A 45,077-nucleotide genomic window follows, 5' to 3' on the forward strand; every position below is an offset into this window, starting at 1 on the left:
AGCTTACGGCGCGTATCCCCTCCCTACTCGCTTGTGCGTCCGATGCAATCGGACGCCCGGCGCTCCTTGAGGGAGGGGTTTTGCGCCTGTCTTTTAGATAAAACCGTTACTAGGATTTATTACAGAAGGAACGGTAGTTCTGTTATGGAGAGCAAACGTATTGCTGTACTTGCTGGGGTTATTGGAGTCATCAGTGCGGTCATCAAGATTGTACCAGGGATTCTTCTAGGTAGCCTGTTCGAGCAGGGGCTCCCGGGCTGGCTACCCACGTTCGGAACGATTGGAGGGACAGCAACACTGTACAACTATGGGATAGATGTCATCGGAGCGCTGCTGATGGTAGTCCTCGCGATCGGATTCGGTTATTCCGTGAGCCGACAACTCGATCTCAGCAACGAGTATCGGCAGTTCTGTGGTGCAGTCGTCGCCGGAACGACGGTTCCGTTCATTGTGCTATGGATAGTAGGGTTTGGAGCCTTCATTCTCGGAAATTTCAGCGCTTTCACTGTTCTTGTGACGACCGTGATCGTTCTACGCCTATTTGCTACCGTCTCACTGCCTGTTATCGTCAGTGTATTCGCTGGTGCAGCGTTCGGTCACTTCTCAAGGGGTGAATCCTCGCCGCCTGAGCCAGACGAAATGAATACTGACGCGATATCTACGACGAGCTAAATCAACTCTCCGTTGTACTAGCGACGAACAGTCCATCCGTCGTGAGGGCGGACAGTGGACCGTCGAATGACGAATCGGTGGTGAGAGTCTGCAAGCAGGAGACTGGCGGTTATCGAGAGCAATCAGTTCTCCCGATCCAAATCGATGGATCCGATTTCGCAACCGCTATGCGCCCGGGTTCGCATGCCTCTATGATGGTCTCAGCGTGGCTGTACCTCGTCGTTGCAGCGGTCTTCGAAACCGGCTGGGCACTCGGCCTCGAACTCTCGGACGGCTTCACGAAACTCGTCCCCAGCGTCGCGACGGTGATTTCGATGGCCATCAGCGTCGTGTTGCTGGCCAGAGCCGTACAGTCGCTCCCGATCGGAACGGCCTACGCCGTCTGGACGGGCATTGGAGCCGCCCTGACAGCCATTCTGGGCGTCGTTTTGTTCGACGAGGCCTCGAGCATCGCCCGCTTCGGGTTCATCGGTCTCATCGTCGCTGGCGTCGTCGGACTGGAGGTTACGGGCCATTGAGGCTGTCCCACGGCCACGATGGAGCCAGCCGGTTTGCACGCGGAAAGTGAATTACTCGCGAGTCTTACGAAAGACGGTCATTGGTGTTGAAGATGCATTCGATCCGCCGATGGCGAACGGTCTCGTCGATCGCGCGGCCGGACACTATATTGAGCAACCCGCGTTCGGGTAGCAGCTGGGCACTATTTCATACGAATTATATATTTGAATGCGTAAGACTCAGTAATGAGCAGTTTGCTTTCGAGGATCGGCTGGGCAGGAGTCGGGCTCATGACTGCAGGAACGGTTCCATTCATTCTCGAAACTCCCGCGGCTGCTGTCGCAGTATCGCTGCTCGCCCTCGGCTCGTTCTACATTGCAGTAAAGGGGTCGGATCTTCAGGTGATTCCGTAGAAGCCGTGAGGGAGATGATTGCAGCCGATGGACGGTTTACAGTTCGCGCGTCAGCCCGTCGCGTAGATCGCGCCCGAAGTAGTGCCCGACGAGTCCGGCGAGCAGTCCGACGCCGGCAGCGACCGCGATGACCGGAGCCCCGACTCCGCCGATCGTCAGTGCGAAGTAATCGAGTAGCGTGCCGAGAGCGGGCACGAGCGCACCCGCCAGGCCGGCTTCGACGTAGTGGCGGCGCTCGCTCGCCGCGCCGAGTGTAAAGGTTGCAAAAAAGACGCCGACGTATCTGAGTATCGCGCCGAGGATCGGCACGAGGCCACCGAGAGCGACGCCGACGGCGGTGAGCGCGAGCGCGACGACGAACGTTCGCACCGAGAAGACGTCGCCCGCTCGCTCGCGCAGCGTCGGCCCGTCGCTCGCCGTCGGCGGTTCGTCGTCGACCGCCTCGGCCGTGGTCTCGACCTCCGCGAGCAGCTCGTCGGTGTCGCGGGTCGTCGTTTGTTCGCCGGCGCGGTCGGCCATACGGGAACGTGTGCCCCGAACGACATGGACCTTTCCCTGTCGATCGGTTCGATCGTGACCCCTCAGTCGCCGAGCGCGGTCAGTTCGTCGACATCGGGGATGGCATCGCTCGCGGCGGTGATCTGTTGCATGCGCTGGCCGTGTTTGCTGGTGGCGTATTCGACGAGTTCGTTCGGCTCGATACCGGGTTCGTCGCTCTCGTAGTCGGGGATCGACGCCTGCACCAGCGGGAGCAGCTCGCCGACGGTGTCCTCGATGACCGACGCATCGACCCGCTCGCTCTCGACGAGCTCCTTGAGTTTCGCCATGCCGAAGCCGACGTGGCGACCTTCGTCGCTGCGAATCGAGGTGAGCCCCTCGACGAGCCCCGGCAGATGCGGCACGTCGGGATAGCTGTCAGTGTCGAACTGGCGAGTGAGTCCGTAGTAGCCAGTTTGAGCGAGAATTCCCTCGACGGTCATGTGGTAATGTGAGTACGCCTTCGCACGGTTTTCCGGCGTGTCGTCGTCGAGCAGCCGTGCCATCGCGCGCTCGTTGCGCTCGAACAGTTCGTCGTACTCGTCGGAGAACCACCGTTCGTCGGCCGGCGAGCTGCGCTCCGCACCGCGGTCGTCCTCGGCCGGATGAATGACCTCACGCCAGTACCGATCGAAGAAGTCCGCGTGTTTTGCCTCCTCGTAGAGTTGGGTCGTAATGAACAGCTGATCCTCGAAATCGTCAAGGACGACCGACAGCGGCGCGAGGTCCTCGGCGACGGCGTCCTCGCCAGCGCCGAACAGCGCGAGCGCACGCTTGAGCCCCTCGAAACCGACCTCGTCGAGATCGGCCAGCGCAGCACGGTCGTCTGCGAGATCTATCTCGTGGGGATCCCAGTGTTTCTCGACGGCGTGACGGTAGTAGCGGTACGTTCGTGCGTCGGTGTCGATCTGCATCGACGGTTCGGTCCCCGACATCTCGTGCGGGCTACGCACCACCGGCCCATGAAGCCCCTGCCAGCTCGACGGGGATATTTATATATCGGCATGCGGTTCAGCGGTGCGATCGGCGGAAGGACGAATTGAAGTCCGCGAGGGCGGTAGTCGAGGTATGAATCCGGGCGATCGCGTCCGTCTCACGCGCGAGGGACGGACCCACGAGGGGGTTCTCATGCCCGCCACGACCGCGGAGCGCGCCGTACTCAAACTCGACGGCGGCTACAACGTCGGTATCGACAGAGAGGGGGCCGAGTTGGAGGTCGTCGAGGCGGCCGTCCACGACGTCGGCGGTGCGGACGCGAGCGAGTCCTCACAGGTGGCGTTCGACGAAGAGTTGCCGACGATCGCGCTCGTTTCGACGGGTGGCACGATCGCCTCGACGGTCGATTATCGTACGGGAGCCGTGACGGCGCGGTTCGACGCCGAGGACGTGCTCCAGGCGGTGCCCGATCTCGCGGGGCGGGCGAACTACCGCGGACGGGTCGTGGCGAACATCCTCTCGGAGAACATGACGCCCGATGTCTGGCAGGAGCTGGCCCAGGCGGTCCACGAGGAGATCGAGGCGGGTGCCGACGGCGTGGTCGTGATGCACGGCACGGACACGATGCAGTTCTCGGCGAGCGCGCTCGCGTTCATGCTCGATACTCCGGTGCCGGTGGTCTTTACGGGGAGCCAGCGCTCGGCCGATCGCCCCTCGTCGGACAACGTGATGAACGCCGTCTGTGCGGTCGAAGCGGCCAAAAGCGACTGTGCCGAGGTCATGGTCTGCATGCACGCGAGCGATTCCGACGACCGGTGTGCGCTTCACCGGGGGACCCGTGTGCGGAAGAACCACACCTCGCGCCGTGACGCCTTCGCGACCGTCGACGGGACGCCGCTCGGTCACGTCGACTACGAGAACGGAGAGGTAAAATTCCACGAGGAGCACCGCGAGCGTGGCGCAGTTGACCTCGCCATCGCGCCGAACCTCGAAACCGATGTCGAACTGGTGAAGTTCACGCCCGGCACGAGCGAGCAGTTCCTCGATGTTGCCGAGGACAGTGCCGGACTCGTCCTCGAAGGCACGGGATTGGGGCACGTCCACACCGACTGGATACCGCGGATCGAGGAGCTGATCGACCAGGGGACGACGGTCGTGATGACGAGTCAGTGTCTCTCGGGGCGGGTCTGTGACCGGGTCTACGACACCGGGCGCGATCTGCTCGATGCGGGCGTCGTCGAGGCCGAGGACACCCTGCCCGGCACCGCGAAGGTGAAACTGATGTGGGCGCTGGCGAACGAAGACGAGGTTGCCAAGACGATGGGCACGTCGATGGCCGGCGAGTGCACCGAGCGGTCGGTGCCCGCCGAGAGTCTCGTCGACGGAGGTCGTATGCAGTGAGTACGGGTATTCACATCCGCCAGGCTCGCCGGGAGGATTACGAGGCGGTCGTGGAGTTCACCCGCGGGACGTGGGCCGATCGCGAGGCGAGCGACTACATCCCGGACGTCTATCACGAGTGGGTCGCGAGCGACGGCGATCGCCAGCGGACGTTCGTCGCCGACGCCAGCGACGACATCGCGGGCATCTGCCAGGGCGTGCTGCTCTCCGGCCACGAGGCGTGGGCCCAGGGGATGCGCGTCAACCCCGACTACCGCGGCGCGGGCCTCAGCACGAAACTGAACGACGCGCTGTTCGCGTGGGCGCGTGAGCACGGGGCGAGCCTCTGCCGGAACATGGTTTTCTCGTGGAACGTGGCCGGACTGGGCGGGTCGCGTGCCGCCGGGTTCGATCCACGGACGGAGTTCCGCTGGGCGCATCCCGAACCCGAGCCGAATCACAGTGGAAAGAAACCGGGCTACGACGTGACCGACGCACCGGACGATGCCTGGGGCTACTGGCAGCGCTCGGCGGCACGGGACGCTCTGGACGGCCTCGTTCTCGACAGAAACGAATCATGGGCCGTCTCGGAGCTCACCCGCGAGCGTTTGCGTCGGGCGGCCGACGAAACGCGTGTGTTCGCCGTCCAGGGGGCCGATGGCATCCGGGGGATGGCCCACCGGGTGCGCGACTACGAGCGCGAGCAGGACGGCGAACGCGAGCACTGGGCCGAGTACGGCGTCGGTGCATGGGACAATCTCGACGCCGCACGGGCGCTGTTCGATGCGATCAGCGCTGATGCCGCCGAATTGGATGCCGACCGCACGCGAGTGCTGATCCCCGAGACGCCACGGCACGTTTCGGACGCCGCGGCCGCCCGCGTCGCGGTGAGTGGCGAACCGGATTTCGTGCTCGAAGCCGATCTCTCCTGAAGCCGCCACGTCAGTATGCTTGCAAAAATGCCGCGAGCGAGCCGCAGGCGAGCGAGCAGCCCCTCGATTCGCCTGGCGTCTCGGCAAGCGACGCGAGCTGAGGCTCAGGAGAGCTTGCTCTCCTGGTGGATGAATGGCGAGGGGCGTCAGGTGCGAACGGAGTGAGCACCGCGACTGCGAGCGGGGAGCGCAGCGACCCGCGAGCACGCGAGTGAAACGAGCGCCCCGAGGGCTTCGGCGGTGCGGAGGCGGAGAGTGGTAGCATCCGCGCGAGCGCAGCGAGCGCGGTTCGCCGTGAGTGACCGAGCGTAGCGAGGGAACGAGCGGCAGTTTTTGGTCCAGGTTTTTGCAAGCGGGGGTCAAGCGAGCGACCGGAGGGAGCGAGCGCGACCCCTCGCAGCAAAAAGTGGTGGTTCAATAATACCAGGGAACGTCCTCGAACTCGGGGTCGCGGCCGTCCATGAACGCTTCGCGTCCTTCTTGTGCTTCGTCGGTCATGTAGGCCAGCCGGGTGGCTTCGCCGGCGAAGACCTGCTGACCGACCATGCCGTCGTCGGTAGCGTTGAAACCGTATTTGAGCATGCGGATGGCCGTCGGCGATTTGCCGTTGATCCGGTCGGCCCAGTCCAGAGCCGTGGATTCGAGCTCGTCATGCGGGACCGCCTCGTTGACCATGCCCATCTCGGCGGCCTCGTCGGCGTCGTAGGTCTTCCCGAGAAAGAACACCTCGCGAGCCTTCTTCTGACCGATCTGTTTGGCGAGGTAGGCGGAGCCGAAGCCGCTGTCGAAGCTCGCGACATCGGGATCGGTCTGGAGGAACTTCGCGTGCTCCCGGCTGGCGATGGTGAGATCGCAGACGACGTGAAGGGAGTGGCCACCGCCGACCGCCCAGCCGGGGACGACCGCGACGACGGGTTTCGGGAGGTGGCGGATCGCGCGCTGGACTTCGAGGATGTGGAGCCGGCCGGTGTTCTCGCTGTCACCCTCGTCGCCGTCGTATTCGTAGCCGGAGCCGCCACGGACCGACTGATCGCCGCCCGAGCAGAAGGCCCAGCCGTCGTCCTTCGGCGAGGGGCCGTTGCCGGTCAGCAGCACGCAGCCGACGTCGGTCTGGCGTTTGGCGTGGTCGAGCGCCGTCGCGAGCTCGTCGACGGTTTTGGGGCGAAAGGCGTTGCGTACCGCGGGGCGATCGAAGGCGATGCGGACGGCTCCCGAATCGGTGGCCCGGTGATAGGTGATGTCCGCGAAGTCGAACCGATCGATCGAGCGCCAACGGTCGGGATCGAACAGTGCCGAAACCATACTCACACTGTGCCCGGATGAGCGAAAAACCTTGGTAGTCGGGCGGTGGCGGCGGTAACGTTACGTGAGCGGTCGACCGATTCGTGGCGCATCGTCATTGCCTGCGTTGTTCGGCAACACGCGTTCGTGTGGCACGCATGCGCACTGGCAAGCCCAGAGATTAAGTGTCCGACTCCGTGTTATCTCAGCGCCACAGCGATGCAGCACTTGATGCACTCAAGCGACTCAGAGAACCGTCCATCCAGCGCACGGGCGCTGTCGAGACGGATCGGGGAGGATAGAACGTGACCACACGACGCGACTTTCTCAAATACGGCGGCGCGACCGCCGCGACGGCCGGCATGGGCGCGACAGCGGGCTGTACGGCCGTTCTCGGTGCCGACACCGATGCCGTGACGGTGAGTTCACAGCGGTTCCCGGAGGGGGTCCTGTTGAGCTACATGGCCATCGAATCGCTCCGGAAGAACACCGACCTCTCCGTGGTCGACGAGACCTCCCTCGGTGGGGACCCGATGAACTTCCGGGCGGTCAGAAGCGACGAGACCGATCTGTTCTGGCTGTACACCGGGACGGCGTGGGCGCTCTTCCCGCCGAAACGGGACAAGATCATCTCAAAACCGAGGAAACTCTACCGGAAGGTCAAGCAGTCGATGCAGCGCAACTACGGACTGACGATGCTGAATCCGGCCCCGTTCAACAACACCTACGCCCTCATCGCCGAACCGAAGTGGATGGAGAAAACGGGCGTGAAAACCATCAGCGATTTCGCAAAATACGTCAAGAACAACCAGCTGAGCGGGCCGGTCGTGCTCGGCATATCGTTCTCCCAACGCGATGATGGCTGGCCGGGAATGGTCAAACGGTACGGGTTCGAGAAGGCCGCCTCGAATCTCGACACCCGTACCGCCAGCTCGTCGCTCACCTACCAGATAATCAATAGTACACAGGCTACGATCGGGATGGGGTTCACCACGAACCCACAGCTCCGCCAGTACGACCTGAAGGTTCTCGAAGACGACAAGAGCTTCTTCCCGACGTACAACCCGGCACCGATCACCAACGACATCGTCGAACGGAAACCCCAGATCCGCGAACCGCTGAACGCCATCGGGCCGACGCTGACCTACGAGAAGATCGTTCGGCTCAACAAGAAGGTGCAGATCGAAAAGAAAGACCCACAGAAGGTCGCGCGGCAGTATCTTCGCTCGGAGGGGTTGATATGAGCGGCATCGTTTCGTTTTTCGATTCGCTCGTCCAGTTCACGGCCGACAACAGTGATCGTCTGTTGCGGCTGTTCGGCGAGCACATCGTCCTCGCGATCGAGACGCTGGTGATCGCGTTGCCGATCGCGATCGTCCTCGGTATCGCCATCAGCTACAACGAACGCGCGGCGACGGTCGTGCTCTGGATCGCCAGCGTGTTGCTCACGATCCCCTCGATCGCCTTCTTCGGGATGCTCGTCCCCATCTTGGGTATCGGGACGCCGCCGGTGATCGTCGCGTTGGTGGCGTACTCACAGCTGCCGGTCATCAGAAACACCTACCTCGGCGTCACGGGGGTCGACCCCGCCGCCGTCGAAGCCGGCACGGGCCTCGGGATGACCCGGTTCGAACGCCTCTGGCGCGTCCGCCTCCCTGTAGCCTTGCCCGTGGTGATGGCCGGCGTCAGAAACGCGGTCGTCTTGCTGGTGGGACTTGCGGCCATCGGCGCGTTCATCGGCGGCCCCGGACTCGGCTTTTTCATCTTCTACGGCATCAATCAGGGCAACACGGCGATGATCGTCGTCGCCACGGTGGCAGTCTCGGTGCTCGCGCTGGCGTTCGATTACCTGTTTGCCGTGACCGAACGTGGTCTCCGCCTGCGTAACGGCGAGGACCTCGAACCGACCTACACGACGCGGCTGTTCGACGCGATCCGCACCCAGTTCCAATGATTCAGTTCGACAACGTTCACAAACAGTACAGCGATGGCACGCAAGCGGTCAACGGTCTCAGCTTCGAGGTCGAGGAAGGGACGACCACGGTCCTCGTGGGTCCCTCCGGCTGCGGGAAGACGACGACGATGCAGCTGGTCAACCGCCTCGAAGAGCCGACCGAGGGGACGGTCTACTACGACGGGACCGACATCCAAGAGCTGCCGGCGACCGAACTCCGCCGGCAGATCGGCTACGTCATCCAGGATATCGGACTGTTCGACCACATGACGATCGCCGAGAACGTCGCCACGGTGCCCGAGCTCAAGGGCTGGGACGACGATCGCACCGACGAACGGGTGGACGAACTGCTCGATCTGATGGGGCTGCCGCCGGAGGAGTATCGGGAGAGCTATCCGGGCGAGCTCTCGGGCGGCCAACAGCAGCGCGTCGGCGTCGCCCGCGCGCTCGCGGCCGGTCCCGACGTAATGTTGATGGACGAGCCGTTCGGCGCGCTCGACCCCATCACCCGCGAGAACCTCCAGGACGAGTTCCTCGATATCCAGGAGGAGATCGAGACGACGATCATCTTCGTCACCCACGACATCAACGAGGCGTTGAAGATGGGCGACAAGATCGCCATGATGAACGACGGCGAGCTCGTCCAGTACGACACGCCGGCGGCGATGCTCGAAGCGCCGGCGACGAAGTTCGTCGAGGACTTCATCGGGCCGGATCGTACGCTGAAACAGCTGCGCGTGCTTCAGGTCAGCGAGATCATGCGGACGGAGGTGCCCGACGAACACCGCGACGTCGTCGATGCGTTCGACCCCGCCGACACCGTGATGGCCGACGGCGGCGAGCTCATCCCGGTCACGCCGACCGATAGCGCACAGGTCGCGCTCTCGCGGTGTATCCAGGCCGGCGTGCGGGCGCTGCCGGTCGTCGAGGACGCCACGGTCATCGGCGTCGTCACCGAGGAGGACATCAGGGGCTATCACGCCGACGAGATCGAGGCGACGAGCGAATGAGCGATCTCATCAGCCTGCTCGCGGAGACGTGGGCGTATCTGCTGGCGAATTCGGCTCGGTTCTTCGAGCTGCTGCGCGAGCATCTCACGCTCGTGTTCGTCTCGGAGGCGCTCGCGATCATCGTCGCCGTCCCCCTGGGAATCGCCGCGACGCGCAACGATCGGGTGAACTCGATCGTCTCCGGGTTCGGTAACGTCGCCCAGACGGTGCCGACGCTCGCGGTCATCGCGCTCGCCTTCCCGATACTCGGACTGGGCTTTCTCCCCTCGGTCGTCGGTCTGTTCGCCTACTCGCTGTTGCCGATTCTCACGAACACGATCGCGGGCATCGAGAGCGTCAGCGACAGTACCGTCGACGCCGCCCGCGGGATGGGGATGACCGACTGGGAGATCCTCCGGAAAGTCCGCCTGCCGCTCGCTCTCCCCGTGATCTTCGCCGGCATCCGCACGAGCGTCGTGCTCAACGTCGGCTCGGCCTATCTGGCCTTCTTCATCGGCGGCGGCGGGCTCGGCGTCTGGGTCATCGGCGGCATCAAACTGTTCAGCACCACGCAGCTGCTCGCCGGTGCGATCCCGGGCGCGCTGCTGGCGATCACGCTCGACGGACTGCTCGGGCTGGCTCAACGGCGACTCGGTACCGAGACGGCAAGCGACCGGACCGCCGCGGCGGCCTGAGATTATTTCTCGTCGAATTCGTCGAGAACGCGTTTCTGGAGGTCGTCACGAAAGCGGTGGCTCCGTTCGGCGTCGAACGGGATCTCGATGACCTGCGTGCCGGCGCTGTCGAGCGATGCTCGGTAGGCATCGCGGAACGACTCGCGACCGTCGGCGCGGACGAACTCGAACCCGTACAGCTCTCCTGTGGGTGCGAAGTCGAGTCCATGGGGAGTGGCGAACTGTTCGAACACCGAGTCGAACTCGGCGATCGGGAGCAGTCGGAAGATGCCGCCGCCGTCGTTGTTGAGGAGGACGATCGTGGCGTCGACGTCGCAGCGCGAGAGCGCGAGCAGGCCGTTCATGTCGTGGTAGTAGGCCACGTCGCCGATGACGACGACGAGCGGCTCGTCGGTCGCGCTGCCGGCACCCAGTCCCGAGGAGAGAACGCCGTCGATGCCGCTCGCACCGCGATTGCCCAACACGGTGAGCCCGGCGTCGCGCGGTTCACCGAAGCGGTCGGCGTCGCGGACGGGCATCGAGTTCGAGAGGAACACCGTCGCGGGATCGGGGGCGTCGGCGAAGACGTCTCTCAGGACCGTGCCCTCGAAGAATTCTTCACTACTCGCGTCGTCCACGAGTCGCCAGTAACGTCGCTCGGCCGCGGCGAAGCGATCACGCCACTCGTTGCTCGCGCTCATCTCGACGTTCTCCGCGAGTGTGCGCGCGAGCCGGTTCGGGTCGGCGACGAGCAGGTCGCTCGCCACGAAGGTCGCCTCGCGCCACTCGCCGGCGGGATCGACGACGAACTGGCGGGTATCCGACTCGCGGATCGAACGACGGAGATACTGCCTGAGAACCTTCGATGTCGGCGATGCGCCCATACGGATCACGACCTCCGGCGTGGGCCACGCGTCCGCATCGAGATAGGAGTCGTAGCCGCCACAGACGAGGGCGTCGGCACGGTGTGGGCCGAAGCGCAGCCCCGACAGCGGATCGGCACAGACCGGAAAGCCGGTCGCCTCGGCGAGGGCGGCGATCGCCGACGCGTCGAGGGTCGTGCTCGGACCGGCGACGACGAGACCGCGTTCGGTCGCGAGCGCGTCAGCGACCCGATCGACCGTGGAATCGTCGAGCACGGAACGACCCTGTGCGGTGTGGACGAACGGCCCGTCGCGTCCCGTCGCACCGAGCGGCTCCGTATCGGCGATGTCGTCGGGTACGTCACCCGGTACGGGGGTAGGTTCGAGTGGTTTTCGGAACGGGACGTTCAGATGGACGGGCCCGGGCGGCGTGCCGGTGCTGGCGGCGAGCGCGCGGGCGATCGTCACCCGCAGCGAGCGGAGTTTGCGACCGTTCGCCTCGGGTTCGGGCAGCTCGTGATACCAGCGGACCGCCGACCCGTACAGCTTCTGCTGATCGATCGTCTGGTTCGCGCCGCTGTCACGCAGTTCCGGCGGGCGATCGGCGGTCAACACCAGAAGCGGGACGCGCGCCTGGTTTGCCTCGATGACGGCAGGATGGAAGTTCGCGGTCGCGGTGCCGGACGTCGAGAGAACGGGGACGGGCTCCCCAGTACGTTTGGCACGCCCGAGTGCGAAAAAGCCCATCGAGCGCTCGTCGAGATGGGAGAGGACGTCGATTTCGGGATGTTCGGCGAAGGCGACCGTCAGCGGCGTCGAGCGGCTGCCGGGAGCGATACAGACCGTGGAAACGCCTTGGGCCACGAGTTCGGAAACGAAGACCTCGGCCCAGAGCGTGTTCCGGTTCGGCCAGCGTGAGTCCCGGTTCATTCGTCGAGTTCGTCGAGCACCGGCTGGAACTTCGGCCCGAGCTCGGCCCACTCCTCGTCGGGGTCCGAGTCGCCGACGATGCCGTCGCCCGCGAACAGCGTCGCGTCGTCGCCGCTGGCGACCGCCGATCGGATGCCGACGACGAACTCGCCGTCGCCGGCGGCGTCGAACCAGCCGACTGGAGAGGCATACCAGCCACGGTCGAACGGCTCCGTCTCGCGGATCACCGACCGGGCGCGTTCGGGCGGGAGACCGCCGACTGCCGGCGTCGGATGGAGCGCCTCGACGAGATCGAGAACGTGGGTGTCGTCGTCGAGCGTCGCCGTGATCGGCGTTCGGAGGTGCTGGATGTTCGAAAGGCGCTTGATCCCGCGCTCGCCGACGCAGACGGTGCCGAACGGGGCGAGGCGTTCGCGGATGGTGTCGGTGACGAGCGCCTGCTCGTGGCCGAGTTTGTCGCTTGCTTCGAGCGAACGCGCGAGTTCGGCGTCCTCTTCGGGCGTGTCGCCACGCTCGACCGAGCCCGCGAGCGCCTCGGTGGCGACGTGGTCGCCATCCATCCTGACGAGGCGCTCCGGCGGTGGGCCGAAGAACCCCCGCTCGTCGGTCGGTTGGACGAGAAATCGATAGCATTCGGGATAGGTCCGTCGGAACCGTTCGAGCGTATCGGGAACGTCGATCGGCGCATCGAGCGTCACGTCGAGCGCGGTGGCGAGGACGACCTTGCGGAGATCGCCATTCCGGATCGACACGATGGCGCGCTCGACGCTTTCGGTCCACTCGGCGTTGGTGGTCAGTCGGCGGGTGGTAGCGATCCCCGGTCGCTGCCCGCTCGGGCGCAACATCGGCAGGTCGGCGATCGTCTCGTGGACGGTGTCGAGACGCTCGGCGACGCTCTCGGAGGTGGCGTCGGTGTCGTAGGACGCGACGCTCAGCCACGTGCGATCGTTCGCACGCGTGAGCTGGACGCGCGGCAGGACGAACAGCGCCGCCGGAAACCCCTCCCACGGCGGGGCGGGCGTGTGGTCGGCCTCGAAGGCGAGCCCGCCGAGAAGGCGCGGACGGGCGGCGGGCGGGCCGTCGGCATCGACGTCGTCGAACAGCGTTGCGGCGTCCGCACGGAGTGTATCGAAGCGATCATCGCCTTCCGCGCGGACGACCGCCGCCGCGCCGCCGCCGACGAGTTCGAGCCCATCGGGTGTCGCCCACGCGACCCGCGGGGCCGACTGCGCCGAGAGGAACGCACGGAACGAGCAGTCGTCGATCTCGCGGGTGCGACTCACCAGCCGTCCGTCGCCGATGCCCGGCGGCTGCTCCTCACGTCCTGCCTGTGCCATCACGGATGGTTGGAACGGGAGGCCCTTGAGCGTGTCCTTCCCGTTTCGGGCGCGCTCGCGCCGTGATTCGCCCGATGTGTGTTTCCGCGGGTCGTTCGCCGCGATCCGCGAGACGGAGTCTTGCCATGCATCGATCGAAAGATATGTTTTGTATCTCGAAACTATGAGTTGTATTTCATAAGAGAGTGTTTTCCCAGCACGAACTGTTTTCCCCGTCAGAATTAAATACCCCTCTACCGAAGCCCCGGTGTTCCGATGGCTAAAGTAGAGATCACGATCCCGGAGCAGCTCGAAATGCAGATCGCGCGCATGGTCGAGGAAGGGGAGTTCCTCAACCGTCAGGAAGCGGTCGAAGAGCTTCTCTCGTCGGGAATGCGGGCGTATCAGACGAACGGACCGATGGACGACGAGGAGGGCGCAGGCCTCGAAGACGACGGGATGATGGGCCACGAGGACGAGTACGTCTTCTGATACTATCGGGGCTGATCATGAGCCCGTGACGCGACGATCTATTGAAACGGTATCGAATGCCGATCGTTCCGTACTGCTGTCCGACGGTGTGCGACCGCTCGTGAGGACAACCGTTAAACCGGCCGAACTCCTCTAGTTACCCAATATGCACAAGGAGGAACTCCTCGAACTCCACGAGGAGATGGTGACGATCACCGAATTCGTCAACAACCGCGAGGACGTCGACCCGGAGCTGTTCGAGACCTACGAGAAACTCGACGTCACGCCTGACGACGTCCACAAATCGAAAAACGAGCACAAACACGCCGTCTTCATCCTCGGCAACGCCCTCGCCGAGGCGATGAGCGACGACGAGTTCTCCGACGCCGGCCGCATCGGCAAGCGTATGCGCGAGCTCGCCACCGACGCCGAAGGCAAGCTCTGAGCGGGAGCTTCCGTCACGCTCCGTCGAGTCCCGGTGGGTATTTGACGCCACGCGAGTGACTCCACGGGCATGGACGACGACGAACTCATCGACCGCGCCCGTGAAGCGACGGCAAGCGCACACGTCCCCTACTCGGAATATCGGGTCGGGGCAGCGCTCGAAACGGCGGACGGAACGGTCTTTCTCGGCTGTAACATCGAGAACGCCAACTACTCGAACAGCCTCCACGCCGAGGAGGTCGCGCTCGCCGAGGCGGTCAAGAACGGTCACCACGACTTCGCGCGCCTCGCGGTCGCCTCCTCCGAGCGCGACGGCGTTCTTCCATGTGGGATGTGCCGCCAGAGCCTCTCCGAGTTCTGCGACGACGACTTCCGGGTGCTCTGTGACGAAGAGGATTCCAAAAGCGAATACCGACTCGGCGAACTGCTGCCGGACGCCATTTCGGCGGAGACGTTGGGCAAATAGACTAAACTACATCGCCGGGGTGTTCCGAGCGGATTTGACCTGGATCAGATCGCTCCGCGTCTTCGATAGAGATAGACTGGAACGGTGATGTAGAAAAAGAACAGTCCCACTAGGTAGAGCCATGCCGTCGGATTCCAAGAGCTGTGACGACGAACGTATCGAATGTCGAGGTAGAGAGCGACTGCAACGATAATAAATAGGATACCGAAAGCGGTTTCGACCGCACTGCCAACCGCCCCGAGAAGGCCGGCAGTCGTCCCGTCCAACAGCATACTGACGAGGAGGGTCGCGAATGCAAGTCCGGTAGTCGTGAGCAAGGTACTGTGCCAGTCGCGTGCCCGAACCGCTTTCGCGAGCAATCCGTCGTCGCTCTCCGCTGACGAAACGGTGCTTTCGTGAGTGAGTGTGCTCTCCTCGTTCGTCGTCGGCTGTGGTTCCTCCGGTGTATCTATATCGTACTGCGCCATGAGATTCTCAGCGCCCAGTTCTTCGACCATCGAGGCGAGATCGTCACCGTTGACCAGTTTCACGTTCATCTTCTCGGCCACATCATTGGCCTGTCTCGTGAACGAATTGGTGGTTACGACGGCAACAGAATCGACGTTGGACTCCTGCTGTTTCAGGCTCGCGTACTCCCTGATGTCGCGACCTCCAACCGTCGTATTAGGGCCGTATCGTTTGGCCTGGATCAGTTCCTTCCGGTTGTAGGGGTTCGATTTCGTTGCGACGACGTCGATTCCGGCATCGGCGGATGCTTGCGAGACCTCGCAGTCCCATCCCACCCGCCCCCAGATGTCGGCGACGAAATATTCGAAGTCGTATTCGTCCATCCGCTGAAGTCGATCCTTGACAGCAGCCGTCATCAGATAGCGAATCGTTCGGAAAGCAGTCGTATAAATCAATCCCCACACAGGTATGTCAACAGACAACCGCGACTTATTTGCTACCGATGGGTGTAGTCGGAGTATGGCCGGCGATAGCGAGGATCCGAACGACGAGACGCAGTATCACCTCGGGGTCGCCCCCGACGACGTCGCCGACACCGTACTGCTGCCGGGCGATCCCGAGCGCATCGAGAAGATCACGAATCAGTGGGACGAGTCGGAGATCGTCGCCGAACACCGCGAATTCCGCACCGCGACGGGCGCGTACGACGGCGCGCCGATCAGCACGACCTCGACGGGCATCGGCAGTCCCTCGGCGGCGATCGCCGTCGAGGAGCTCGCGCGCGTCGGCTGCGAGACGTTCCTTCGGGTCGGCTCCTGCGGGGCGATCCAGCCCGAGATGGACGTCGGCGATCTCGTCATCACCTCAGGGGCGGTCAGACAGGAGGGAACCAGCGACGAGTACGTCCGCGAGGGGTTCCCCGCGAGCGCCGACGACCGCGTCGTGGCGGCACTGGTCGCCGCAGCTGAGGAACTGGGCCACGACTACCACGTCGGCGTGACCGCGAGCACCGACAGCTTCTACGCGGGTCAGAGCCGGCCGGGGTTCGAGGGGTTCGAGGCCGCCGGCAGCGAGGAGCGCTTCGAGGAACTGCGCGAGGCCGGCGTGCTCAACTTCGAGATGGAATCGAGCGCGATCCTCAGCCTCGCAAATCTCTACGGGCTGCGGGCGGGCGCGGTCTGCACAGTGTATGCCAACCGGACGACCGGCGAGTTCCGCACCGAAGGCGAGAACCGGGCGGCCGAGACGGCGAGCCTCGCGACGGCGCTGCTCGCCCGGATGGACGAGCGGGCGCGCGAGGCCGGTGCCGATCGCTGGTATCCCGGACTCGGTCTCGGCGACGACTGATCCCGCGAGCGCTCGATGGCCGGCAGAGCGGCCACAGCGCCGTTCCGCATCGGGAATCCTTTTCAGTCGGGGCACGGTATATCCGGTGTGGCGTCCCCGTTCGAGGTTTTGGACATCGACCCCGACGCGAGCGAGGCCGACCTCCGGAGAGCCTACCGCGAGCGCATCATCGAGGCCCATCCCGACCACGGGGGGTCGACCGCGGAGTTCCAGCGCGTCCGGGCGGCCTACGAGGCGGCCAAGGCCGGCCGCGAGCTCGAAGCGCCGCCCGAGCAAGAGGAGATCGAGGAGGAGCCCGAACCGGACGACGGCCCGGAGGGCGCACACGTCGAATATCTGAATTACGCCGTGCTCGACGATCACGGCTGGGACGTCGGCGACAGCGATCTCTTCGGGAAGGCGGGCGACGCGGATCTCGACCCGGTCAACCACGGCAAGTTCGTCGTCGAACCGGGCGAGTCGCTGCTCGAAGCCGCCGAGAACCGCGGGTTCGCGTGGCCCTACGCCTGTCGCGGCGGGGCATGCGCGAACTGTGCGGTCGCGGTCGTCGAAGGGGAGTTGGAGATGCCCGCCGACACGATCCTCCCACCGGAGATGAAGGCCCACGGAATTCGCCTCTCATGTAACGGCATCCCGCTCACCGACGAGATGAAGGTGATCTACAACATCAAACATCTCCCTGGGCTCGACGAGCTCAGGCTGCCGCCCAGACCGTTCGAGCAGGCCCACGCCAGCGATTGAGCGGGCGCTGTAGGGACAAGATTTTTCGACGGACTGGAGATGACAGTCAACCGCGGAAGAACGACGAGATGCGATCGGCGAGACCGCCGTCACCGAGTTTGAGGTAGTAGGCCGCGCCGCCGTCCTCGTAGTAGTGATCGATATGGCGCTGGACCTCGAAGCCGATGTGTTCGTAGAAGCCGACGGCGTCCTGATTGCTCGCGCGGGCGTGACAGCTCACGGAGCCGTGCTCGTCGGCGACGGTGGCGATGAGGCGCTCGCCGAACCCCTCGCCACGATGGGGCATGTCGACGGCCAGAAAGAGCACGTAGCCGTCGCGGCGGACGGCCGCGAAGCCGATGAGCTCCTCCTCGCCAGCGAAGACGAGATGGACGGTCGCTCGGCGGTAGGCGTCGGCGAAGAAGCCGCGGCGCTGTTTGAGCACCCCCTCCTCGCTGCGGATGCGCTCTTTCAGCTCCCACGCGGCGTCGAGATGCTCGTCATTGCCGGGCTCGACGACGCGATTCGTGACATCGATACTCACCGTCGGGCGTTACGTGTAGGGAACTATAACTCCACCGCCCGCAATCGAAGGCACAACGCTTTCGACGCGGCACCCGCTGACAGCGGTATGGCTTCGGCGTCGGACTCGCGAGAATCGTCGGGACTGCTATATCAGGTGCGTGAATGGCTGATCACGGGTGCCGCGCTCACGATCCCGTTTCTCATCACCGTGATGATACTCGGGTTCGTGCTCAACTTCCTCAGCAACGTACTCACGCCGGTCGTCGCCGCCGCGCGCGTGCTCGGCCTCGTCGGCCCGGTCGTCGGCTTCGCCCGCACGATCGGTCTCGGCCCCGAGTTCGGCTCCGTGTTCATCGAGTTCGGGACCGTGTTCGCGCTCGTGGCGATCGTGCTCGCCGTCGGCTTCGTCGCGCACGCGACCTCCTCGGACCGAAAGCTCTCGGCGTGGTTTCACACCGCGATGGAGGCGATCCCGGGCGTCGGCTCGGTCTACACCAGCTTTCGGCGCATGAGCGACGTCCTGCTCGAAAGCGACACCAGCAGTTTCCAGGACGTAAAGCTCGTCGAGTTCCCCAACGAAGGGACCTACTCCTTCGCGTTCGTCACCGCGAAACCGCCGGCGACCGTCGACGAGGCGGCGAGCCACGACGATCTCAGAACGCTGTTCATGCCGCTCGCGCCGAACCCCGTGATGGGTGGGTTCCTGATCCACGTCCCCGCGACAAAGGTCTACGACGTCGATCTCACCGTCGAGCAGGCCGTCAGCGCCATCGTCACGAGCGGCGTGGCGATCGGCGACACGGAGGGTGCGGCGAGCCTCTCGGCCGACGAGATGGCGGCGCTCGGCGAGTACGACGCCGAGCGGACGACCGTCGCGGAGGGGGTCGTCGGTGGGCCGGGCGAGCCCACCGAGCGGCCCGATGAAACCGACCGACCGGAACGGGGCGAGTCGTGAGCTTCGAACTCCGCGAGCACACCGCCGACGTGGCCGTCGCCGCCGACGGCAAGACGGTCGACGAGGCGTTCGGCGCGGTCGCCGACGGGCTGGCGGCGGCGATGTGCGAGGCGATCCCCGACGACGGCGACCGGTTCTCGTTCGCGGTGCAGGCCGAAAACCGCGAGGCGCTGCTCTACGAGTATCTCGCCGACTGCATCTACCAGCGCGACGTGCGCGGCGTGCTTCCCGTCGCGAACCGGGTGACGGTGGATCGGGCGGACGACGGGTGGCGGCTCGACGCAAGCGCACGGGGCGTCCCGCTCGGGGCGGTCGACGCGCGCGAGGTGAAGGCCGTGACGTACTCCGAAATGCGCATCGAACAGGATAGTGACGGCTGGAACGCCTACGTCGTCTTCGACGTCTGACCCGGGGAGACGAAACCTATTCCGGTAGTGCTCGAATACGATTCGTATGGACACGTACGACGCCGACGGGGTCACGCTCGAACGAGTCGAGGAGTACGTTTGGGAGATCCCACAGGAGGGGGAGATGAACGCGCCGGCGCGGGTGCTCGCCAGCGAGGAACTGCTCGATCAGATCGCCGACGACAAGACGCTCCAGCAGCTGAAGAACTCGACACAGCTCCCGGGCGTACAGAAGTACGCGATCTGCATGCCCGACGGTCATCAGGGGTATGGCTTCCCGGTGGGTGGCGTCGCCGGCATCGACGCCGAGGACGGCTGCATCTCGCCCGGAGCCGTGGGCTTCGACATCAACTGTGGCGTGCGAATGATGACGACGAACCTCACCTACGAGGACGTTCAGGGCCACGAGGAGGAGCTGGTCGAGTCGCTCTTTGCGAACATCCCTTCGGGACTCGGCGGCGGTGGCGTCGTCGAGTCGGGCGTCGAAACGGTCGAGGAGATCCTCGATCGGGGCGTCGAGTGGGCGCTCGACGAGGGCTACGCCGTCGAGGACGATCTCGCCCACTGTGAGGACGAGGGTCGCCGTCCGGACGCCGACCCCGACGCCGTCTCGCAGAAGTCAAAGGACAGGGGCAAAAACCAGATCGGCAGCCTGGGGTCGGGCAACCACTTCCTCGAAGTCCAGCGCGTGACCGACGTGTTCCGCGAGGGCGTGGCCGATTCCTACGGGCTCTCTGAGGATCAGATCGTCGTCCTCATCCACTGTGGCTCGCGCGGGCTCGGCCACCAGGTCTGTACCGAGTACACCCGCGAGGTCGAGCAGGCCCATCCGGAGCTTCTGGAGCAGCTGCCGGACAAGGAGCTCGCGGCCGCGCCCGCCGGGAGTCAGCTCGCCGAGGAGTACTACGGCGCGATGTGTGCGGCGATCAACTACGCGTGGGTCAACCGCCAGCTCATCATGCATCGCACGCGAAAGGTGTTCGAGCGGGTGTTCGACCGCTCGTGGGAGGAGATGGAGATGGACCTGCTCTACGACGTGGCCCACAACATCGCGAAGAAGGAGGCCCACGAGGTCGACGGCGAGGAGCGCGAACTCTACGTCCACCGCAAGGGCGCGACGCGGGCGTTTCCGGCCGGGCGCGAGGAAGTGCCGAGCGCCTATCGCGACGTCGGCCAGCCGGTCATCATCCCGGGGAGCATGGGCGCTGGCTCGTACGTCCTGCGCGGTGGCGAGAGTTCGATGGAAACCACCTTCGGCTCGACGGCCCACGGTGCCGGCCGGACGATGAGTCGCACGCAGGCCAAAGACGAGTTCTGGGGCGAGGACATCCAGGACGACCTCCGTGAGCAGAAAGTGTACGTGAAGGCCCAGAGCGGCGCGACGGTCGCCGAGGAGGCCCCCGGGGTCTACAAGGACGTCGACGAGGTCGTGCGCGTCTCCGACGAGCTGGGCATCGGCGATACCGTGGCCCGGACCTTCCCGGTCTGCAACATCAAGGGCTAGCGCAGGAAGTCGAACGAGACGTCCGCCGGCGTCGTGCGCGCCTCGACCGCACGACCCTCGTCGTAGTTGACGAAGTTCAGATAGAACAGCTCGCCACAGCCCTCGCCGTCGGTTTCGGCCGCACCACAGACGATCTCGACGCCGTCGGCGCTCTCGAATTTCTCGTGTGGAGCGGCGTACTCCCAGCCGTCGAGGGCGAAGGGCGTCACCGACTTGTCGGCGAGTTCGGCCGCGCGATCGAGCGTAACGAGCGCGTCGCAGCGCGGGCAGGTGTAGCGGACGGCGACCATACGGAAAACAGGTACTGGACGGCTATATACTGCCGGACGGCAGCCGGAAGACTAGTCGTTACAGCAGCCGCCGATGCGATCACCGAAGTCGATGTCGAGGTCGGCGGTGATCTCCTGATTGAGTCGTTCGAGGCGTGCATCGAGTTCGTCCTGTGCCTGCAGGAACTCGGCCATCTCGGGGACCTTGTGCAGCTCCTGCTGAGCGTTCTGGAGGGTTTCGAGGTCGTCCTGCGTGGCCTCGCCGGTCTGGCGAGCCTGGACGAACTGATCACGGAGGCGCTCGAACTCCTGGACCTTCTGCTGGGCCTCGGGGTTGCGCTCGACGGCGGCTTTCGTCTCGACGAACCGCTCGTACTCGGGCATGTCGGCGATGGCCGCACCGAGGTCGTCCGCGACCGTCTCCGGCTGGCTGCCCGTGGTGGCGTCGATCTCCGGCTCGACTTCCGATTCGGTGCTCATCGCCACAGGGTTGGGTCGTGAGCGTCTTCAACGTGGCGGTTAAGCGAGTCGATCCTCGACCCACGCTACCAGATCGGCGAGCTCGTCCGGGCCGATGCCGTGGGCGCTCTCGTAGCGGTTGAATTCGACATCGCAGCCCCACTCGCGGAGGCGATCCGCGGCGCGCTCGGCGCGTTCGGCCGGGATCATCCGATCAGCGGTGCCCGAGCCGACGAACACCGGCGTGTCGGCGATCCCCACCGGCTCGCCATCGGTGTGTGTTGCGGCCAGATAGCCGTGTGAACAGACGACCCACGCGAACCGCTCGGGCCCCTCACACAGCAGCGAGAGGCTGGTGATGGCTCCCTGGCTGAACCCCAGGAGACCGATGCGATCGCCGTCGAGGTCGTAGCGCTCGATCGCTGCCGCGATGCTCTCGTCGACGAGATCGAGACACCGATCGAAATCCTCGGGTTCGGGCTGGCTGCGCCCGATGTCGCCATCGGGAAGCTCCATCTCGAACCACGTGTAGCCCTGCATGAGCCGATCGGGCGCGCGCAGGCTGACGACGTGGAGTTCGTCGGGGAGACGCTTGGCGACCGGGAGGAGGTCCTGCTCGTCCGCGCCGCGGCCGTGGAGAACGAACACCGCCGGCGCGGGGCCGTCGGTCGGACTATCGGGTTCGACGTGGACGTGTTCGAGCGGGAGATCGGCGGGCATGGATCGGCGTAGACGCGCGGGCGGTTTCAATTACCCGTGTATCGGAACGGGACGTATGGTCAGCGGTCGACCTCGCCGAGAACGATATCGAGGCTCGCCAGGGAAGCGATCAGGTCCGGCACGTACTCGCCGACGGCCATCTCTTCCAGCGCGTGGAGGTTCGAGAAACACGGACTGCGGATCTTGAACCGGGCCGGCTTGTCCGTGCCGTCGCTCCGGATGTAGATGCCGAGTTCGCCCTTCGCGCCTTCGACAGCGCGATAGATCTCGGCACCTTCCTCGGGTCGCAGCGTCCGGGGGACGTTCGACTGGATCTCGCGGTCGTCCTCGGGCCAGTCTTCGAGCAGGTCGACACACTGGTCGACAATACGGGCGGACTGCTCTATCTCCTGGAGCCGACAGAGCACGCGTGCGTAGTTGTCGCCCTCCTCGGCGGTCACGACGTCCCAGTCAAGTTCGGGGTAGTAGCCGTAGGGATCGTCACGACGCAGATCGTAATCGACGCCCGAGGCACGGGCGACGGGGCCAGTGCACCCGTACTGTTTGGCCGTTTCGGCGTCGAGCACGCCGGTATCGACGCATCGAAGCTGGAAGATCTCGTTCGCCGTGAGCAGATCGTGATACTCGTCGAGTTTGTGGGGTAATCCGTCGAGGAAATCCTGGATTTTCTCGAAGAACGCCTCGCGTGGTTCAGGCAGATCCCACGCGACGCCACCGAGTCGGAGGTAGTTGAACATCAGCCGCTGGCCCGTCAGGTCTTCCAGAATTCCCTGAACGATCTCGCGGTCACGGAGGGCATACATGAACGTCGCGGTGAACTCGCCGTAGACGTCGAGTGCGAACGTCCCGATCGCGAGCATGTGGGCGAGGATTCGCGAGAGTTCGCCGCTCATCGTGCGAATGAGCTGTGCGTATTCGGGCACGTCGAGATCCGTGAGATCTTCAGCGGTGCGGGCGTACGCCCACTCGTTCAGGATCTGTCCGCCGAGGTAATCCCAGCGGTCGGGATAGGGCATGATCTCGTGGCAATAGGTCCCTTGCTGGCACAGCTGTTCCTCGCAGCGGTGGAGATAGCCCGGGTCCGGATCGACGGCGGCGACCTGCTCGCCGTCGAGCACCGTCTCGATGTGGAGCACGCCGTGGGTTGCCGGGTGGTGTGGGCCGATGTTCAGGAACATCGTATCCGAACCGGCGTCGTGTTGGTCGTTCTCCAACGGGTTGGCGTGCGCTTCGAGCGTGACGATCTGGGGTTTCTCCTGGTTGTACTCCAGTCCCATCGGATGACCCTGCCACGTCTCGGGTAGGAGGATCCGACGCAGATCCGGATGGTCCTCGTACTCGATACCCACCAGATCGTAGGCCTCGCGCTCGTGCCAGTCGGTCGTCCGATAGACCGGCTCCGCACTCTGGCTTACTGGATCGTCCCGCGGTGTCGGGACGATGACGCTCACTTCGGCGGTCGGATCAGCGTATTTCTTCAGGTGATAGATGCTCTCGAAGCGGTCCTCGTACTCCTGGGCGGTGACGTTCGAGCAGTGATCGAAGCCCGCCTCGTCGCGCAGCGCGAACAGGACATCCCGGACCTCGTCGGGACGGATGACGAATCCCGGTGCGTTGCGATGATCGTCGCGGGCGACGGTGTACGGGGAGAGCAGTTCCGCGAGCGGTTCGTCGAGGTGGTCGTTCCGCGGTTCGATGGATGACTGCGAACTCATGCTGTGGACTGTCGGCTTGCCGGCCGACGATACCGGAGGATCGATCGCCAGCATCGAGCGCGTTCTGCCTCGGTGGCGAGGCTAGTTTAAGTACCAGGACGACAACGTCCGTCATGAAATATCTGCGATTGCGCCTCGGCCAGAGCGAGGGGATCATCCATCCGATGCACGAGTTCGTCGCCAGCCACGAAAAATATGAGTCCTATCGCCTCCTCCAGTGGAACCCCGCCGTCGGCGAGACGAACACGATGATATTCTATGCCGAGGGACCGGCCGAACCCTACGCGGAGGCTCTCGCCGACGTCGCGACGATTCTGGAACACGAGGTAGTGCCGACCGACGGCGACGGATTCTACGTCTACGCGCGCGAACGACTCGATGCCGGCGCACGGCGGCTGACCGACGCCTTCACGCACGGCAGCATCGTCGTGATGCCACCGATCGACTACCGCCCCGACCGCACCATCGGCCTCACGGTCGTCGGGACGGCCACATCGCTCCAGCGCGCGCTTGACGAGGCCCCACCCGGTGTCGATGTCGATGTTCGACGCGTCGGCCAGTACGACGCGGGGCGGATGGACGCCGCGAGCGCCCTGAGCGAGCGCCAATCCGAGGCGCTGACGATCGCGATCGAACGCGGCTATTACGAGACACCACGGGAAGCCACGGTTGCCGACATCGCTCAGGAGTTGGACTGTGCGCCCGGGACGGCCGCCGAACATCTCCGGAAGGCCGAAGCCGCGCTCGTCCACCGTGTCGTCGGCGAGGGGTGAGTGGTTGTGGACGTGAACGGACCGATGGGAGCTGTGGACGGAGACGGTGTCGCCCCGTTCGTACGAAACGAGGTCGCAGCGGAGCCGTTCCCGCGTTGCGATCGGCTCGTCGCTCGGCAAAACGCCGGGACTAAACGGCAGGAGGCGATAAACCGGCCAATGAGCCACACGTCGGAGTCGAAATCGGGCGACCTCACCAAGACGGGGATGGCGCTCAAACACGACCGGGAGTGGGACTACGAGCTCGACAGGATCGTCGAGGCGGTCGACGAGCGCGACGCGAAGAAGGTCGGGTTGCAGTTCCCCGAGGGGCTGAAACGCCGCGGTCCGGCGGTCACGGACGACCTGCGCGAACGCCTGCCCGACGACGTGCGGGTACTCCTGTCGGGCCAACCCTGTTACGGCGCGTGCGACCTCGACACCTACATGATGCGCCGGACTGACGTCTTCGTCCACTTCGGCCACTCGCCGATGAAGGAGTCGGACAAGATCATCTACGTGCCGCTGTTCTCGAACGTCGACGTCGAGCCGATCCTGGAGGACTCCCTGAACGAACTCGCCGATCCCGACGAAAACCCCGACGTCGGCCTCGTGACGACCGCCCAGCACATGAACAAGTTCGAGGAAATGCGTACGTGGCTCGAAGAGCGGGATTTCGACGTTCACACTCGCCGCGGCGACGAGCGACTCACCCACGAGGGGCAGGTGCTTGGCTGTAACTACGCCTCGGCGGACATCGACGCCGATCAGGTGCTCTACGTCGGCGGCGGGAAGTTCCACCCGCTCGGGCTGGCGATGGAACACCCTGACAAGCGTGTCGTCATCGCCGATCCCGTCAACAACGCCGTCTCGATCGCCGACACCGAGAAGTTCCTCAAACAGCGCTACGGCGCTGTCCACCGCGCGATGGATGCACAAAAATGGGGCGTCATCTTCTGTACGAAGATCGGGCAAGGGCGCTACGACCAGGCCGAGAAGATCGTCGAGGAGAACGACAACGCCTACCTCATCACGATGGACGAGGTGACGCCCGATCGGCTCCGAAACTTCGACATGGACGCGTTCGTCAACACCGGCTGTCCGCGCATCACGACCGACGACGGCCCGCGATTCCACAAGCCGATGCTCACACCGGGCGAGTACGAGATCGCCGTCGGCAACGAGCCGCTCGATTCGCTCTCGTTCGACACCTTCCACGGCACCTGGTAGATGACGGAGTGCTGACGACGGAAACGGACTGAGTCGGAACGCATATCCTGGTTATCCGGGTTGTACGATCATGCCCGGCGCACGTATCGAGCGCGGCGAGCGCGTCACGCTCCGCACCGTCGAAGAGGAGGACGTCCCGTTCACGCAGCGCGCATCCGCCAACCCCGAAATTCGCTACCCACTCGGTTCCCGACTCGGGAACCAAGAGCAGGTCGAGGAATGGGGCTCCGAGAGCACGGATCGTTTTCTCGTCTGTCTCGACGACGATGCGGGCCCCGGCCAGCCCGACGAGGGCGCGGTGCGACGGGTCGGTGTCGTCTCGGTCGAGGACGCCGACTGGAAGCGCCCAGAGCTCGGCTACTGGCTCGTGCCGGAGGTCCACGGCGAAGGCTACGGAACGGAGGCAGTCGCGCTCGTCGTCGAGTACGTCTTCCGAAGCTACGGGACGCCCGCCATCGGTGCGGGTGCGTTCGACTTCAACGACGCTTCCCAGGGACTGCTCGAATCGCTCGGCTTCAGCGAGGAGGGTCGCCGGCGCAAATACATGTTCATCGACGGCGAGCACCACGACATGCTCCAGTACGGACTGTTGCGGGAGGAGTGGCTCGAACAGCGCGATTCGTGAACTCATTCAGTGAATACAATCGACAAACCCTCTCTATATTCGATCCGGGCAAGTAGCTTCTACCGACAAATCCTGACACAAATGAGGACCGCAAGCCACACCCTCCCCAGCCGATTCGCTCGCGCGTTCTCCGGCCTTCGGCCGAATTCATCGCGCGCCACCGCTACCGAAAATGGTTGGCTCAGAAAATCGAGTGTGATTGCTCGTTTTCCGGTTCAGCTCTCGATCGTCTCGATCTCCTCGTCGGTGAGATCGATATCGCTGGCGGCGATGTTTTCCTCGACGTGCTCGACGCTCGATGTGCCGGGGATCGGGAGCATCACGGGTGAGTGCTGGAGCAGCCACGCGAGCCCGACCTGGTAGGGTGTGGCACTGTGGTTGTCGGCCACCTCGTCGAGCCCGTCGAGGTCGCCCGAGCCGAGCGGTGCCCACGGGATGAAGCCGATGTCGTGCTCCTCGCAGTAGTCGAGGACTGCCTCGTGCTCGCGATCGCCGATGTTGTACTGGTTCTGGACGGTGGCGATCTCGACCACGTCGCGGGCCGTTTCGAGCTGCTCGACCGAGACATTCGAGACACCGACGTGGTTGACCTTCCCCTCGTCTTTGAGATCGGCGAAGGTCTCGACCGCCTCGGCGTAGTCCATGTCGGGGTCCGGGCGGTGATACTGATAGAGATCGATCGTGTCCACCTTGAGCCGATCGAGACTGCCCAGAATCGAGTTGCGGATGTAGCCCGGCTGGCCACAGCGCGGCCAGGAACCGTCGCGGTCGTCGCGCCAGAGCCCGCCTTTGGTCGCGACGAACACGTCCTCGTAGGGCGCGAGCGCCTCGCCGATCAAGCGCTCGGAGACCGCCGGTCCGTACGAGTCGGCGGTGTCGATGAAGTCCACGCCGAGTTCGGTCGCCCGGTGGAGGACTTCTTTCGCCTCCTCCTCGTCGTCCGGCGGGCCGATGATCTCCTCGCCAGTGAGTCGCATCGCGCCGTAGCCCAGTCGGTGAACGGTGTCCTCGCCGCCGATGTCGAACGTATCGCTTCGGTTTTCGGTTGCCATCGAGTGGAGAACGACCACCAGACGGGTGCCTCTTTCGGCCCCGGCAGTCGACCGTGCGTTTCCCGGATTCGAAAGGGACGAGGACGATCGAAAGGCGTTTCTCGATAGAGAGTTCAGCCGGACGAGGCGAGCTTTTCGGCTTGCTGCCGGGCGAACCCGATGAGTTCGGTCAGCCGTGCAGCGCGGGACGGCAGGCTAGCCGTGTTCTCGTCCGTCCGCTCTGCGAGCGGCGTATGACTCATGCGGAACACGTGATCGGCCACGACGACCTCGATGTCGGTCCGCGGCCCCGACCACCACGCGAACGCAGTCTCGCCGATCGTGGGACTCGCCGTCTCGATGTCGTCCCGCGAACGATATCGGCTGGGGAGGCTCCCGAGCGAACACGTTCCGCCGAGCGCGTCAAGCGTCCGGCCCTCGCATCGCCAGAGTCGTGTCCGAAGGGTCCGCGTGTACGACTGCGTGCCACGATACAACGCCGTTATCGTGCCGTTGTCCCGGACCCGAGGCGTTGAACCGCTGGCGTACCCCCAGCCCGTACCGAGTGCCGGCGCGAGCAACAGCCTGTTCGCGGGCGGCTCCGGCGTCGGAACCGACGTCGCTGTGGTCGTCGGTTGGACCGTCGGGCTGGCGATCGGTTCGTCGGCGGTTCGGCTGATCCCCGATCCCGGCGCAGTGCGTTCGGTGCGTGACTCGTCGGGTGCGTTTCCTGCTGGTTCCCGAGACGTCGGACCTGCGATCAGTTCCTCGGGGGCACTCGACGAACAACCTGCGACACCGACGATGCCAGCGATCGCGCCCAGCCCGCGAAGGTAGTCCCGTCTCCGCATCACTCGGGCCTATCTCGGGGCGATACGTGCCGACAGTCACCAGAAGTAGTTCCATCCATCGGCTGTACCGATCGTTCGAGACCAGTGGTTGTGAGACTGACGGTTCAATTCGAGGGGAATTCGACGTTCTGGCGCTGTCGCGCGTGCCGGTCGGGAGCTCGACGACGGTCGACCCGCTCAGAACCCGCGACGGTACTGGATGGGTGGCTCGGCGGCCTCGGGTCGATCGAGCTCGTGGGCGGCGTGCAGCGAGAAGTACGGATCGCGGAGGTGTTCGCGCCCGACGATGGCCATATCGGCCCGGCCGTTACGGACGAGTGCATCGGCTTGCTCCGGCGAAGAGATGCCCCCAACCGCGCCGACGGCGATCCCCGAGTCGCGCTCGCGGGTGATGCGGTCGGCGTAGGGAAGCTGGTAGCCCGGTCCTCGGTAGGGGATCTGCGGGTCGGGGTCGTTGCCGCCGGCGCTCACGTCGATGAGGTCAGCACCCGCCGCGGCGAGATCGTCGGCCAGTCGCACCGAATCGTCGACCGTCCAGGACTCGCGATCCGGCAGCCAGTCGGTCGCCGAGATCCGGACGAAGACGGGCTTGTCGTCGGGCCAGACCTCCCGCACCGCGGCGGTCACTTCGCGGACCAGCCGGCTCCGGCCCTCGTAGTCGCCGCCGTAGTCGTCCGTCCGGTGGTTGGTGACCGGCGAGAGGAACTCGTGGAGGAGGTAGCCGTGAGCGGCGTGGACCTCGGCGACGTCGAAGCCCGCCTCGTCGGCGCGCTCGGCGGCGGCTCTGAAGGAGTCGATGACGTCCTCGATGTCGTCTTGCTCCATCTTCGCGGTCGCCGTTTCGCCGTTCTCGTAGGGCCACGGCTGGTCGCTCGGCGCGATCGTCTCCCAGCCACCCTCGTCGGGCTGGAGCGGCTCGCCGCCGTCCCACGGCCGGGCTTTCGACGCCTTCCGACCGGCGTGGGCGAGCTGGATCGCGGGCACAGAGCCCTGAGATTTGACGAACTCAGCGATCGGCGCGAGCGCCTCGGTGTGTGCATCACTCCAGATGCCGAGGTCCTCCGGCGAGATGCGTCCACGGGCCTCGACGGCGGTCGCCTCGGTCATCACGACGCCGGCCCCGCCGGACGCCCGACTGCCGAGATGGACGAGATGCCAGTCGGTCGCCAGCCCGTCGCGATCCTCACAGGAATACTGACACATCGGCGAGACCATCACCCGGTTCGGGATCGTCGTCTCGCGCAGTTCGAGCGGTGCAAAGAGATCTGCTGTCATCGACCCTGCCTACTCACTCACCGGGAAAGACGGTGACGGAAACGGCCGCTCCGGCGTGAAAACGGACGAACACGAAGCGGGAACGAGCGGGTGATCGGACGGTTCGGTCGGTGCGGACGACCCGACTCAGCCGAGCGTGAGCACCAGCGGGATCGCGAACGTGACGACGAGTCCGACGACCGCCACGAGAGCACCGATACCGGCCTGTCGCCCCGTGAACTCGCTCATCGGCGACGTCTCGCGGGTGGCGACCGGTTCGACCGACCCGTGGGTTCCCTCGCCCGTGTCGTCGGGATGGCCCTCACGGTGCTCGCGATCGCCCTCGACCATCGTCTCGTCTTCAGTGTCGGTCGCCTGCTCTTGGCCGGATGCTGACTCGCGCGGCTCGGTCGGCGCGTCGTCGCTCATGGACGGCCCGACGGTCGGGGGCTACTAAAGCCTCCCTGTCGGGGGCGACCGGACGGTTTTTTTGCCCGGAGCGCAGTAGTCCGCGTGAATGGCGTTGACGAAGCGCGTTATCCCCTGTATCGACGTCGATCTCGACGACGACGGCGAGCCGGCGGTCTACACCGGCGTGAACTTCGAGAACCTCGAACACACCGGCGACCCCGTCGAGATGGCGCGTCGGTACAACGAGGCGGGTGCCGACGAGTTCGTCTTCCTGGACATCACCGCCTCCGCCGACGGCCGCGAGACGATGCTCGACGTCGTCTCGCGCGTGGCCGACGAGGTGTTCATTCCTCTGACTGTGGGCGGCGGCATCCGCACGCGCACGGACATCAGGGAGACCCTGCGGGCGGGCGCGGACAAGGTCTCGATCAACACGGGCGCGCTCGATCGACCGGCGCTCATCACGGAGGGTGCCGAGAGCTTCGGCAGCCAGTGTATCGTCATCTCGGTCGATGCGCGCCGTCGCTACGACGAGGAGGGAGAACACTTCTTTACTACTGATGGCGAATCCTGCTGGTTCGAGTGCACGGTGAAGGGCGGCCGCGAGGGCACTGGCATCGACGTGATCGAGTGGGCGCGCGAGGCCGAATCACGAGGTGCCGGCGAGCTGTTCGTCAACTCGATCGACGCCGACGGCACGAAGGAGGGCTACGACGTCCCGCTGACGCGCGCGGTCTGTGAGAGCGTCTCGACGCCGGTCATCGCCTCCTCGGGCTGTGGCGGCCCCGCCGACATGGAGGAGGTGTTCACCGCAGCGAACGCTGATGCGGCGCTCGCCGCTTCGATCTTCCACTTCGACGAATATTCGATTGAGGACGTGAAGGAATACCTCGACGAACACGGGGTTCCGGTGCGGCGCTGAGGGCAGTCGTCGGTAGCTTACTCGGTGAGCGGCAGGACGATCCCGAAGAACATCACCGAGAGGAAGGCGATGACGATGCCGGCGACTTCGCTGTCGGTGAACAGGGTCGCCTCCCAGCCGGGGAGCGGGCCGAACAGCGCCGGACCGGCGATCGAGCCCAGCGCGCCGAGAACGAACAGAGCGACGCCGAGCCCGAAGCCGTGTTTCGTGAGCCAACCGTAGTTGAGATCGCCGTAGCGGGCCATACCGCCGGTTCCCACCGAGTTCCCTCAAGGATTACGTTTCGTCGGCGAATCACAAGCGCTTTGACAGTCCACGGGTGAGCGGACGCCATGATCGAACCAGTTCTAGAGATAGCAGCGGAGTTCGGATCGGCCGCCGTGCGCGCCGTCGGGGCGACGTTCGCGGCCGTCGCCGGCGCGCTCGTCGAACTCAACGGTATCGAGACGCTCGGTGCGGGCGAGCAGACGATCGGGCTCTGGATGGCGGTGTTCGGCGGCGTGTTGCTCGTCGCGGGCTTCGTGCTCGCCCGCGAGGCTGTCGGCCTGTACAGACAGCCCGCGAACTGATCTCAGGCAGCGCTTTCGAAGGCCGTCCGGAACGCCGCCGTCATGTCGTTCACCCGTCCCGCGCCGTCTTCAAGCGCGTCGAGTGGGTCCGTCCCCTCTGTACGGATGGTGAGAATCGGTTCGGTCTGCCCACCGGACTGCTCCGGATTGACGTCGTAGGTGGCCGTCGTGACACCCTCGGTTTCGAGCAGTGCTCCCTTGAGCACGTTCATGAACGTGTGCCCCTCGTCGGCGACCTCGATCGAGAGCTCGTTCTCGTCGCTTTCGATGACCCGCAGTTCCATACACTACTGTTCGGTCTCGCGCGCTTGAACCTGACGACTGGCCGCGACAGAGTGAAACCCACGCATACCCACGATCGGCCATGAGTTCGCCGTGGCTGGCGCTCACCCGCATCGCCGTCGCCCTCGCGGTCGTCCTCTCGGCGCTCGTGGCATTGCGGATCGACACCCACGACCGGACCACGGCGCTGCGAGCGCGCTTTCTCGCCGGCATCCCCTGGGGAACGCTGCTCACGATGCTCGGCGTGCTCGCCGTCTATCTGTTCGTACAGGGCGGATTTCACCACTGGTACGGCCCGCTCGCGCTCCCCTTTCGCGCGTGGTCGTACGGCTCCCCGCTCGGCATCGCCCTCTCCTCGTTCGCCCACGTCGACCCGGGGCATCTGATCGGGAACCTGGTTGGAACGCTCGCGCTCGCCCCGCTGGCCGAATACGCCTGGGGCCACTATCCGGACGAACAGGGTCCGAAATCGCCGCTCGTGAGAAACCCGATCGCCCGCGTGCTTGCGATCCCGGTCGCGGCGCTGCTCGTCGGGCTGTTCGTCGCGCTGTTCGCGATCGGCCCGGTCATCGGCTTCTCGGGCGTACTGTTCGCCATCGCCGGGGTCGCGCTCATCCACTACCCGCTGGCGACGGTGATCGCGCTCGCGGCCAGCGACGCCGTCCGACAGGTTTACGCCGCCGTCCGGAACCCGGTCGTCCAGGCCAGCGCCGACCCGTCGTTCGGCGCGCCCTGGTGGGCGGGCATCGCCATCCAGGCCCACGCGATCGGGTTACTCGTCGGCGTACTCGCCGGGATCGTGCTCGTCCGGCGGCGCGAGACGGGACCCACGGCCGGCCGGCTCTGGCTCGGAACGGTACTGTTCGCCATCTCGCAGTCGCTGTGGGCGGTTTACTGGTTTCGCGGCAACGGCGGGTTCGTGCTCTATCGCGCGCTCGGCGTGGTGCTCGTCTTCGGGCTCGCCCTGCTGGTCGTTGCGGGCGTCGTCGCCACCGGGCGCGTCCCGTCCGCAGTCCCGCTCGTCGGCGGCACCGAGCGATGGGCCGGGGCGGCCGTGGTCGTGTTGCTCGCGCTCGCGGCGCTGTCGGCCCCCGCGATTCCAGTGAACCTCACGACCGTCGAATCGTCGACGGCACGGGCGGCCACCACACCCAACGCGGCACCCGCCAACACGACAGCCGAGCAGTCAGATGCGATCGCCGTCAGGGATTACACCGTGCGATACGCCGAGAACATCACCAACCGACAGGTCTCGGTCGTCGACGTCACGGCGTTCGGCGAGAGTACGACTGTCAACGCCAGCGGCGTCATCGTGACGAGCGAGCGCCGCCATCTCTGGACGACCGCCGTCCAGGCATCGCGGCTCGCGTTCACGGGACGAGCGACCGTCCGTATCGGCGGCCTTGGCTGGGACGAGCGGATACGGGTTTCGCGCAGCGGCTGGCAGGCGGGCGACGATCGTGCCTACAAGATCTGGCTCAATCGGAGCAACCAAACTCGGGTCGGCTACCGCTCCGCGCCGGCGACCGCCGACGCGACGATCCGGGGGAAGAACGTCTCGATCGTTCCCCGACGGAAGGGGTTCGGACTCGTTGTCTCGCGGGCCAACGAGACGCTCGGACGCGCGCCACTCCCGAACAACGGCACGACGCGCGCCGCGAACCTCACCTTCAGCCGCGAGGGACGGACGCTGTTCGCCGCGACCGGCGAGACGCGCGTTCCGATCGCCGAACGCGAGCGCTATCGATGAGCGGTGTCGTGGAGCCATACGACCGATCCCCGCCGGCGAACAGCCCTGATTCAGACTGTCGCGGTTAAAGGAGCCGTCCTCTGCAGGCGACCGATCCAACCAGCTAGGTGTTGTGTGCTATCTATAGTCATGGAGGACGGACACGGATGATACGATCGTGGGTGAGTCGACGATGAGTTCGGCGGACAGTTACGTGCCCTCCTGGCTTCCGGTGGAGGGACCGAAACGGTTCGTGGAGGCGTACGGTCTGGGCCTGCTGTTCTCGGCGAACGTGTTCGGGGCCGGCTCGGTGTACATCCTCGCCAACACGGGGGCGAACTGGGGGTTCCTCCTGCTGTGGGCGCTACCGGTCGCGCTCGTCGTCGATCTGGCGATGCACGAGATGTCCGGCCGACTCGCGACCATCGACGAGCCCGTCGTGAGCTACATCCGCGGCGCGATCGGTGCGGGGCCGACCAAGGTGATGGCGCTGTTCATCGCCTTCATCATGCAGTTCTGGGCCATCTCGAACTACGCGGTCGCCGGCGCTGCGCTGGCCTATCTGACGCCGCTCGACAACGTCTACATCGGTGCGATCCTCGCCGGCGGCATCGGCATCGCGCTGGTCGAACTCCGCGTCTACGACCGTGTCGAGGCCGCCATCGCGGCGATCATCCTGACCGTGTTCGCCATCTACATCGTTCTCACGCTCGGGCTCGATCTCCCGATCGGGCGGGTCATGTCGGGGTTCGTGCCATACCTGCAGAGCGATATCGGCTTCCTGACCAGCCTCATCGCGCTGTTCGGGACCACAGTCTACTACCCGAACTTCATCATTCAATCGAGCATCCAGCCCTCGAAGAACTGGACCGAGATGGGGCCGTACCGCCGGGACAACTTCGTCGGCATCGCCTTCATCGTGCTCCTCAGCGCGGCCGTCATCGTCGTCTCGGCGCTGACGATGGATCCGGGAACGCCGACGCTCACCAGCCCCGGCGTCCCGTTGCAGGCCATCTTCGGTAGCTGGGCGCTGCCGGTGTTCGTGCTGGCGGTGTTGCTGGCGACGTTTTCCTCGGCGACCGGCACGCTGTTCGGGGCCGGCTTTCTCGTGCCACAGGCCTGGGATCGGACGACCGTCTTCGGCGATCGGGGTTTCCGGCGCACCGTCGAGATACTCATCGTGATGGCGGTGGGCTTTGCCGTTCTCCTCATGGAGTTCACCGACATCACGCCGGTGCGACTCGGCATCGTGATGCCCGCCGTCAACGGCCTCATCGGACTGCCGATCTTCGCGCTCGCGCTCTTCTTCGCCAATCGGAAGTTCTTCGATCATCCACGGTGGCTGAATGCCGTCTTCGCCGTCGTCACCGTGCTGATGTTCGTCTTCACGTTTCTGACGGCGCGCAGCCTCTACAGCCAGATCGTGACGTGGCTTTAGGCCCACTCGATACGGAAGAGCTCGGTCTCGACGGTGTGGGAGTCCTCGTCGTGGAAGTCGAACTGTCGGGGGAGATCGAGTTCGGCGCGAAAGGAGCGCGTGACCGTCCCGCCGTTGTCGGCGGCGAACGATGCGACGAACTCCTGGCTGCCGGCGTTGTGAACCGAATACGAGACGTCGCCCAGGCGGGCGGCCGTCGCGAGGAACGCGCGGTCGGCGTGTTCGTTGCCGTCCTGTGCGCCGAACGGCGGGTTCATCACGACGGTCGTCTCGCCATCCGTGCCGAGCGGCGCGTCGGTCGCGTCGGCGCGCAGCCACGAGATGTCGGCGGCCGTGCCGACCCGCCCCTCGTTGTCGCGCGCCGTCGAGAGCGGATCGGGGTCGATATCGACACCCACCACGCCGCGCGGGCCACGGAGCGCGGCCGCGAGCGCGAGCATTCCCGTCCCGGTTCCGAGATCGACGACGAACCGCTCTTCGATGTCGCCCTGCAGATCGGCGTCGTGGACCAGCCTGGCCGCCAGTCCCGGCGGCGTCCGGTACTGCTCCAGGCTCGTCCGTGGGTTCTCGAAGCCGGCGACGACGGCGAGTCGCTGGGCCAGCGCGCTCACGGAGCTCATCACCCGTGATACCCAGCGGGCATACGAAAACCTTTCCACATACCTCGGAGTTATTCGGGGGGTAGAACTACGTCAATCGTCGCCGTCGGTCCGGCGAATGGACGACCCCGATCCACAGGTCGAACGGCTGCTCGAACGGATCGACCAACAGCGCACGCCGCCGACCCACGGCATGTCTGTCCCGACCGCCCGCGAGCGCCTCGACGAACTGTTCACGACGCCCGATCCGGAGCCCGTCGGCGAGATCGAGGAGTTCTCGATCGAGGGGCCGGGCGGACCGCTGCCGGTGCGCGTCTACGCCCCCGAGACGGGGACGGAGCCCTACGGCGTGTTCGTCACCTTCCACGGCGGTGGATGGGTCGTCGGCGGGCTCGACACCCACGACCCGGTCTGTCGCGCGCTCGCCAACGCGGCCGACTGTCTCGTCGTCTCGGTCGACTACCGGCTCGCGCCCGAACATCCCTTCCCGGCGGCCGTCGAGGACTGCTACGCGGCCACCGAATGGGCGGTCGAATACGCCGACGAGCTCGGCGGCGACGGGGAGCGAGTGGCAGTCGGCGGCGACAGTGCGGGCGGCAACCTGGCCGCCGCCGTCACGCTCGTCGCCCGCGACCGTGACGGGCCGGAGCTCTGCCACCAGTCGCTCGTCTACCCGTCGGTCAACTCGCCGTCGCTCCAGGAGTTCGGTTCCTACGAGGAGAACGCCGAGGGCTATCTCCTCGAACGGGCGAGCGCCGAGTGGTACTACGAACGCTATCTCTCACATCCGACTGACGCACGCAACGCGTACGCCGCGCCGCTCATGGCACGCGATCTCTCTGGCCTCCCGCCGGCGACCGTCATCACCGCGGGGTTCGATCCGCTGCGCGACGAGGGGATCGCCTACGCCGATCGCCTCGACGCGGCGGGCGTGCCGGTCACCCACGAGCAGTTCGAGGGGATGATCCACGGCTTCCTCAATCTGGTCGACACGATCGACCGCAGCCGCGACGCGATCGCGGTGCTTGCGGACGATCTCAGGGATGCATTCGTCCAGTAGGTCGGGGAGGACGAAGCAATCGATCGGCAGTGAGAACGGCGGATTCCGGTCCCGATCTCTCGGGTTCGACCGAATCAGGACGCGTCGGTCGAGAGGATGCCGGTGGCAACGGCCGCCAGCTCGTCGGCATCGGCCTCGCTGAGGCGCTCGTCGCCGAGCAGCAGCCGAAGTCGCGGGCGGCCGACGTCGATAGGCACCTTCGTCGTGTCGAGCAGCCCCATCTCTTCGAGGCGGGTTTTCGTCCGCGAGAAGGTGGCCTTGCTCGCGACGCCGGTGTCCTCACCCCACTTCGAGATGTCGTAGAGCAGCTCCTCGTTTTTCGCCGCGACGAGCAGGCTGATCGTCACCTCGTCGAGACCGTTGCCGTCGCCGCGGGCGGTGTCGAGCGAGGCGAGCACGGCGTCGAAGTCGTCGCGGACGCCGGGATCGAACGCCTCGGCCATCGTCTCGCGGATCCGCGAGAGCGGCGGGGTTCTGAGGCTGTACGACGAGCTCGCTTCCCAGCGCTCCTCGGAGCGCTCGTTGGCGTTCGCGACGAACTCCTCATCGTCGGTCCCGAGGGCGGCCACCCGCTGGCCCGCCGTGACGAGCGAGACAACCGTTTCGTCGGTGATGATCAGTTGGCCGGTGCCGGCCTCCTCGATCGTCCCCAACGAGAGCGTGCCCTCGTCAATGAGATCGGCGGCGGTGCTGGCAACCAGGAAGTCGTCGAGAACGTCCTTGAGCGTACTGTCGAACGCGAGCAGGCGCACTGTCGGCGGGCTGTCGAGACCGTCGAGCACCGTCACGAGCCGCTCGACCGACGCCGCCGCGGGCACGACGACGAACGCGTCGTCGGTCGTTTCCGAAAGCACGGCGCGGTAGACGTCGGCAACGTCCGTTTCGATTCGGTTCGTGAAACTCATAGCAACTAAACGGAGGTTTTCCATCTATTTAATTTTATTGGCCAACTGAACCTGAAACGCACAAAGTAAAAGGATATTGCAACTTCCAGGGGCGATATCCGCAACGATATGCATGTCGTGGAGACAGAAGGAGACGACAGATAGTTCGACGTCGGTTGACCGTTCGGTTGACGAGGGTCTTCGCACGAAACGGTTTTTGGCCGTATACGTTGCTGTTGGAAACGATACGATAGGTTCATCCCAGCCACGGGTGAATATCGATCAGTTGTGAGTGATAGTCAACAACAGTCATCCGAAGCGGAATCGCCGAGCGAGAGCATTCAGTTCACGGTGGCGTGTTGTGGCGTCACCGACGTGAGTGGTGCCAGCGCCTGCACTTACTCCGGTCCCTGAAGCACACCGAAATCCATCCGGTCGCTCCAGTGAAGCTGGCCGTCGATCTTCACTGGCATCGCTTCGAGCGCGAGAAACGCCCAGAGTTCGTGTGCCGAGAGATCGAGCCGGCGGACACGACCCGAGGAGAGATAGCAGTCACGGTCGCCCGACGCAGCGGGGATGAAGAGGCTGCCGAGACCGCGCTCGCGCGTCGGATACGTGATCTGGTCGACCCGAAAGCCGTCCTCGGTGCGCTCGATCTCACAGAGCGTCGGCGTGCCGCCCGTAGCGTCAGCGATGGCAAAGCCGCCGTCACCGACGACGAGGTACTGCCCGCCGACGATACTCTCGCCGCGGGCGATCTCGAGGGCGGGCCCCAGCGGAAAACCGGCATCGAGCAGGCAGGCGAGCGCGCGGCCCATCTTGACGCCCTCGCTGTTCAAAATATCCGAAATCGTGACGATCCCGCCGATGGCACCGGCCTCGATCAGCGCCATCCCCTGCCGATATGACTGGCAGGCATTCAGGAGAAACGCATCGACGCCCACCGAGTCGATTTCTCGGGCGTCGAGACGACCGTCCGCGCACGCGAACCCCTCGTCGTCGACGTGGCCGATGTAGTGCAGGAAATCCGTCCGGGTGGCGAGCACGTCCGCCAGCTCGTCGGTGGTGAGATTGTGGGCGACGGTCACGTCGAACGGGAGATCCGCCCGCTCGCCGTAACTCGCCTCGACGGCGCGCTCGTCGTCCATCGCCGCGTCGTTGCAGACGACCGTGATCTCGATATCCCCCTCCGCCGGCGTCCGCTCCAACCGATTGCGATAGGCCGCCAGCGACGCCTTGCTCGCTCCCAGCGGCGTCCCTTCACCGATCCACGTCTGCTCCAGCGACTCCGACCGGAGCGGTTTGACGTACGTGTTCTCGCCGCCCGGCTGGGTGCCCGTACTCCGCGTGTCGTCGCGCAGGAACGTATCGAGCGCGGCCGATCGGACGTTCGGCACTGAGACTTCGTGTGTCCGTGCGGACCGAACGACGGCGAGGTCGGACACGACGAACGGTAGGTGTTCGATGCTGTCGGCCGTCGCCGTGACGGTGGCCGTGAGCTTCCACGCCGGCACGTGCTCGGCGATCGTCCGATAGGGAATCGAGAGATACGTTTCGAGCTGGGTGGCCAGGGATTGCTCGTAGAGCGTCGGGAAATCGAATCCCAGCTCGTCCTCCAACAGCCGCCGTTCGTGGAGGTCCATCGGCGTCCAGCCCTCGATTCGTGTGAGACAGTCCAAAAAGAAGGTCTGCTTGAGCGTCCGCGCGACCGTTTGCTCGAACCCCTGCGGGCCGGCGAGCGACTGCTCGAACCCCCGATCGGTCCGCAGCAGTGGGTCCGTACCCGGCTCGATCGTCGCACCAAGATAGTACGCGAGCGGCGCAACCGTGTAGATCGATTCGTATTCGGGAGGAATCTCGATGGTCACGCCCGTGTCGGGCGGTTCGAGTCCCGCCAGATCCAACGAATCACCGAGTTCGATCGTCGGCGGATGGCCCCGAAGGGTCGGATACGACCGTTCCGGACTGGTCGTCTTCAACGCTGATCCGAACGTCGAGATCGCCGCCATCATCGCCTCGGGATCGGCCGGCGTTTGTACCGTCGCCGCCGGTCGCTCGTGGTGCGAGCGCGCGCCGATCAACACCTCGCGCTCGCCACCGAATTCGATCGTCATTCCCGCCGCGTCGGCGCTGATCCGGAGCGGGCTTTCGACTCGCAGATAGAGCTTGATCGGCGCGCTCACCTCCAAGATGTATTCGCCGGCCGGGAATCGTTCGTCGGCGTGATGCTCGGCGCGGTCGATCACCACACCCGATCCGTCACGGACGTGGACCGAAACGACGCTCGGCAACGCTATCCCATCGGTCCGAATCGACACCGCGCTCCCGATCGGAAATCGAAAGTTCGACCGCTCGACCGACGTCGGTCGTACCGCACTCGTCGCCAGATCGTACTGGCGGCGCTCGATCGGGTCCACGACCGCCAGCCCGTCCGTCGACCGCTTGAAGAACACCGCAGTCATTACTCGCCGACCTGTCTCGTCGCATTCATCCTTTATCGTCGATCAGGTTCGTCCTGTATGTGACGTCACGGCAAGCCACAAAAGTCTATCCGTTCGACTCGCCGCGGGCGTGAGCGAAGCGAAAACGAACCGTCGAACACCGATCGAGGCCGATGAATGGTCGATGTCGTGCGGAGTTACAGAACTGCGCCGAGAACGACACCGGTGAGCAGCGAGAGCAGCATGACGCCGCCGGCCGTCTCGAACGGGATCCGTTCGGCGTGCTGGGTGGAACGGCCCAGTCCGGAGTCGGTTTCGGTCGAGGCGAGCACGACGATGCCGGCGGTGGCAAAGGCGAGACCGATGACCAGTCCCCAGAGGAAGGTGATTCCGGACGCACCGGCGAGAACGATGGCGACCGCGCGGCTCAACACGAACCCCGTGCCGGCGATGATCGGCGCGCTGCCGACGACGCTGGCGCGGTCGACCGCGTCCATGCGCTCGCGTAGACGATTCACACCGGCAAGTGTCCCCGAGGAGTCGAGGCGGTGGCGACGCGACATAGTTCCGGATATGAATCCAGCTATATAATACCCCGTCAGACGCTCGTCAGCGACCGGCGTCGTCCGGCGAACAGATCCATAGTCGTGCGTGCCGTTGACACCTCTGTGACCGAACAGCTCTATCTGCCGGACGACGACTATCGTCGCGAGTTCGACGCCCGCGTCGAGGCCGTCGACGAATCGAACGGGACAGTCGTGCTCGACCGAACGCTGTTCTACAAGGAAGGCGGCGGACAGCCACCCGATCACGGTCGCCTCTCGTTCGAGGGTGGTGAGGGCCGCGTCGTCGACGTCAGGAAAGATCACGGTGAGATCCGACACACGATCCAGGGCGATCTCCCGGAAGCAGGCGTGACCATCCACGGCGAGCTCGACTGGGAGCGCCGCCACGCGCACATGCGCTATCACACCGCCCAGCACGTCGTCTCGAAGGTCGTCCTCGACGAATACGGCGCGAGCACCGCCGGCAATCGGATCCACGACGATCGTGCGCGCATCGATTTCGCGCCGGCGGAGTTCGACGAGAGCGATCTCCGCGCCATCGAGGAGCGCGCGAACGCCCTGATCGAACAGGACCTCCCGGTCGAGAAGGAGAACCGCCCGCGGGCGGCGCTCGAAGCCGAAACACCAGACGGCCGGTCGAATCTCGATCTGATCCCCGACGACGTCGATCCGCTGCGAGCGGTCACGATCGGCGACGTCGACGTCTGCCCCTGCGGCGGCACGCACGTCGATCGGCTCGGCGAACTCGGCAAGCTGACGATCGTCGATCGAAGCTCGAAGGGTGCCGACACCGAGCGCATCGAGTTCGTGCTCGACGGGCCGGAGCGAGCGTGAGCGGGGTTCGTGTGCACACAAAACTTATTACAACACCCGAACCAGTTCGGATCGGAGCCGGAATGGCTCCGCGCCAGCGGGGGCGACTCCGTTGCCTGGCATCATCACACCCCTCTCCACCTTCGTCCCCGCTTTCCGTTTCCGCTAGCACCGCGAGTGAGAGGAGCTATGCGGACGGACGTGCTCGGTGAGACATGCGCGTTCTGGTGACCGGTGCGACGGGGTTCGTCGGCGGACGGCTGCTCCCCGCTCTCGCCGCGGCCGGTCACGACCTCACCGTACTCACTCGCGACGCCGAGCGCTACGACGGTCCGCCGGCGCGCGTCGTCGAGGGTGATCTGCTCGATGCGGGCAGTTTCGAGGCGGCGTTCGAGGGCTGCGAAGCGGCGTACTATCTCGTCCACTCGATGGACGCGGCCGATTTCGTCGCGCGCGACCGGCGGGCGGCACACAACTTCGCCCGCGCGGCGGATGCCGCCGACTGTTCGCGGGTGATCTATCTCGGCGGTCTCGGCCGTGATTCCGACGCGCTCTCGCCACATCTCCGCTCACGCCACGAGGTCGAGCGGCTGCTCGCCGCCGGTGACTACGATCTCACCGTGCTCCGGGCGGCGGTCATCGTCGGCGCTGGCGGGGCGAGCTTCGAGATGGTGCGCCGGTTCGTCGCCCATCTCCCGCGTGTGTTCGTCCTCCCGCTCCCGACGGCAGCGCGGACGAACTGTCAGCCGATCGCGATCGACGACGTCGTCGGCTATCTCGCCGCGGTGCTCGATGCACCGGAAACCCGCGGGCGATCGTTCGATATCGGCGGGCCGGCGGTGCTCAGTTACGCCGATCTGCTGCGGCGCATGGCGCGGGCGTACGGCCACCGGCTGTTCGTCGCCGCCGTTCCGTGGCTGAGCGAACGCCTCGCAGCACATTGGCTCGCCCTGTTCACCGGCATTCCCGAGACCGTCGTCGCGCCGCTGATGGCCGGGCTCGATAACACGGTCGTCGTCAGAAACGGCGGGATCGACGAGCTCGTCTCGGTCGCGCACACGCCGCTCGATGCGGCCATCGAACGGGCGATCGCCGGCGACTGATCAGTCCATCGCGCGGTCGAGCACCGCCCGTCGCTCGGCGATCGTTCCGGCCGCGATCGACAGTTCACCATCGTCGGTCGCGAGATCGAGCCGTCCGGTATCGGTCGCCGTGCCGATCTCGTGGACCGGAGCGATATCCGCGAACGCCTCCCGGACCGCGTCGGGAGTCGTCGTCTCGACGACCGCTCGTCCGGGCTGTTCGTGAAAGAGCTGTTCGGCAGCGCTTGCTGGGCCATCGAGTTCCACGTCCGCGCCCGCAACCGGCGAGATCATCTCGGCGAGCGTCACCGCGAGACCGCCGTGGCTCGCGTCGTGGACCGCGCGCGTTCCCTCGCGGTTCGCCACGTCGGCGAGCGTCTCGATCAGTGCGTGCGGGTTCTCGGGCAACGTCGGGAAGCGGTCGCTCCCATCCGTGGTGTCGAGATATGTCGAACCGCCGAGCCCCGCTTCGTGACCGGCGAGGGCACGATCGCCGATCACCAGAATCGTTCCGTCGCCTACGAGTTCGGTCGGCGGTGCGTCGTAGCCGTCGCGCGCGCCAAGCATCGCGATCGTCGGCGTCGGGGGGATCGCACCTGCCGCCGAGTCGTTGTAGAGCGAGACGTTGCCGCCGACGACCGGCACCGAAAGCGCGTCGCACATCCCCGCGAGCCCGTCGACGATGGCCGAGAACCCGCCGTAGACGTCCGTTTTTTCGGGATTGCCGCCGTTGAGACAGTCCACTGCGGCGAGCGGCGTCGCGCCCTTCGCGGCGAGATTGGTGGCGTTTTCGAGCGCGATCGCGCGCGCACCGGCGTGGGGAGCCGCGGCCGTCCAGTTCGGCTCCGCACCCGCCGACAGCGCGAGCCCCGTTCCCGTTTCCTGGATCGCCAAGACGGCGCTGTCGTCGCCGGGACCGCGGGCGGTGCGGAGGCCGACCTCGTGGTCGTACTGGCGATAGACCCACTCGCGGCTCGCGGTGTTCGGATCGCCGATGACGCGCTCGAACGCCGTGTCGAGTGCCGTCTCGGGAAGATCGCGGGTCGGCTCCGCGGGTCGTTCGGTGGGGAGATCGTTCGCCGGCGCGCCGTCGGCGAGGAACTCGGCGGGGACATCGACGACGGTCTCCCCGTCGAAGGTGCAACTGTAATTCCCGTCGGTGATCTCGCCGATGACCGAACAGCCGAGATCGAAGCGGTCGGCGATTTCGGCGACGCGCTCGGTGTTCTCGGGGGCGACCTCGTAGCACATCCGCTCCTGCGATTCGGCGAGCAGGATTTCGAGCGCGTTCATCCCGGGTTCGCGCTGGTGGACGGCTTCGAGGTCGATCCGCGCGCCGAACTCGCCTTTGGCGACGAGTTCCGAGGAGGCTCCGCCGAGCCCTGCCGCGCCGAGATCGCGCGCCGACTCGACGAGGGACTCGTCGATGAGGGCTTCGTTCGCCTCGATCAGTCGTTTTTCGGCGTAGGGATCACCGACCTGGACCGCCGGACGGTCCTCGGTCGCGGCGTCCTTGCCGAGGTCCTCGCTCGCGAAGCTCGCGCCGCCCAGTCCATCACGTCCCGTCGCGTTGCCGACGAGGACGAGCTTATTGCCCGCGTGCTGGGCCTCGGCGGTGAGCAGTCGATCGGGCGGGAGAAGGCCAACGCAGGCGACGTTGACGAGCGGGTTGCCCTCGTAGCCCGCGTGGAAGGCGAGGCTGCCGCCGACCGTGGGGACGCCGATCGCGTTGCCGTAGTCGGCGATCCCTTCGACGACGCCGTCGAAGAGATACTGCGAGTGTTCGCGATCGAACTCGCCGAAGTACAGCGAGTCGAGCAGCGCGATCGGGTACGCGCCCATCGAGAGCGTGTCGCGAACGATCCCGCCGACGCCCGTGGCCGCGCCGTCGTACGGATCGACGTAGGAGGGGTGGTTGTGGCTCTCGATGCCGAACGTGACGTACAGTTCCTCGTCCGGCAGCGCGACGACGGCGGCGTCGTCGCCAGGGCCGACGACGACCTGTTCGCCATCGCTCTCGAACGCCGACAGCAGCGGGCGCGAGGAGCGATAGGCACAGTGTTCGCTCCAGAGGTTTTCGAACAGCGCGGCCTCGGCACGCGTCGGTTCGCGGCCGAGTTCCTCGACGACGCGTTCGCGGTCGGGCGCGGAGAGGGGCATGTCTCCCCGTTCGGGACCCCAGGCAAATCGCTTGCGATGAAGCGGGCGGGTTCGCGAAACGTTCGGACGGACTGCTCGACCGGCACGGATACGATGGCGATACCGGGGGGCTTTTTGTGCCGGCGCCCGGATCCCGTCCCGTGCTGTCGGCCGAGCTTCACTGCCACTCCGAACTGTCCTTCGACGGGCGCGATCCCGTCGAACTGCTGCTCTCACAGGCCGACGCCGTCGGGCTCGACGCGCTCGCGGTGACCGACCACGACGAGATCGACGCGAGCCTCGCGGCCGCCGACCGTGCCGCCGATTACGGACTGATCGGCATCCCCGGCTCCGAGGTGACGAGCGCCGCCGGCCACGTCCTCGCGCTCGGCATCGACGAACGCGTGCCGGCCGGCCTCCCCTTCACCGAGACGATCGACCACATCCACGACCAGGGCGGAATCGCGGTCGTTCCCCACCCCTTCCAGCGCTCGCGCAGCGGCGTCGCCCCGCATATCACGAGCGAGGAGCTGGCCAGCGCCGACGCCATCGAGATCCTGTCTCTTATACACATC

At 65.5% G+C, this 45,077-nt stretch carries 50 protein-coding genes; 28 read left to right on the forward strand and 22 right to left on the reverse strand.

Features of this window, described 5'->3' with window-relative positions:
• Positions 1-144: 144 nt before the first annotated feature.
• The 3 genes from C448_RS13830 (at position 145) to C448_RS16195 (ending at position 1,583) form a co-directional block, all read left to right on the forward strand.
• The gene (locus tag C448_RS13830) at positions 145-672 is read left to right on the forward strand and encodes a hypothetical protein (protein WP_004055658.1); all 528 of its coding nucleotides are present in this window, start codon (positions 145-147) and stop codon (positions 670-672) included.
• Positions 673-866: 194 nt separating this feature from the next.
• Complete coding sequence (locus C448_RS13835; RefSeq protein ID WP_049916355.1) at positions 867-1,190, forward strand: DMT family transporter; 324 nt, start codon at positions 867-869, stop codon at positions 1,188-1,190.
• Positions 1,191-1,415: 225 nt separating this feature from the next.
• A complete protein-coding gene (locus C448_RS16195; protein WP_160162795.1) occupies positions 1,416-1,583 on the forward strand; it encodes a hypothetical protein in 168 nt (55 codons plus the stop codon).
• Positions 1,584-1,619: 36 nt separating this feature from the next.
• Here the strand turns inward: C448_RS16195 and C448_RS13840 are convergent, their stop codons facing one another.
• Both C448_RS13840 and C448_RS13845 read right to left on the reverse strand, forming a co-directional pair.
• Entirely contained in the window at positions 1,620-2,102 is a 483-nt protein-coding gene (locus C448_RS13840) for a hypothetical protein (protein WP_004055662.1), read from the reverse strand.
• A gap of 62 nt (positions 2,103-2,164) precedes the next feature.
• Positions 2,165-3,055, reverse strand: coding sequence for a ribonucleotide-diphosphate reductase subunit beta (locus tag C448_RS13845; protein WP_004055663.1), 891 nt, complete (start codon positions 3,053-3,055; stop codon positions 2,165-2,167).
• A 133-nt stretch (positions 3,056-3,188) separates the two neighbouring features.
• Between C448_RS13845 and gatD the strand changes: the two genes are divergently transcribed.
• Together gatD and C448_RS13855 are read left to right on the forward strand one after the other, a co-directional pair.
• Positions 3,189-4,457 carry a Glu-tRNA(Gln) amidotransferase subunit GatD gene (gene gatD / locus C448_RS13850; protein WP_004055664.1) on the forward strand — a complete coding sequence of 423 codons (1,269 nt, stop codon included), beginning with the start codon at positions 3,189-3,191 and terminating at the stop codon, positions 4,455-4,457.
• The gene (locus C448_RS13855) at positions 4,454-5,368 is read left to right on the forward strand and encodes a GNAT family N-acetyltransferase (RefSeq protein ID WP_004055666.1); all 915 of its coding nucleotides are present in this window, start codon (positions 4,454-4,456) and stop codon (positions 5,366-5,368) included. The genes gatD and C448_RS13855 overlap by 4 nt, the downstream gene beginning before the upstream one ends.
• Positions 5,369-5,782: 414 nt before the next feature.
• On the opposite strand, the gene C448_RS13860 is transcribed toward C448_RS13855, so the two are convergent.
• Complete coding sequence (locus tag C448_RS13860) at positions 5,783-6,670, reverse strand: 1,4-dihydroxy-2-naphthoyl-CoA synthase (protein WP_004055669.1); 888 nt, start codon at positions 6,668-6,670, stop codon at positions 5,783-5,785.
• Positions 6,671-6,954: 284 nt separating this feature from the next.
• On the opposite strand from C448_RS13860, the gene C448_RS13865 reads away from it, so the two are divergent.
• The 4 genes from C448_RS13865 to C448_RS13880 are packed head-to-tail and all read left to right on the forward strand — an operon-like array spanning position 6,955 to position 10,287.
• The gene (locus tag C448_RS13865; RefSeq protein WP_004055670.1) at positions 6,955-7,893 is read left to right on the forward strand and encodes a glycine betaine ABC transporter substrate-binding protein; all 939 of its coding nucleotides are present in this window, start codon (positions 6,955-6,957) and stop codon (positions 7,891-7,893) included.
• On the forward strand, positions 7,890-8,603 hold the full coding sequence (locus tag C448_RS13870) for an ABC transporter permease (RefSeq protein ID WP_004055672.1): 714 nt from the start codon (positions 7,890-7,892) through the stop codon (positions 8,601-8,603). Before C448_RS13865 ends, C448_RS13870 begins: the two co-directional genes overlap by 4 nt.
• Complete coding sequence (locus C448_RS13875; protein WP_004055674.1) at positions 8,600-9,613, forward strand: ABC transporter ATP-binding protein; 1,014 nt, start codon at positions 8,600-8,602, stop codon at positions 9,611-9,613. Before C448_RS13870 ends, C448_RS13875 begins: the two co-directional genes overlap by 4 nt.
• Complete coding sequence (locus C448_RS13880) at positions 9,610-10,287, forward strand: ABC transporter permease (RefSeq protein ID WP_004055676.1); 678 nt, start codon at positions 9,610-9,612, stop codon at positions 10,285-10,287. Before C448_RS13875 ends, C448_RS13880 begins: the two co-directional genes overlap by 4 nt.
• 2 nt (positions 10,288-10,289) lie before the next feature.
• Here C448_RS13880 and menD read toward each other — a convergent pair whose 3' ends face one another.
• Both menD and C448_RS13890 read right to left on the reverse strand, forming a co-directional pair.
• A complete protein-coding gene (gene menD / locus C448_RS13885; RefSeq protein ID WP_004055678.1) occupies positions 10,290-12,059 on the reverse strand; it encodes a 2-succinyl-5-enolpyruvyl-6-hydroxy-3-cyclohexene-1-carboxylic-acid synthase in 1,770 nt (589 codons plus the stop codon).
• Positions 12,056-13,396: an isochorismate synthase gene (locus tag C448_RS13890; RefSeq protein ID WP_004055680.1), complete on the reverse strand. Its 1,341-nt coding sequence runs from the start codon at positions 13,394-13,396 to the stop codon at positions 12,056-12,058. Before C448_RS13890 ends, menD begins: the two co-directional genes overlap by 4 nt.
• Before the next feature lie 255 nt (positions 13,397-13,651).
• Between C448_RS13890 and C448_RS13895 the strand changes: the two genes are divergently transcribed.
• The 3 genes from C448_RS13895 to cdd all read left to right on the forward strand — a co-directional run bounded on the left by C448_RS13895 (position 13,652) and on the right by cdd (position 14,756).
• Positions 13,652-13,867, forward strand: a complete 216-nt coding sequence (locus C448_RS13895) for a DUF7120 family protein (RefSeq protein WP_004055681.1) — start codon at positions 13,652-13,654, stop codon at positions 13,865-13,867.
• Positions 13,868-14,012: 145 nt separating this feature from the next.
• The gene (locus C448_RS13900; protein ID WP_004055685.1) at positions 14,013-14,291 is read left to right on the forward strand and encodes a UPF0058 family protein; all 279 of its coding nucleotides are present in this window, start codon (positions 14,013-14,015) and stop codon (positions 14,289-14,291) included.
• A 69-nt stretch (positions 14,292-14,360) separates the two neighbouring features.
• The gene (cdd, locus tag C448_RS13905) at positions 14,361-14,756 is read left to right on the forward strand and encodes a cytidine deaminase (RefSeq protein ID WP_004055687.1); all 396 of its coding nucleotides are present in this window, start codon (positions 14,361-14,363) and stop codon (positions 14,754-14,756) included.
• A gap of 44 nt (positions 14,757-14,800) precedes the next feature.
• Here the strand turns inward: cdd and C448_RS13910 are convergent, their stop codons facing one another.
• A complete protein-coding gene (locus tag C448_RS13910) occupies positions 14,801-15,619 on the reverse strand; it encodes a restriction endonuclease (RefSeq protein WP_004055689.1) in 819 nt (272 codons plus the stop codon).
• A 103-nt stretch (positions 15,620-15,722) separates the two neighbouring features.
• Here C448_RS13910 and C448_RS13915 point away from each other — a divergent pair, with 103 nt between their 5' ends.
• Entirely contained in the window at positions 15,723-16,550 is an 828-nt protein-coding gene (locus C448_RS13915) for a nucleoside phosphorylase (protein WP_004055691.1), read from the forward strand.
• An 87-nt stretch (positions 16,551-16,637) separates the two neighbouring features.
• Positions 16,638-17,291, forward strand: a complete 654-nt coding sequence (fer, locus tag C448_RS13920; RefSeq protein ID WP_004055693.1) for a ferredoxin Fer — start codon at positions 16,638-16,640, stop codon at positions 17,289-17,291.
• 46 nt (positions 17,292-17,337) lie between these two features.
• Here fer and C448_RS13925 read toward each other — a convergent pair whose 3' ends face one another.
• Positions 17,338-17,814, reverse strand: a complete 477-nt coding sequence (locus C448_RS13925) for a GNAT family N-acetyltransferase (protein ID WP_004055695.1) — start codon at positions 17,812-17,814, stop codon at positions 17,338-17,340.
• A gap of 87 nt (positions 17,815-17,901) precedes the next feature.
• Here C448_RS13925 and C448_RS13930 point away from each other — a divergent pair, with 87 nt between their 5' ends.
• Genes C448_RS13930 through C448_RS13940 form a run of 3 tightly spaced genes read left to right on the forward strand, consistent with a single transcriptional unit; the run spans position 17,902 to position 20,661 of the window.
• Positions 17,902-18,750, forward strand: a complete 849-nt coding sequence (locus C448_RS13930; protein ID WP_004055696.1) for a DUF502 domain-containing protein — start codon at positions 17,902-17,904, stop codon at positions 18,748-18,750.
• A complete protein-coding gene (locus C448_RS13935) occupies positions 18,747-19,157 on the forward strand; it encodes an archease (protein ID WP_004055699.1) in 411 nt (136 codons plus the stop codon). Before C448_RS13930 ends, C448_RS13935 begins: the two co-directional genes overlap by 4 nt.
• Positions 19,158-19,203: 46 nt before the next feature.
• Positions 19,204-20,661: an RtcB family protein gene (locus C448_RS13940; protein WP_004055701.1), complete on the forward strand. Its 1,458-nt coding sequence runs from the start codon at positions 19,204-19,206 to the stop codon at positions 20,659-20,661.
• On the opposite strand, the gene C448_RS13945 is transcribed toward C448_RS13940, so the two are convergent.
• Genes C448_RS13945 through C448_RS13960 form a run of 4 tightly spaced genes read right to left on the reverse strand, consistent with a single transcriptional unit; the run spans position 20,658 to position 23,824 of the window.
• Positions 20,658-20,951, reverse strand: coding sequence for a hypothetical protein (locus C448_RS13945; protein WP_004055703.1), 294 nt, complete (start codon positions 20,949-20,951; stop codon positions 20,658-20,660). The genes C448_RS13940 and C448_RS13945 overlap by 4 nt on opposite strands.
• Before the next feature lie 51 nt (positions 20,952-21,002).
• Positions 21,003-21,410 carry a YlbF family regulator gene (locus C448_RS13950; RefSeq protein WP_004055706.1) on the reverse strand — a complete coding sequence of 136 codons (408 nt, stop codon included), beginning with the start codon at positions 21,408-21,410 and terminating at the stop codon, positions 21,003-21,005.
• A 39-nt stretch (positions 21,411-21,449) separates the two neighbouring features.
• A complete protein-coding gene (locus C448_RS13955; RefSeq protein ID WP_004055709.1) occupies positions 21,450-22,109 on the reverse strand; it encodes an alpha/beta hydrolase in 660 nt (219 codons plus the stop codon).
• Between the two features lie 59 nt (positions 22,110-22,168).
• The gene (locus C448_RS13960) at positions 22,169-23,824 is read right to left on the reverse strand and encodes an NADH-quinone oxidoreductase subunit D (RefSeq protein WP_049916359.1); all 1,656 of its coding nucleotides are present in this window, start codon (positions 23,822-23,824) and stop codon (positions 22,169-22,171) included.
• A gap of 113 nt (positions 23,825-23,937) precedes the next feature.
• On the opposite strand from C448_RS13960, the gene C448_RS13965 reads away from it, so the two are divergent.
• From C448_RS13965 to C448_RS13975, 3 genes are all read left to right on the forward strand, one after another.
• Positions 23,938-24,597: a helix-turn-helix domain-containing protein gene (locus tag C448_RS13965; protein ID WP_004055713.1), complete on the forward strand. Its 660-nt coding sequence runs from the start codon at positions 23,938-23,940 to the stop codon at positions 24,595-24,597.
• A gap of 159 nt (positions 24,598-24,756) precedes the next feature.
• Positions 24,757-25,806: a diphthamide biosynthesis enzyme Dph2 gene (gene dph2, locus C448_RS13970; protein WP_004055715.1), complete on the forward strand. Its 1,050-nt coding sequence runs from the start codon at positions 24,757-24,759 to the stop codon at positions 25,804-25,806.
• Positions 25,807-25,876: 70 nt separating this feature from the next.
• On the forward strand, positions 25,877-26,431 hold the full coding sequence (locus tag C448_RS13975) for a GNAT family N-acetyltransferase (RefSeq protein ID WP_004055717.1): 555 nt from the start codon (positions 25,877-25,879) through the stop codon (positions 26,429-26,431).
• Positions 26,432-26,646: 215 nt separating this feature from the next.
• On the opposite strand, the gene C448_RS13980 is transcribed toward C448_RS13975, so the two are convergent.
• From C448_RS13980 to C448_RS13995, 4 genes are all read right to left on the reverse strand, one after another.
• Positions 26,647-27,483 (reverse strand): aldo/keto reductase, encoded by an 837-nt coding sequence (locus C448_RS13980; protein ID WP_049916360.1) that lies wholly within the window; start codon positions 27,481-27,483, stop codon positions 26,647-26,649.
• Positions 27,484-27,596: 113 nt separating this feature from the next.
• Positions 27,597-28,313 carry a hypothetical protein gene (locus C448_RS13985; RefSeq protein ID WP_004055721.1) on the reverse strand — a complete coding sequence of 239 codons (717 nt, stop codon included), beginning with the start codon at positions 28,311-28,313 and terminating at the stop codon, positions 27,597-27,599.
• Between the two features lie 177 nt (positions 28,314-28,490).
• Positions 28,491-29,588 carry an NADH:flavin oxidoreductase/NADH oxidase gene (locus C448_RS13990; protein WP_004055723.1) on the reverse strand — a complete coding sequence of 366 codons (1,098 nt, stop codon included), beginning with the start codon at positions 29,586-29,588 and terminating at the stop codon, positions 28,491-28,493.
• A gap of 126 nt (positions 29,589-29,714) precedes the next feature.
• Entirely contained in the window at positions 29,715-29,996 is a 282-nt protein-coding gene (locus C448_RS13995) for a DUF7550 family protein (protein WP_004055726.1), read from the reverse strand.
• 88 nt (positions 29,997-30,084) lie between these two features.
• On the opposite strand from C448_RS13995, the gene hisF reads away from it, so the two are divergent.
• Positions 30,085-30,900, forward strand: coding sequence for an imidazole glycerol phosphate synthase subunit HisF (gene hisF, locus C448_RS14000; RefSeq protein WP_004055728.1), 816 nt, complete (start codon positions 30,085-30,087; stop codon positions 30,898-30,900).
• 17 nt (positions 30,901-30,917) lie between these two features.
• On the opposite strand, the gene C448_RS14005 is transcribed toward hisF, so the two are convergent.
• The gene (locus tag C448_RS14005; protein ID WP_004055729.1) at positions 30,918-31,145 is read right to left on the reverse strand and encodes a DUF7860 family protein; all 228 of its coding nucleotides are present in this window, start codon (positions 31,143-31,145) and stop codon (positions 30,918-30,920) included.
• A gap of 87 nt (positions 31,146-31,232) precedes the next feature.
• Here C448_RS14005 and C448_RS14010 point away from each other — a divergent pair, with 87 nt between their 5' ends.
• Positions 31,233-31,469 (forward strand): hypothetical protein, encoded by a 237-nt coding sequence (locus tag C448_RS14010; RefSeq protein ID WP_004055731.1) that lies wholly within the window; start codon positions 31,233-31,235, stop codon positions 31,467-31,469.
• A 2-nt stretch (positions 31,470-31,471) separates the two neighbouring features.
• Here the strand turns inward: C448_RS14010 and C448_RS14015 are convergent, their stop codons facing one another.
• On the reverse strand, positions 31,472-31,753 hold the full coding sequence (locus C448_RS14015; protein ID WP_004055733.1) for a DNA-directed RNA polymerase subunit L: 282 nt from the start codon (positions 31,751-31,753) through the stop codon (positions 31,472-31,474).
• Positions 31,754-31,833: 80 nt separating this feature from the next.
• Between C448_RS14015 and C448_RS14020 the strand changes: the two genes are divergently transcribed.
• On the forward strand, positions 31,834-33,501 hold the full coding sequence (locus tag C448_RS14020; protein WP_004055749.1) for a rhomboid family intramembrane serine protease: 1,668 nt from the start codon (positions 31,834-31,836) through the stop codon (positions 33,499-33,501).
• Between the two features lie 172 nt (positions 33,502-33,673).
• Positions 33,674-34,918 (forward strand): divalent metal cation transporter, encoded by a 1,245-nt coding sequence (locus tag C448_RS14025; RefSeq protein ID WP_004055752.1) that lies wholly within the window; start codon positions 33,674-33,676, stop codon positions 34,916-34,918.
• On the opposite strand, the gene C448_RS14030 is transcribed toward C448_RS14025, so the two are convergent.
• A complete protein-coding gene (locus C448_RS14030; protein WP_004055754.1) occupies positions 34,915-35,538 on the reverse strand; it encodes an METTL5 family protein in 624 nt (207 codons plus the stop codon). The two genes, C448_RS14025 and C448_RS14030, sit on opposite strands and share 4 nt — an antisense overlap.
• A gap of 97 nt (positions 35,539-35,635) precedes the next feature.
• Here C448_RS14030 and C448_RS14035 point away from each other — a divergent pair, with 97 nt between their 5' ends.
• Positions 35,636-36,577: an alpha/beta hydrolase gene (locus C448_RS14035; protein WP_004055756.1), complete on the forward strand. Its 942-nt coding sequence runs from the start codon at positions 35,636-35,638 to the stop codon at positions 36,575-36,577.
• A gap of 74 nt (positions 36,578-36,651) precedes the next feature.
• Here C448_RS14035 and tbsP read toward each other — a convergent pair whose 3' ends face one another.
• From tbsP to C448_RS14050, 3 genes are all read right to left on the reverse strand, one after another.
• The gene (gene tbsP, locus C448_RS14040) at positions 36,652-37,482 is read right to left on the reverse strand and encodes a transcriptional regulator TbsP (protein WP_004055758.1); all 831 of its coding nucleotides are present in this window, start codon (positions 37,480-37,482) and stop codon (positions 36,652-36,654) included.
• Between the two features lie 377 nt (positions 37,483-37,859).
• Positions 37,860-39,923: a hypothetical protein gene (locus tag C448_RS14045; RefSeq protein ID WP_004055760.1), complete on the reverse strand. Its 2,064-nt coding sequence runs from the start codon at positions 39,921-39,923 to the stop codon at positions 37,860-37,862.
• Positions 39,924-40,099: 176 nt separating this feature from the next.
• Positions 40,100-40,465, reverse strand: a complete 366-nt coding sequence (locus C448_RS14050; RefSeq protein WP_049916356.1) for a hypothetical protein — start codon at positions 40,463-40,465, stop codon at positions 40,100-40,102.
• Positions 40,466-40,570: 105 nt separating this feature from the next.
• Between C448_RS14050 and C448_RS14055 the strand changes: the two genes are divergently transcribed.
• Together C448_RS14055 and C448_RS14060 are read left to right on the forward strand one after the other, a co-directional pair.
• Entirely contained in the window at positions 40,571-41,302 is a 732-nt protein-coding gene (locus C448_RS14055; RefSeq protein WP_004055764.1) for an alanyl-tRNA editing protein, read from the forward strand.
• 194 nt (positions 41,303-41,496) lie between these two features.
• The gene (locus C448_RS14060; RefSeq protein WP_004055766.1) at positions 41,497-42,384 is read left to right on the forward strand and encodes an NAD(P)H-binding protein; all 888 of its coding nucleotides are present in this window, start codon (positions 41,497-41,499) and stop codon (positions 42,382-42,384) included.
• Here C448_RS14060 and purL read toward each other — a convergent pair whose 3' ends face one another.
• Complete coding sequence (purL, locus tag C448_RS14065; protein WP_004055768.1) at positions 42,385-44,523, reverse strand: phosphoribosylformylglycinamidine synthase subunit PurL; 2,139 nt, start codon at positions 44,521-44,523, stop codon at positions 42,385-42,387. It abuts the gene before it with no gap.
• Between the two features lie 140 nt (positions 44,524-44,663).
• Here purL and C448_RS14070 point away from each other — a divergent pair.
• Positions 44,664-45,077: PHP domain-containing protein (locus C448_RS14070; protein ID WP_004055770.1), on the forward strand; the 414-nt coding region annotated here is incomplete at its 3' end.

Source organism: Halococcus morrhuae DSM 1307 (assembly GCF_000336695.1).
In the GTDB taxonomy this organism is placed as follows: Archaea; Halobacteriota; Halobacteria; order Halobacteriales; family Halococcaceae; genus Halococcus; species Halococcus morrhuae.

Bases quoted from the DNA above. Each gene is read 5' to 3' on its own strand.
- C448_RS13965 (WP_004055713.1), top strand. From the start codon at position 23,938: ATGAAATATCTGCGATTGCGCCTCGGCCAGAGCGAGGGGATCATCCAT.
- cdd (WP_004055687.1), top strand. From the start codon at position 14,361: ATGGACGACGACGAACTCATCGACCGCGCCCGTGAAGCGACGGCAAGC.
- C448_RS13910 (WP_004055689.1), bottom strand. From the start codon at position 15,619: ATGACGGCTGCTGTCAAGGATCGACTTCAGCGGATGGACGAATACGAC.
- C448_RS14010 (WP_004055731.1), top strand. From the start codon at position 31,233: ATGATCGAACCAGTTCTAGAGATAGCAGCGGAGTTCGGATCGGCCGCC.
- C448_RS13975 (WP_004055717.1), top strand. From the start codon at position 25,877: ATGCCCGGCGCACGTATCGAGCGCGGCGAGCGCGTCACGCTCCGCACC.
- C448_RS13960 (WP_049916359.1), bottom strand. From the start codon at position 23,824: ATGAGTTCGCAGTCATCCATCGAACCGCGGAACGACCACCTCGACGAA.
- C448_RS13950 (WP_004055706.1), bottom strand. From the start codon at position 21,410: ATGAGCACCGAATCGGAAGTCGAGCCGGAGATCGACGCCACCACGGGC.
- C448_RS14060 (WP_004055766.1), top strand. From the start codon at position 41,497: ATGCGCGTTCTGGTGACCGGTGCGACGGGGTTCGTCGGCGGACGGCTG.
- C448_RS13930 (WP_004055696.1), top strand. From the start codon at position 17,902: ATGGCTTCGGCGTCGGACTCGCGAGAATCGTCGGGACTGCTATATCAG.
- C448_RS13835 (WP_049916355.1), top strand. From the start codon at position 867: ATGGTCTCAGCGTGGCTGTACCTCGTCGTTGCAGCGGTCTTCGAAACC.
- C448_RS13985 (WP_004055721.1), bottom strand. From the start codon at position 28,313: ATGCGGAGACGGGACTACCTTCGCGGGCTGGGCGCGATCGCTGGCATC.
- C448_RS13870 (WP_004055672.1), top strand. From the start codon at position 7,890: ATGAGCGGCATCGTTTCGTTTTTCGATTCGCTCGTCCAGTTCACGGCC.
- tbsP (WP_004055758.1), bottom strand. From the start codon at position 37,482: ATGAGTTTCACGAACCGAATCGAAACGGACGTTGCCGACGTCTACCGC.
- C448_RS13940 (WP_004055701.1), top strand. From the start codon at position 19,204: ATGGACACGTACGACGCCGACGGGGTCACGCTCGAACGAGTCGAGGAG.
- C448_RS13830 (WP_004055658.1), top strand. From the start codon at position 145: ATGGAGAGCAAACGTATTGCTGTACTTGCTGGGGTTATTGGAGTCATC.
- C448_RS13890 (WP_004055680.1), bottom strand. From the start codon at position 13,396: ATGGCACAGGCAGGACGTGAGGAGCAGCCGCCGGGCATCGGCGACGGA.
- C448_RS14005 (WP_004055729.1), bottom strand. From the start codon at position 31,145: ATGGCCCGCTACGGCGATCTCAACTACGGTTGGCTCACGAAACACGGC.
- C448_RS13895 (WP_004055681.1), top strand. From the start codon at position 13,652: ATGGCTAAAGTAGAGATCACGATCCCGGAGCAGCTCGAAATGCAGATC.
- C448_RS13875 (WP_004055674.1), top strand. From the start codon at position 8,600: ATGATTCAGTTCGACAACGTTCACAAACAGTACAGCGATGGCACGCAA.
- C448_RS13900 (WP_004055685.1), top strand. From the start codon at position 14,013: ATGCACAAGGAGGAACTCCTCGAACTCCACGAGGAGATGGTGACGATC.
- gatD (WP_004055664.1), top strand. From the start codon at position 3,189: ATGAATCCGGGCGATCGCGTCCGTCTCACGCGCGAGGGACGGACCCAC.
- C448_RS16195 (WP_160162795.1), top strand. From the start codon at position 1,416: ATGAGCAGTTTGCTTTCGAGGATCGGCTGGGCAGGAGTCGGGCTCATG.
- C448_RS13995 (WP_004055726.1), bottom strand. From the start codon at position 29,996: ATGAGCGACGACGCGCCGACCGAGCCGCGCGAGTCAGCATCCGGCCAA.
- C448_RS14045 (WP_004055760.1), bottom strand. From the start codon at position 39,923: ATGACTGCGGTGTTCTTCAAGCGGTCGACGGACGGGCTGGCGGTCGTG.
- C448_RS13880 (WP_004055676.1), top strand. From the start codon at position 9,610: ATGAGCGATCTCATCAGCCTGCTCGCGGAGACGTGGGCGTATCTGCTG.
- C448_RS13840 (WP_004055662.1), bottom strand. From the start codon at position 2,102: ATGGCCGACCGCGCCGGCGAACAAACGACGACCCGCGACACCGACGAG.
- C448_RS13945 (WP_004055703.1), bottom strand. From the start codon at position 20,951: ATGGTCGCCGTCCGCTACACCTGCCCGCGCTGCGACGCGCTCGTTACG.
- purL (WP_004055768.1), bottom strand. From the start codon at position 44,523: ATGCCCCTCTCCGCGCCCGACCGCGAACGCGTCGTCGAGGAACTCGGC.
- hisF (WP_004055728.1), top strand. From the start codon at position 30,085: ATGGCGTTGACGAAGCGCGTTATCCCCTGTATCGACGTCGATCTCGAC.
- menD (WP_004055678.1), bottom strand. From the start codon at position 12,059: ATGAACCGGGACTCACGCTGGCCGAACCGGAACACGCTCTGGGCCGAG.
- C448_RS14020 (WP_004055749.1), top strand. From the start codon at position 31,834: ATGAGTTCGCCGTGGCTGGCGCTCACCCGCATCGCCGTCGCCCTCGCG.
- C448_RS13860 (WP_004055669.1), bottom strand. From the start codon at position 6,670: ATGGTTTCGGCACTGTTCGATCCCGACCGTTGGCGCTCGATCGATCGG.
- dph2 (WP_004055715.1), top strand. From the start codon at position 24,757: ATGAGCCACACGTCGGAGTCGAAATCGGGCGACCTCACCAAGACGGGG.
- C448_RS13955 (WP_004055709.1), bottom strand. From the start codon at position 22,109: ATGCCCGCCGATCTCCCGCTCGAACACGTCCACGTCGAACCCGATAGT.
- C448_RS13915 (WP_004055691.1), top strand. From the start codon at position 15,723: ATGGCCGGCGATAGCGAGGATCCGAACGACGAGACGCAGTATCACCTC.
- C448_RS13990 (WP_004055723.1), bottom strand. From the start codon at position 29,588: ATGACAGCAGATCTCTTTGCACCGCTCGAACTGCGCGAGACGACGATC.
- C448_RS14025 (WP_004055752.1), top strand. From the start codon at position 33,674: ATGAGTTCGGCGGACAGTTACGTGCCCTCCTGGCTTCCGGTGGAGGGA.
- C448_RS13980 (WP_049916360.1), bottom strand. From the start codon at position 27,483: ATGGCAACCGAAAACCGAAGCGATACGTTCGACATCGGCGGCGAGGAC.
- C448_RS14050 (WP_049916356.1), bottom strand. From the start codon at position 40,465: ATGTCGCGTCGCCACCGCCTCGACTCCTCGGGGACACTTGCCGGTGTG.
- C448_RS14035 (WP_004055756.1), top strand. From the start codon at position 35,636: ATGGACGACCCCGATCCACAGGTCGAACGGCTGCTCGAACGGATCGAC.
- C448_RS14030 (WP_004055754.1), bottom strand. From the start codon at position 35,538: ATGAGCTCCGTGAGCGCGCTGGCCCAGCGACTCGCCGTCGTCGCCGGC.
- C448_RS14015 (WP_004055733.1), bottom strand. From the start codon at position 31,753: ATGGAACTGCGGGTCATCGAAAGCGACGAGAACGAGCTCTCGATCGAG.
- C448_RS13845 (WP_004055663.1), bottom strand. From the start codon at position 3,055: ATGTCGGGGACCGAACCGTCGATGCAGATCGACACCGACGCACGAACG.